Source organism: Actinoplanes aureus, from assembly GCF_015704865.1.
Lineage (GTDB): Bacteria > Actinomycetota > Actinomycetes > Mycobacteriales > Micromonosporaceae > Actinoplanes > Actinoplanes aureus.
This window is the reverse complement of sequence record NZ_JADQTO010000047.1, coordinates 1-50,001: the sequence shown is the minus strand read 5'-3', so window position 1 is coordinate 50,001 and position 50,001 is coordinate 1. Positions and strand designations below refer to the sequence as shown.

The window sequence follows — 50,001 nt, the reverse complement described above, 5'->3', positions numbered from 1 at the left end:
GCCGGGCCCATGCAGGCCCGGGGTGAGCGTGACCCCCTGCATGGGCCCGGCGGGCGCGCTGGGGCCCGGACAGGCTGGTTGATCGCGGGCAGGGCGGGAGGGGTGGTGTGAAAAGGGCGGCCGGTGACGCGTACCCCAAAAGGAGCGTCACCAGAAGCTGAGCGTGACCGTTCAGGACATCAACAGGATGGCGGTCGTGCCCAGCAGGACCAGTAGCAGGACCGCGATGAGCAGGCCCTTCTCGGCGGAATCGGCGGTTTCGGGCATGGTCGTGGTGGCCAGCGGCTCGCTGCTCATGATCCACTCCTCCGCGGGATCGGGGTGACCGCTCCGGGGTGCGGGCGGCGGGCGGGAGGCTTACGGTGAGGGCGTCGTCGACCTCGAAGGGGTTGCAGTGCAGCCGCAGGAATGGCTTCTCACCACGGCCGAGCGTGGCAACCCGGACACCTCCATACCCACATGGAACACCGGAAACACGGTGGAGCCACTTATTCATGGGCAAATGTACTTCGATCGGTTGCTCGCCGAGGTCGAGGCACTGGAGCACGGTGATCATCTCTTCTTCACCGACTGGCGCGGGGATCCGGACGAGCGGATGCGCGACAACGGGCCGACGATCGCCGAGGCGTTCGCCGCGGCGGCCAAGCGCGGTGTGGTGGTGAAGGGCCTGCTGTGGCGGTCCCATGTGGACAAACTCGCCTACAGCGAGGAGGAGAACCGCACGCTGAGCGACGACATCGAGGCGGCGGGCGGTGAGGTCCTGCTCGACCAGCGGGTGCGCCGGGGCGGTTCGCATCATCAGAAGCTGGTGGTGCTGCGGCATCCCGGCCGGCCGGAGCTGGACGTGGCGTTCGCCGGCGGCATCGACCTGTGCCACAGCCGGCGCGACGACCCCGATCATCACGGTGACCGGCAGGCGGTCCGGATGGCGAAGGCGTACGGGCCGAACCCGCCCTGGCACGACGTGCAGCTCATGCTGCGCGGGCCGGTGGTCGGCGCGCTGGACACGTCGTTCCGGGAGCGGTGGAACGACCCGGCACCGCTCGACCAGCACGGGCCGATCTCCACGATCACCGACATGCTGCGGCACGAGGACATGCGCGCCGACCGGCTTCCGCCGCAGCCACCGGATCCGCCGGAACACGGGCCGCACACCGTCCAGGTTCTGCGCACCTATCCCGCGATGCGCCCGGCGTACGGTTTCGCCAAGCTCGGCGAGCGTTCGGTGGCCCGCGGCTACACCAAGGCGATCAAGCGGGCCCGGCGGCTCGTCTACCTGGAGGACCAGTACCTGTGGTCCAAGGAGGTGGCGCAGCTGTTCGCCGACGCGATGCGGGGCAACCCGGAGCTGCACCTGGTGGCGGTGGTCCCCCGGCATCCGGACGTGGACGGCGCGTTCGCGCTGCCGCCGAACCAGGTCGGCCGGGAGCAGGCGATCGAGCTGTGCAAGAAGGCGGCGGCCGATCGGGTGCACGTCTTCGACCTGGAGAACCACGCGGGCACCCCGATCTACGTGCACGCCAAGGTCTGCGTGATCGACGACGTCTGGTGCAGCGTCGGCAGCGACAACTTCAACCGTCGATCGTGGACCCACGACAGCGAGTTGTCCTGCGCCACCCTCGACGAGACGAGGGACGAGCGGGAGCCGGTCGACCCGGCCGGGCTCGGTGACGGCGCCCGGCGGTTCGCCCGGGAGCTGCGGCTGGCGCTGATGCGCGAACACCTCGACCGGGCCGACGGCGACGATGAGGACCTGCTGGATCCGGCGTCGGCCATCGAGGCGGTGACGAACGCCGCCGACCGGCTGAAGGAGTGGAACGAGGGGGGCCGGCAAGGACCCCGGCCGCCGGGGCGGTTGATCCCGCACGAGACGAATCGGCTGCCCTGGTATCAGCGGTTGTGGGCGACTCCGGCGTACCGGCTGATCTACGACCCGGACGGCCGGCCCTGGCGGGAGCGCCGCGCCGCCTCCTGGTGAAGCTCCACCCGCATCACCGCGCGCCGCGGCGTGGGCCGGCTGACCTCGGCGAACCCGGCGTCCAGGAAAATCTGGTAGCTGCCGACGTAGAGCTCGCCCCAGGTGTACTCCCGGCCGGTCGCCGTGACGATCGGATAGCCCTCGAGTGCCCGTGCCCCGCGCTTGCGGGCGAACGGCACCGCTGCCGCGGCGAGGGCGCGGCTGACGCCGCGCCGCCGGAAGCCGGTCCGGGTGACGAAGCAGGTCACCGCCCAGACATCAGGATCGGTACGGCGCTCGTCGCGCCCCGCCCAAGGAACCCGGGCAGTCGCGAGCCGGGGGTAGACCGTCCGCGACTCGACCGCGCACCAGCCGGCCGGTTCACCGTCGTGGTACGCCACCAGACCGCTCGTCGACTCCGCGGCCGGGTCGTCGCAGCCGGTCTGCTCGTGCAGCCGGCGGGCCCGTTCCTCGACCGGCACGGACCGCCACTCGGCCGCCGTGATCTTGAACCACTGGCACTGACAGCGGGCCGGCTCCCCGCGCGTACCGAAGATCGTCCGCAGGTCGGACCAGGACGCCTCGTTCGCCGGCACCACGGTGATGGCCATGACACCGCAGCTTAGGCGGGATCCGGCCGCCGCGTCAGCGTCCAGGTACGTGGCACCCAGATCGGCGCGGCCGGGTCACCGCCGAGCGACAACCCCACCTGCCACGCCCGCATCGGTGGCCGCCCGAGGGCCCACCACCTCTCGGCCAGCGCCACGGCGACCGCGGTGTACCGCTCGGCCGACTCGCCGTTGGCCAGGACCGCCCCGTCCGGCAACACCACCGCGCCCGCCGTGTCGGTGTGGTCGAGCAGGCCGAAGTAGCTCTGCTGGCGTGCCGGGACCGCGGTCCGGGTGACGCGGTGGTGCCAGGCACCGGCCGCGTACCAGAGGTCCCGGTACGCGAGCTGGTCCAGGGTGTCCCACCGCGGCTCGGCGGTCTGCTCCAGGTCGCCGAGGGTGGCCGCGGGCGGCGGGTGGCTGCCCCGGTGCCGGGCGGTGAGCGGGCCGGCCGCGCTCATGAACCCGGCCGGGCAGACCACGGAGGCGGTCACCGCGCCGCCGGCGCCGCTTCGTACGCCCAGGACGGGGTGGGTGCCGGCGTGCTCGACCGGCGCGATGACCACGCCGCCCGGTTCCAGCCGGTCCAGCCAGTGCGGGGAGATGCCGGACACGCCCACGGTCACGATGATCCGGTCGTACCGGCCGCCGGCTCCCGCGGTGTAGCCGTCCGAGGTCTCCACCCGTACCCCGTCGATGCCGGCCCGGGCCAGCGCCGAGCGCGCCCGCTCGGCGACGTCCGCCTGTACGTCCACAGTGGTCACCGTCGCGCCCAGGGTGGCGAGCAGCGCGGCGTTGTAGCCGGTGCCGGCGCCGATCTCGAGCACCCGGTGACCGGGCCGTACGTCCAGCGCGTCCAGCATGATCGCCATCAGTGAGGGCTGGCTGGACGAGCTGATCGGCATGTCCCCGTTCAGCTTGGTGACCAGCACGTCGTTGCTGTAGACGGTGGGCAGGAAGTCCGGGTCGGCCGGGAGCACCCGCCGGCCGTCGCCGCCGTAGAAACCGTCCGGGACGAAGACCTCGCGTGGCACCGCGGCGAAGGCCTCGGCCAGGGACGGGGTCAGCGTGACGCCGTCACGCCGGATCTGGTCGAGGTAGTGCCGGCGGGCATCTTCCATGCCTGTCACGGTACGGCGCGGACCGCTTCCGCCAGGCAGTCCGGGACGTCCCCCGCGTGATAGGGCCATTCGGACGGCTCGATGTTCGCCAGGAAGTTCGCGTAGGTCACCGCCCCGCGCAGCGCCGCCACCGGCCGCAGCAGTTCGACGGCCCGTTCCGGGTCGCTGCCCGGTGCGGTGACCCGCCACCGGTCCGCCCAGGCCCGCAGCACGCCGTCCCGGCCGGGTGCCGCCCCGATCAGTCGCAGGATGTCGAAGGCCGGGTTGCCGACGCCGGAGTCGCCCCAGTCCACGATCACCGGTGGCTCCGCGGCGTCGGTCCGGACGTTGCCGGTGTGCAGGTCGCCGTGGATCAGGGTGTCCGGCAGGCCGCAGGCGTCCACCTCGGCGAGCCGTTTCGGCAGGTCGTTGATCAGTTCGGCGAGCCCGGGGAGATCGTTCAGGTACGGCGCGGCCACCGTCGCGAACCGCTCGGCGTGCAACCGGTGGTCCGGAACCCCGGCCGCGATCAACTCCGGCACCCGCCCGGCGAAGTGCTCCTGCACCGGGTGGAAGGCCGCCGCCACCTCGGCGCACAGCTCCGGACCGGCCTCGTAGCGGTCCTGGCCCGGCACGTGCGCGAGCAGCATCCGCCCGGCCTCGCCGGCCGCCAGCACGTACGGGACCAGGCCGGGCGACACCGAGTCGACCATCCGCAGCACCGCCGCCTCGTGGCCGAAGAACTCCGGCACCTGTTTGAGCCAGGCCGCCGTCCCGTCCGGTGTGTCGAACCGCCAGATCGCCGACAGGTTCCAGGTGCGCTGCTGGTGGGCCACCGTACCGGTGATCCCGATCCGGTCCAGCGCGCCCGCCGCCCAGGCCAGCGACGCGTCCGGGCCTCCGACCTCGGCGTACGCGGCCCGCAGCGGGTGCGGCGACAGGTCCACCTCGACCGGGAGCAGCCCCGCCGGGCGTTCCCGGGTTTCCGCCAGGTAGGTGACGTGCCCACCGGGCGGCCGGTCCCGTTCCGCGTGCAGCAGGCGGAGGACGGTGAAGCCGAATTCACCGACCTCCTGCCACCACGGTGTGGATACCGGAAACGGCGGCAGGGCGCCGAGCAGCCGGCCGGACGTGTCGACCAGAACCAGCGAAACGGTACGAGTCACCGTCGCATTCTCGCCCACAGCTGTTCGCGATCGGCGCGGCCGTGCAATCGCAGCCTGGCCATCCCCCCGTCCGGGAAGATGTCCAGCCGGGCGTGGGTCACCTCGGGTGCCTTGCGCAGCCGGAACCGGTGCGGGGTGTCCGGGCGCAGCGCGGTCCTCGGCAGCAACTCGAGCTGGTCGCCCTCGGCGGTGATCCCGGTGAGCGCGGCCCAGCCGGGGGCGTTGCCCTTGAAGTGGCTGGTGTCCAGGTCGGCGAAGCGCAGCCGGGCCGCGGCGGCGAGCTGCACCAGCACCCAGTCGTTGGCGTTGTCGCGGCGGCGGGAGGTCTCCCAGCCATCGCCCATGTTCCGGGCCAGGCCGGGCATCAGCATCCGCTGCGGGTTGCCGTAGAACATGTTGCTGCAATCGACGACCCGGCCGCCGTACTCCGCCGCGGCCACGTCGAAGACCTTCGGCAGCAGCGCCGGGTCGGGGACCACCTCGCCGTGCACCCGCAGCCGGGCCACCCCTCCGTCCGGGAAGATCCGCAGCCGGACGTGGGTCCAGCGGCGGCGGTCGGCGACCGGGAAGAGGTTGCTGCTGTCGCCCTGCAACGACGAGCGGGGCACCAGCTCGGTCCACTTCGCGCCGGCCAGCTCGTCCGGACCGGGATAGCCGGGCACCTCGACGGCCTCCACCGAGGCGTGCGGCGGGTAGTTGCCGGTGAAGAACGCGGTGTCGACGTCGACGCCGTGGATCACTCCGGGAGCGCCGAGCCGCACGACCGCGAAGTCGTGCCCCGGCTCGCGGCGGCGGCGCGTCTCCCAGCCGTCGTAGACCTGTCCCTTGTGGTCGAAGGTCCGCGGCGCGTGCCCGGCCGGATGCGGCAGGACCAGGTGGTCGGCGGCGGCGAAGAACTCGTCATTGGCGGACACCACGCCACCACCGAAGGCCCGGGACGCGAGATCGGGCAGCGCCGTGAAGTCCTCCATCAGTTCTCCCCTCGGGTCAGGAAACGGCCGCCCGGCTCGTCGCCGGTCACTCTTCGCCCGCGCAGCCAGGTGGTGCGCACGACACCCCGCAAAACCTTTCCGGCGTACGGCGTGACGGGGTTCCGATGGTGCAAGGAGTGCGGGTCGACGGTGAACTCCTCGTCCGGTGCGAACGCCACCAGGTCGGCGTCGGCGCCCACCGCTATCCGCCCCTTCTGCCGCAGGCCGACCAGGTCGGCCGGACGGCGTGCCATCCAGTTCACCACGTCGGCGAGGCTGTGGCCGCGCCCGGCGGCGGCGGTCCAGATCACCGGCAGGCCGAGCTGCACCGAGGCGATCCCGCCCCAGGCCGCGGCGAAGTCACCGGTGTCCTGCCGTTTCAGGTCGGGCGTGCACGGCGAATGGTCGCTGACGACACAGGTGATCAGGCCGTCGGCCAGCGCGGCCCAGAGCAGGTCGGCGTTCGCCGAGTCGCGGATCGGCGGGCAGCACTTGAACTCGGTGGCGCCGTCCGGGATCTCCGCCGCGTCCAGGGTCAGATAGTGCGGGCAGGTCTCGGCGGTCACGCGTACCCCGCCGGCTCTCGCCTGGGCGATCAAGGGCAGCGCGGAGGCCGCGGAGAGATGCAGGATGTGCACGCGCCGGCCCGCGGCGCGGGCCACGGCGATCGCGGTCGCGACCGCGGCATGCTCAGCGTCCGCCGGACGGGAGGCCAGAAAATCGGCGTACGCGGCCGAACTCGCCGCCGCGTGCAGGTGGTACGGGTCCTCGGCGTGCACCACGAACAGCGCGTCCACCGCGTGCATCGCCTCGGTCAGCTGGACCGCGTCGACCGGCGGGAACTCCGGAACGCCGGAGTCGGCGAGGAACGCCTTGAAGCCGTACACCCCGGCGGCGTGCAGGCCGGGCAGATCGCCGGCGTTGCCGGGGACGGCACCACCCCAGAAACCGACGTCCACATGACACTGTCCGGCGGCCGCCGCCTGCTTGATCTCGAGCGCCGCCGGGTTCACCGTCGGCGGCAGGCTGTTCAGCGGCATGTCGACGATCGCGGTGACCCCACCGGCGGCCGCCGCCCGGGTGGCGGTGGCGAAACCCTCCCACTCGGTCCGGCCCGGCTCGTTGACGTGCACATGCGTGTCCACCAGGCCGGGCAACAGCGCGGTGTCACCGAGGTCGACCTGCTCGGCGGCCTCGATGCCGGCGTCGTAGTCGTGGATCGCCACGATCCGGCCGCCCTCGACGGCGATCGCCGCCGCCCGTTCACCGCCGGGCGTCACGGCGCGCCGGGACCGGACCAGAAGATCGACCATAGGCTGACCCTATCCGCGGTTTGTTTCACCGGACGCTCATCCGCCCGGTCGGGGATATCGCTACCGCGAGTAACGGAGTAGCCTCCCGAGCCATGTTGCGACGGTGGCGGCTGGCGTTGCTGACGGCAGCCTGTGGAGTGCTCATCGCCTTCGTCAAGGTCGGTGACGGCTCCCCGGGTGGCGCGGTCTTCGTACTGCTGATCTTCCTGGGGCTGGCCCTCGCGGTGTCGCCCCAGGTCTTCCCGCGTCCGGAGAGCGCCGCCGAGGCCGGTGCGGACGGCCGGCCGGTGGTCTACTGGCGGCCCGGCTGCCCGTACTGCATCCGGCTGCGGGCCCGGCTCGGCCCGGACGCCGCACGGCTGCACTGGGTCGACATCTGGCGGGATCCGGAAGGCGCGGCTGCGGTTCGCGAGATTACCGGCGGTGACGAGACCGTACCTACCGTGGTGCTCGGCGGCCAGGGCTACGTCAACCCCGACCCGTCCTGGGTCCGCGACCAGATCACCCCCGCTCAGGCCTGAACCGGCTGGTCGGTGTGGGTCCAGCCGACGAACCGGTGGAAGAGCTCGGCCGGGGGCCGGCGAGGCAGGTCGGTCATCGCCCGGTCCAGGTTGCCCCACATGTACATGGCCAGCGAGACCCGGTCGGCGCCGTCGTCGGTCAGGCTGGCCCGTGCCGGTGCGCACGGCCAGGCGCGGCCACAGGCCCGGCAGTGCCAGGACGGCCGCTGCCAGGTGTGTTCGAGCGCCGTGGCGCCTCGCTTCCACGGCGTGAACGTGATGTACCGCAAAGTCTTCCTCCTGATGCCGGCGCGCCCGTCAGGTAGTACTCCCCGCGGCCGTCAACAGTTCGAAGTTCCTCACTGTGCGAGGGCGATGAGACGTTCGCGGGGGAACCCGGCATCCGTCAGAGCGCCGCAGTCGAGGCCGCGCAGCAGATAGCCGGCCAGGGCGCGGGCGGTGGCGGGCTCGTCGGCGATGCCGCTCTCCTGCCGGTCCAGGTAGCGGTGCAGCCGATCGACCGCGGCGTCCCGGCCGTCGCGGAAGAACGCGTAGGTGGCGGCATAGCGGCTGGGCAGCTGCGCCGGATGCAGGTCCCAGCCCTGGTAGAAGCCGCGTTCCAGGGAGCGGCGGACCAGCCGGTGGTGCAGTTCCCAGGCGGCGTGCACCTGACCGCGGTCGCCGACCGGGAGGATGTTGGTGGAGCCGTCGGAGAGGCGTACGCCGGTCTGCGCGGCGGCGGCCTGCATCACCGCCTTGGCGTAGTCGGCCGCCGGATGCTCCATCGACTGGTACGCCGCCGCGACCCCGGCCGCCGCGCTGTAGTCGTAGGTGCCGTAGTGCAGCCCGGTGCACCGGCCACCGGCCGCCGTGATCAGGCGGGCCACTGTGGCCGTCCCGTCCGCGGCCAGTACCGCCGAGGGGAGTTCGACCTGGATCTCGAAGGTCAGGGTGCCGGTGCTCAGCCCGTACGCTCGCTCCAGCTTCTCGCAGAGGGTGACCATGGCGCTCACCTGGTCGGTACCGCTGACCTTGGGCAATGTGATCGTGAAAAGGTCCTGGTAGGCCTCGAGGAACAGGTCCAGGGTGCGCAACGACCGGCGGCGGGTGGCCGCCTCCAGCGACTTGATCCGGACGCCGAGGAACGGCGGCTTCGGCCCGGCGGCCAGGATCGCGGCCGCCTTCTCGACGGCCGCGTCCTCCTGGTCGTCGTCGCGCACGCCGTAGCCGTCCTCGAAGTCGACCCGCAGGTCCTCGATCGGCTCGGTTTCGAGCTTGGCCCGCACCGCCGGGTCCGGCCACGGGAAGTCGTGGTCGTCCATCGCGGCGATCGCGGTCGTGCCCCAGTCGCGGAACCCGTCGAGTCGGTCGGCGGGCACGTAGACGGTGTGCACGGGTTGCCGCCCGGCGCGTTCCCCCGGGTACCGGGCCCGGAGGAACGCGTCGTGGGCAGCGAGGCGCCGGTCGATCTCTTGATGATCACGATCGGACAGGCGCATCTTTGCTCTCTTCCGGTCGATGCTCTCGTTCAGTCGATCGAATCGTAGGCGGCGCTGGTCAGGAAGTCGGCGAAGTCGTCGGCCAGCGCGACCCGCTCGAACAGCTTGCGGGCGTCGTCGTAGCGGCCCGCGGTCCAGGCCTCGTCACCGACCTCCTCGCGGATCTTGGCGAGCTCCTCGTCCTCGATCCGGCCGACCAGCTCGGCGGTGATCGGGGTGCCGTCCTCCAGGCGCACCCCGTTGTGGATCCACTGCCACACCTGGGAACGGGAGATCTCCGCGGTCGCCGCGTCCTCCATCAGGTTGTGGATCGCCACCGCGCCGTTGCCGCGCAGCCACGCCTCCAGGTACTGGAGTGCCACGTTCACGTTGTTGTGCAGGCCGGCCCGGGTGACCGCGCCGCCGGTGCCGGCCACGTCGAGCAGGTTCGCGGCGTCGACCGCGACGTCGGGGCGCTTCTTGTCCAGCTGGTTCGGCTTGTCGCCGAGCACCCGGTCGAAGATCTCCTTGCAGACCGGCACCAGGTCGGGGTGGGCCACCCACGAGCCGTCGAAACCGTCGCCGGCCTCGCGCTCCTTGTCCTCGCGGACCTTGGTGAGCGCGACCTTGTTGACCTCCTCGTCGCGCCGGCTCGGGATGAACGCGGCCATGCCACCCATCGCGAACGCGCCGCGGCGGTGGCACGTGGAGACCAGCAGTTCGGTGTACGCCCGCATGAACGGCGCCGTCATCGTCACCGCGGCCCGGTCGGGCAGGATCATGTTCGGGTTGTCCCGGAAGTACTTGATGATGCTGAACAGGTAGTCCCAGCGGCCGGCGTTGAGCCCGGAGATGTGCGGGCGAAGCGCGTGGAGGATCTCCTCCATCTCGAAGGCGGCCGGGATGGTCTCGATCAGCACGGTGGCCCGGATCGTCCCGACCGGGATGCCCAGCTGCTCCTGGGCATGGGTGAAGACGTCGTTCCAGAGCGCGGCCTCTTTGTGTGACTCCATCTTCGGCAGGTAGAAGTACGGGCCGCTGCCGCGTTCGAGCAGTTCCTTGGCGTTGTGGAAGAAGTAGAGGCCGAAGTCGACGAGCGCGCCGACCGCCGGCTCGCCGTCCACCGGCAGGTGCCGCTCGTCCAGGTGCCAGCCGCGCGGCCGCATCACGATCGTCGGGTACGGGCCGCCGTTGAGCTCGTACTTCTTCTTGTCGGTTTCGAGGGTGATGGTGCGCCGGATGGCGTCGTAGAGGTTGCGCTGACCGTCGACCACGTTCTCCCAGTGCGGGGTGTTCGCGTCCTCCAGGTCGGCCAACCACACCTTGGCACCGGAGTTGAGCGCGTTGATGGTCATCTTGCGCTCGGTCGGGCCGGTGATCTCGACGCGGCGGTCCTGAAGATCCGCCGGGGCGGGCGGGGCGGACCACTCGGCGGCCCGGATGTCCGCGGTCTCGGCGAGGAAGCCGAGACCGGCTCCCGCGGCGATCTCCGCGCGGCGGGCGGCGCGAGCCTGGAGCAACTCGTTGCGGCGCGCCCGGAATCGCCGGTTCAGGTCGGCGACGAACGCCACCGCCTCGTCGGACAGGATCTCGGTCATCGTTGACGGTTCCTCTCGGTGTGGTTACTCCCCCGTACCGTAATCGAGCATTATTCACACCCCGGTCTCCGGTCGCTGCGGGGCCTCCGGGTGGCGTCGATGTTGCCACCGTCGCCGGCGTGGCGCACCGCGTCGCCCGATGGAACGTGAATGGCTGCGGACCGCGACAAAAGCCGCGACGATACTGCCGATGTTCGCCGCGATCTCGGCGATTGAGGTCCAGTAGTCCATGCGGCGGTGCTCCTCGGGGGGATTGGGCCGAGCCTGTCGGGATCGGCGGCCGGAACAGTGGAGCATCGGAGTGAGGTGTCCGGCGATGGAACCGGACGCATCCGGACGGGCTGTCACCCTGACCGGCCGCCCGTTGGTGGACGGGCTGGCGGCCACGCACGCACGCGGACCGGCCGTCCGGCAGGGCAGCACACGCACGCACGCGGACCGGCCGTCCGGCAGGGCAGCCACGCACGCACCCGGACCGGCCGCCCGGCAGGGCAGCCACGCACGCACCCCGCCCCGCCGGCCAGTGGAGGGGTCGCGGACTCACCCGGACCGGCCGCCCGGTAGGGCGGTCGCGGACTCATCCGGACCGGCTGTCCGGTGGGGTGGTCACGGGCGGCGGAAAGCTCTGCCGTGTGGATCCTGGGAACCTTGAGACGGCCGCGGAGCTCGCGGCCGCCCTCGATCGGCTCGTGCGCGGCCGCGGGCTCTCCCTGCGGGACCTCGCCCGGGAAGCCCGGGGCCGGCAGGCCGCGCTGCCTCCGAGCACCGTCAGCGACGTGCTGCGCGGGCGGTCGATCCCCGCACCGCAGACCCTGGCCACGCTGCTGGCCGTGTGCGGTGTGACCGCGGCGGAGCTACCGCTGTGGCTGGCGGCCCGGGAACGCGCCGCCGGGCCCGGCAGTGCCCGGGCGCCGGGTGCCGTGCGGGTGCACACCACCCGGGGCCGTCTGCTCGGCGTGCACGCGTCGATCCAGGGGGAATCGGCGGTTGGTGAGCTTCCGGCGTACGTCTCCCGGGATCTTGATGAACGACTGCGCGCCGCGCTCGCGGCACCCGGTCTGGTGGTGCTGGTCGGCGCCTCCTCGGTGGGCAAGACCCGATCCGCGTTCGAGGCGGTCCGCGCGGTGCTGCCGCAGTGGTGGCTGCTGCATCCGGCCGATGCCCGGGCCGTACACGCGCTGGCCGAAAGTCCACCGCCGCGCACGGTGATCTGGCTGGACGAGCTCCAGCGGTATCTCGACGATCTCCGGGCCGGATCGGTGAACGCCCTGATCAGCGCGGGTACCGTGCTGATCGGGACGCTGTGGCCGGACGAGTACGCGATCCGGACCACACCACGCACCCCAGGCGTCCCGGATCCGCACGCCGAGAGCCGCCGCCTGCTGGACCTGGCCCACGTCGTGGACGTACCGGACACCTTCAGCCCGGCGGAACTCGGCCGGGCCGAGGCACTCGCCGCCGACCAGCGGATCCGGATCGCGCTGGAGACACCCGACGCCGGGTTCACGCAGGTGCTGGCCGCCGGACCGGAACTGGTGCGGCGCTGGGAGCAGGCGCGCCCCTACGGCCGGGCGGTGCTCACCGCGGCGATCGACGCCCGGCGGGTGGGTTGTCACACGCCCCTGACCCGGGAACTGCTCGAAGCTACGGCGCCCGGCTACCTGCGCGGCCCGGACCAGGCCGCGGCCCCGCCGGACTGGCTGGACCAAGCCCTCGGATACGCCACCGCCCCGTTGCACGGCGCGACCTCCGCGCTGGTTCCGGTGCCGGCCGGCATGGGGCGGACGGCCGGCTGGACCGTGGCCGACTACCTGTACCAGCACGCCCGGCGGGTGCGCCGGACCACGCCGTTGCCCGACCCGGTCTGGCAGGCCCTGGTCGAACAGCACCACCCCGCCGACACCGCCCGGCTCGCCGACAACGCCGTCCGGCGCGGCCGATGGGCGGAAGCGGCCGCCCTGGGCAGCCCCGCGGCCGCGACCCCGGCCGCGCAGCGGCTCGCCATCCTGACGGGCGGGCACATCTGCGCCGAGGAGATGCGCGAACGGGCCGCCATCGACGATGCCGCGTACCTGCGCGCGGCCCGTCTCGCCAACTTCGCGGACGTCGGCGAGCTGCGCCGGCTCGCCGAGGCCGGCGACCAGGCGGCCGCCAACTGGCTGGTACGCGTGCTCGTCCGGGAGAACCGGACGGACGAGGCGATGGAACTGCTCCGCCGGGCGGCCGACGCCGGCTCCGCGCCGGCCGCCCGGCGCCTGGCCGAGATGCTGGCCGCGAACGGACAGATCACCGAGGCGGCCGCGGTGCTGCGGGAACGCGCCGACGCCGGGTCGGTGGGAGCGGCGCATCAACTCGTCGGCCTGCTGCGGAGGTGCGGCCTGATCGCCGATCTCGCCGCCGAGATGGCGGCCGGCACGGCGGGGGCGGCCGTCGCATACGTGCAAGCCCAGCGCGAGGCCTGCGGCCCGGTAGAAAGCACCGCGGCCGTCGCATACGTGCAAGCCCAGCGCGAGGCCTGCGGCCCGGCGGAGAGCACCGTCACGGTCCCGCCTCCAGCAGGCGGCGGTGTGCCCGCCGGGCCTGCCGGGTCAGTGTCTCCTCGTCCGCGTTGACCAGTTCGCCGTCCTCGACGACCGGCTTGCCGCCGACCAGGGCCAGCCCGACCGGCGCGGGCGGGCCGAAGACCAGCGCGGCCACCTTGTCATCGATGCCGTCGTGACCGAGCCCGTCCAGCCGCCACAACACCAGGTCGGCAAGCTTGCCCACCTCGAGCGAGCCGAGGTCGTCCTGCCGGCCGAGGCAGCGGGCACCGCCGATGGTGCCGAGCCGCAACGCCTCCCGCGCGTCCATCGCCTTCGGACCGCCGCGCAGCCGTGCGGTGTAGAGCGCCTGCCGCAGCTCGGCCCCGAGGTGCGAGACCTCCTGCGAGGCCGCGCCGTCCACCCCGAGCCCCACCGGGACGCCGTGATCCAGCAGCTCACGCACCCGCGCGGATCCCGCCCCCAGCCGGGCGTTGGAGCTCGGACAGTGCGCCACACCGGTCCCGGTCGCCCCGAGCCGGGCGATCGCCGAGTCGTCCAGGTGTACCCCGTGCGCCAGCCAGACGTCGTCACCGAGCCAGCCGACGCGTTCCGCGTACTCCACCGGGGTGCATCCGAACTGCTTGCGGCAGAACTCCTCCTCGTCGTCGGTCTCGGCGAGGTGGGTGTGCAGCCGCACGCCCTTGCGCCGGGCCAGAACCGCGGCCTCCTCCATCAGCCGGGTGGTCACCGAGAACGGCGAGCAGGGCGCCACCGCGATCCGCAGCATGGCGTCCGGCGACGGGTCGTGCCACCGGTCGATCGCCGCCTCGGTGGCGGCCAGAGCCTCGTCGGTCTCCTCGACCAGGTTGTCCGGCGGCAGGCCGCCGTCCTTGCGGCTCAGATCCATCGAGCCCCGCGTCGGATGGAACCGCAGCCCGATCGTGCGGGCCGCCTCGATCTCGGCCTCCAGGACGTCACCGCCGTCACGAGGGAAGACGTAGTGGTGGTCCATCGTGGTGGTGCAGCCGGAGAGTGCCAGCCAGCCCAGCCCGGCACCGGCCGCCGCGCCGACGATCTCGGCGTCCAGCCGGCCCCAAACCGGATAGAGCGTGGTCAGCCAGCCGAAAAGTGTCTCGTCGATGGCCAGCCCACGGGTCGCCCACTGGTACAGATGATGGTGAGTGTTGACCAGACCCGGCGTGACCAGACCGCCCTTGCCGTCCACCACCCGGCCGGGTCTGCCGGATCTACCCGGCCCCACGGCCGCGATCCGGCCGTCGTCCCCGACCACCACGTGGCCGTTGGCGTACTCGGTGCCGGCGCTGTCGACCGTCGCCACCGCGACGTTCTCGATGATGATCACAGCCACCACTCCGCGATGGCCGGTTCCACGTCGTCACGGGTCACGGTGCCCTCGATCAACCCGTACGGCCGGTCGCCGGCGATGAACACCTCGTTGTCGTTGGTCAGGTCGAACGGCGACAGGTCCACCCGGTAGTGATGCTTGTTCGGCAGTGCCAGCCGCACCTCGGCCACCTCGGGCCGGCTCTCCAGCAACCCGCTGCCCATCGCGTAGAGCGTCTGCTGCAGCGAGTAGCTGTAGGTGCCGACGAACGCTTTGACCAGCGCGTCCAGGGCGCCGGTGAACGACTTGCCCCAATCGGTGTCGTCACCCACGTGCCGCCAGCGGGCGTCGACCGCGGTGGCCAGGATCCGGTCGGTGGCCTCCGGCAACGTCGTGTACCGATCTTTCACGAAACCGTGGAACTCGGAATCCGTCGAGTTGAGCAGGACCAGGCCGGTGACGCCGGAGACCACCTGGGTGGCGTCTCCGGTCACGGTCACCACGGTGGTCCGGGTGTGGTCGCCGCGCCGCTGGAACGAGTGCGGTCCGAGGCGCTCCCAGCCGTACGACTCGATCGATACCTTCGCGGCGTGCACCTGCGCCTGGGTGCCGACGAAGTGCCGGCCCAGCAGCAGGGCGAACGCCTCCGGCTCGCCGGTGCCGTGCTCCTTGGCGAACGCGTAGACCGTGTTCTTCATCGTGTCAGTCGGCAGGACACCGGAGTTGTCGCCGGTCAGGTGGGTCCCGGTCAGGTCGCCGGAGAGCGCGACGCTGACGTTGAAATCCACCAGACCGTGCGTGTCACCATCGCGGTACACCCGGACCAGCCGGGTCTCCGCCTTGCCGTAACGGTTCGGTCCGAGCACGATCGCCACCGCTCAGCTCCCTCGGTAGGTGGTGTAGCCGTACCGGCTCAGCAGCAGCGGCACATGGTACTGACGGTTCGGGTCGTGCACGTGGAAGGCGACGGTGATCTCCGGGAAGAAGCAGTCGCCGCCCAGATACGGCTCGACGTAGAAGAAGAGCCGGTAGCCGCCGGCCTGCCAGTCGTGCATCGGCACCCGGTAACGCAGCCGGCCGTCCTCATCGGTCCGCCCCTCGGCGACGGTCAGCCAGCCCTCCGAATCACGCCGCTCCAGCCGGACGTAGACGTCGCGGGCCGGGTCGCCGGTCACCGTGTCCAGGATGTGCGTCGAGATCCGGGCGTGTGCCTCGGCGGCGGTGCCGTCATCAGAGGGCATCGAGCACCCGCTCCAGCCGGAGCAGCGCGATCTTGCGCAGCTCGTCCCGCACGATGGCCCGCTCGGTCTCCTCGTCGTTGCCCAGCCGCTCGCGGGCCACAGTGAGGATCTCGGCCTGGCTCCGGCCACTCGCGAAGATCAGGAAGACGTGACCGAACCTGGCCTCGTACTCCTGATTGACCTTGATGAGAGCGCCCTGCGTGGTGTCGTCGGCGCTCTGCGCCGCGGCCATCTGCTCGGCCCGCGACCAGGAGGCCTCCCGGGACTCCCCGGCGGCCCGCTCACCGATGCGCGGGTGCGCGGACAGCCCTTGCAGCACATCCGGCCAGCTCAGCGAACTCGCGGCGGCGTCGGCCGCGGAGAGCAGCTCGGCCCGGTCCCGATATGGCCGCTTGGCGACGATCTCGGCGCCCCAGGACGGTGCCGCCAGACAGGCGAGCAACTCCTCCGCCAGGCGCTCAGCGGGCAGCGCGTTGAAGGTCTCCACTCCGTCACCCCCTCGATCTTGATCAGTCAAGCAGGATCGGTCCGTCGCCTGCAGGGGCAGACCGAAGAATCAACACGGCCACCCTGCCACGAATCGGGGCCCGAGACATCGCCGCCCGCTCAGGCTGTGGACAACGGGCGAGCTGTGGACAACTCGCGGTCTTGTCATAGGCATGGGTAAGACTGGGCCCCGTGCTGATTCCCGCCGACGCCCTGCCTGAGCTCCCGGTCCGCCACGTCCTGCCGGCGGTGACCGGCACGCTCGCGAGCGCCGGGGCGGCGGTTCTGGTGGCGCCGCCGGGCACCGGCAAGACCACGCTCGTCCCGCTCGCCCTGGCCGGGCCCGGGCAGCGGGTCATCGTGGCCGAGCCGCGCCGGGTCGCCGCGCGAGCCGCCGCCCGCCGGATGGCGGCGCTGCTCGGCGAGAGGGTCGGCGGCCGGGTCGGCTACGCGGTCCGCGGCGACCGGCAGGTGTCCCGCGACACCGTGGTCGAGGTGGTGACCACCGGCCTGCTGGTCCGGCGCTTGCAGGCGGACCCCGAGCTGGCCGGCACCGCGACGGTCGTCCTCGACGAGTGCCACGAGCGTCACCTCGACTCCGATCTGGCGCTGGCCTTCCTGGTCGAGGTTCGCGCCGCGCTGCGGCCCGAGCTGCGGCTTCTGGCCACCTCGGCCACCGCGGACTCGGCCCGGCTCGCCGCGGTCCTCGGTGCGCCAGGCCACCCCGCGCCGGTGCTCACCGCGCACGCCCGGACCCATCCGGTGGAGGTCATCTGGGCCCCGACGGCCGGTCCGGTCACACCGCCGACCGGCTTGCGGGTGGATCCCCGCCTGCTCGACCACGTCGCCGCCACCACGCGCCGGGCGCTGGCCGAGGGCGACGGTGACGTGCTGGTCTTCCTACCCGGCGCCCGGGAGATCGAGACGGTCGCCGGGCGCCTCCGCGACGTCGACGCGGAGCTGATCACCCTGCACGGCCGCCAGTCCGGCGCCGCCCAGGACGCCGCGTTACGCGCCGGCCCGCACCGCCGGGTGGTGCTGGCGACCGCGGTCGCCGAGAGCAGCCTCACCGTGCCCGGAGTGCGGGCGGTGGTGGACGCCGGGCTCAGCCGGGTGCCGCGGATGGACCACGCCCGCGGTCTCGGCGCGCTGGCCACGGTGCCGGTCTCCCGGTCGAGCGCCGAGCAACGCGCCGGCCGGGCCGGGCGGGAGGCTCCCGGCCGGGTCTACCGCTGCTGGCCGCAAGTCATGCACGACCGGCTGCCGGCGCAGCCGGAGCCGGAGATCGCGGCCGCCGACCTCACCGGCTTCGCCCTGGACCTGGCGTTGTGGGGCCATCCGGACGGCAGCGGGCTGGCCCTGCCCGACCCACCCCCGCCAGGCGCGTTGCGTGCGGCCACAGCGGCCCTGCACGACCTCGGCGCCGTCGGCCCGGACGGCCGGGTCACGCCCCGCGGCCGGGCCCTGTCCGGCGCCGGCCTCCACCCCCGGCTGGCCCGCGCCCTCCTCGACGGCGCGGCGGTGGTCGGTCCGCGCCGGGCCGCCGAGATCGTCGCTGTGCTGGACGACGACCGCTCCTACGCAGGCGACGTGGTCGCCGCCTGGCGCCGGGCCCGGGACACCAACGACCCCGCCTGGCGGGCCGAGGTGCGTCGCTTACGCACCAACCTGGACCGCGGACCACACAATCCGGACGCCACCGACAGCAACTTGGCCGAGCTCCACCCACCAGCCGGCACGGACGCCGCCCCAGTGAGTGGCCCGGGCCGGCGGGACAGCGAATCGACGCCGGCGCGGCTGCCCGACGACCTGGCTGCGGGACTGGTCGTCGGCCTCGCATATCCGGAACGCGTGGCGCGGGTCCGGGAGCCCGGCGGCCGCGCGTATCTCATGGCCGGCGGGACCGCCGCCGACCTGCCGGACGGCAGCCCGCTCGCTGGAGTCCCGTGGCTCGCGGTGGCCGGCGCCGACCGCACCGCCGGATCGCGTACCGCTCGCATCCGCAGTGCCGCACCGCTCGACGAGCCGGCCGCGTGCGAGGTGGCGTCCGCCCTTCTCACCGACGAGACCGAGATCGGCTGGAGTGACGGCGACGTGGTCGCCCGCCGGGTGCGGCGGCTCGGCGCGATCACGCTCTCCTCGGTTCGGCTCACCGACCCCGACCCGAAACGGATCAGGGAAGCGCTGCTCACCGGCCTGCGCGAGTCCGGTCTGGGCCTGCTCACCTGGTCCCGCTCCGCCGAGGAACTCCGCAGCCGGCTCGCCTTCGCGCACGCCGCACTCGGTGCGCCCTGGCCGGACGTCTCGGACGCCGCGTTGCTGGAGACCCTGCCCGACTGGCTCGACCTCGGTTCCGCCCGCCGCCGCGCCGACCTGGCGAAACTCGACGTCACCGGTAGTCTGCGCCGCCTGCTTCCCTGGTCGGTGGCGGGCCGCCTGGACGAGATCGCCCCGGAACGCCTGCCGGTGCCGAGCGGGTCGCAGATCCGGATCGACTACACCGACGCCGCCGCGCCGGTGCTCGCGGTCAAGGTGCAGGAGGCGTTCGGCTGGCGGGAGGCGCCCCGGCTGGCCGGCGGCCGGGTGCCGGTGCTGCTGCACCTGCTCTCCCCGGCCGGTCGGCCGGTCGCCGTCACCCGCGACCTAGCTTCCTTCTGGGCGCAGGGATATCCGCAGGTCCGGGCCGAGATGCGGGGGCGCTATCCGCGCCATCCCTGGCCCGAGGACCCCACCACGGCGGCGCCGACCAGGCGCACCAATCCGCGATCCCGATAGGAGGTACGCGTCACGACAGTCCCGCCGACCCCCGCGCGGGCGCCTGCCCACTCACGGCCGCAGCGCGACCGCCGGGCTGATGCGGTCGAGAAGCCGCCACGCGGGCCTCAGCCTGGCCGCCCGAGGGCGACTGCGGGTGGCGCAGCGCGAGCCGATCTCAGCCTGGCCGCCGAGGGACGACTGCGGTGGCGCCGTGAGCTCACCGCGAGCCGATCTCAGCCTGGAGCTACCGCCGCCAAACGCGGGCCGGGCGGCCTCCGCTCATCGCCGGCGGATCGGCCTTGAGGCGCCGCCGGCGATGCGGCCGCGGCGTGAGCCCGTCGCGGCCGCTCTGCAGGGCGTGCGCAGGGCTGCCGGCGGGCACGGAGCCACCCACCGGCGGGTCGCTTCAGGCCGTCAGGCTGGTGATGGGGACCGGTGGGCCGAAGAGGTAGCCCTGGCCGAGTGGGCAGCCCAGGTCCGCCAGGGCGCGGGACCGGTCCGCGGTCTCCAGGCCCTCAGCCACCACCGTGATCCCGATCTCCGCGCAGATGGCCAGCACCGAACGGCACAGCGCCCCGGCGCGGTCCCGCTCGCCGCTCATGTCGGTAAGGGTGGAGTCGAGCTTCACGATGTCGACCGGGAGGGAGTGCAGCTGCGCCAAGGCGTTGTAGCCGCTGCCGAAGTCGTCGAGGGCCACCCGCACACCTAGGGCGCGCAGGCGTGCCACGACCGCTGCGGCCCGGGGCAGGTCGGAGATCCGCAACGTCTCGGTGATCTCGATGACCAGGCGTTCCGCCGGCACGCGGTACCGCTCCAAAGCCGCCTTCACCGCGTCCTCCAGCCCTTGCTGCCCGAGCCGCCCCGCGGAGACGTTGACGTGCAGGGCGATCGGGTGGCCGAACCGTTCGGCCAGGGTGGCGGCGTCGGCGCACGCCCGGTCCAGCACGAAGTCGTCGATCGCGGCTACCAGGCCGGTGCGTTCCGCCATGGTGACGAACACGTCGGGATGCACCGGACCGGCCACCGGGTCGGTCCAGCGGGCGAGCGCCTCCACGGCGACCGTACGGCTGTCGGCGAGCCGGACGATCGGCTGGTAGTGCACCTGGAATCCGGCGTCGGCCGGACTGCCGCCCTCAGCCAGCGCACCGGCCAGCAGTTGCGGCAGATCGGCGTTCGGGACGGTGTCGCGGGGGCCGGTGTAGCGGATCAGCGCACCCTTGCCGTGCCGTTTCACCGCGTACATGGCGGCGTCGGCGCGGCGCAGCAGGATGTCGGCGGAGAGCCGGTCACCGGACTCCGCGGTGACCAGGCCGATGCTGACGCCGACGCTGACCGAGCGGCCGTCGATGACGTACGGCTCACGCAGCGCGGCGAGCACCCGCTGGCCGATCGCCTCCGCCTCGGCCGACCAGTTCCATCCCGGCTCCGGAGCGGACGGCGGGGGCGCGGACCGCCGGGGAGTCCAGTCCGCGTTCCCGGTCACGCGTACCCCGGCCGCGGAAAGCACGTACCGGCGCCCGCCGATGCGTTGCCGGAGCACCGTGCGCAGCCGCCCGCCGGTGGGCCGCGCCGGCGGCGCGGGTTCGCCGCCCTGGTCGAGCACCACCGCGAACTCGTCGCCGCCGAGCCGGGCCACCAGGTCGGTGGAGCGTACGCAGGCCCGCATCCGCTCGCCGACCGCCTGCAACACCCGGTCGCCCATGGCGTGCCCGAACGTGTCGTTGATCAGCTTGAAGTCGTCCAGGTCGGCGAAGATCACCGCGACCGGCGCCTGCCGCCGCTCGTGCGCCTCCACGGCCAGCACCAGCCGTTCCTGGAAGAGTGCGCGGTTGGCGAGCCCGGTGAGTGGATCGTGGTACGCCTGGTGGTGCAGCCGCTGCTGGGCCTCGGCGACCCGGTCCAGCAGCACGGTGTTGTCCACGATGGTGAGCATCTGCCGGGTGACCACGAGCGCGAGCCCCAGCCAGCCGAGGTACGCCTGGAACGGCGTCAGCGGATCCCCGGCGACGGTCCGCGCCGCCAGCACGACCCCGGCCACCAGCACCGGCCCGTACGGGATCAGCAGGTGGAGCCAGTCCCGTTCGAGGAGTTCGGCGGCCGGCCGGTGCACCGGTGGCCGGGCCGGGCTGAGCGCCGCCAAGATCAGGAATACCGGCCCGAGCACGTATCCGGCGGTCTCCAGCCACAGCGGCCCGGTGCCGAGGAGCCGGGCCGTGTCGGCGGTGCCGAAGGCGAGCAGGGCCAGACCGGCCAGCCGGAGCGGGCGCCGTCCCGCCGGGGAGTCGGGCCGGGTGGCGAGCAGCAGCCCGGCCATGGTCAGCAGGACCAGATCGGCGACCGGATAGACGAGCAGGTCCGGGTCGGCCACCTTGTCGAGCGGATCGCCCGGCAGCACCGACCAGATCAGCGCGAGCACCGAGCCGGTGATCAGCACGGCGTCGATGATCAGCGCGAGCTGGTCGCGCCGCGGCGAGGTGGGCACCGGCCGGGGCCGGGTGTGCGTGGAGGCGAGCAGGCCGGCGAGCATGCTGGCCGGCAGCACCAGGAAGCCGATGCCGGCGATCGCCTCCGGGACCTCCCGTCCGGCGCCGGCCAGGTCCTGGATCACCCACCAGAGCCGGGTCAGGGCCCAGACAAGCAGGCCGGCCGAGGCCAGGTGCCGCCAGTGCCGCGGGACACCGGCGCGGCTGCGGGCCGCCGCGAAGCAGACGCCGGCGGCGACGAGCCCGGCGAGGAGTTGCACCGTGTCGCTGTAGAGACGCGACGAACCGGGTACGAGTTCGCCGAACGCGACCACCACCAGGGCAAGCGCCAGCGTGCCGACCAGTCGCACCGTCGTGATCACCACCAGAGTCCCGGCCGCGATCTTGCGGCCGGAGTAAGGTACCCGGTCAGCTCTCGGCGGTCACGTCCGCGATGATCACGGTGACGTTGTCCGGGCCGCCGCCGCGCAGGGCGAGGTCGACCAGGCGCTCGGCGCACGACTTCGGGTCCGGTGCGGCACGCAGCTCCTGCTCCAGCACCGGGTCAGGGACCACCCCGGTGAGACCGTCGCTGCACAGCAGCCACCGGTCGCCGGCCTGCGGCTCGACGATCACGTACGCGGGACTGACCGGCTCCCCTTGCAGCACCCGGGTGACGACCGCCCGGCGTGGGTGCCCGGCCGCCTCCTCCGGCTTGAGCAGGCCCTGGTCGATCAGCATCTGGACGTATGTGTCGTCCTTGGTGAGCTGATTGAGCCGGCCGTCGCGCAGCAGGTACGCCCGGGAGTCACCGACGTGCGCCATGGCGGCCCGCTCGCCGTTGAAGAGAACGGCCGTCAGCGTGGTGCCCATGCCCGCCAGCGTCGGGTCGGCGGCGACGCACTCGGCGATCCGCCCGTTGGCCACTTCGAGCGCCTTGTGCAGCGCGTCCATCTGGTGCTCGGTGTCGATCGGGACGTCGAGCGAGACCATGGCGTCGATGGCGATCCGGCTGGCCAAGTCGCCGGCTGCCATGCCGCCCATGCCGTCCGCGACGACGAGGAGCCGGTCACCGGCGTAGTGACAGTCCTCGTTGTTGCTCCGGACGTGTCCCTGATCGGTGACGCCCGCCCACCGGAGGTGCAAGGTCATGGCGTGCAGCCTGCCAGGTCGATGCTCGGCTGTCTGCACGTGGGAGGCGGCGCGTCGTCCATGTCGTAGCAGAAAATACACTCAACCCCGCGACATCGGGCGACCGAGGCACCTCGGATCGATCTCCGTCACCTTCCGTGTCGGTGCGATCCACTGGAGTGCTGACGCCTCGACCGGCCAGCCGCGGACCGCCACCGAGCTGTCCGGCGGGCGTACCGGCTCGGGGCAGAGGGTCTTGGAGCGGACCTCGCCGTTGGGGACGAAGGTGACCTCGCCGGTGGGCTCCAGCATGCTGGTGGAGGTGTCGTCGACCGAGATGAGCTGGCCGCGGATCACGCGTACCGGCTCGCCGTCGGTGGCCACCTCGATGGCGCTGTTCGGCAGGACCGGGGCGCGGAGGAAGACGATGCCGACCACGAACGGCATCGCGAAGGCCGCGGCGACCGCCGGCCAGTGGGTGGCGATCCGGGCCCAGCGTTCCGGCACCGGCCCGGTCAGCAGCGGGCCGATGAGCGGGGGTACGCCGAGCAGCGCCGCGGTGTTGTACTCACCGGCTCGCAGAGCGGCCACCACACCCGGCCAGAAGAAGATCCAGACCAGCAGCCCGGTGAGCACCGGCACCCCGATCGTGATCCACCGCATCAGCCACCGCTCGCCCTGGACGCTCTGCACCGCGGTGAGGCCGAGGATCGCGACCACCATCATCATGAGCAGCGGCAGCATGCGCAGCTGCCAGGTGAAGGCGGCGACGCCGGCGGCGATCACCACGACCCAGCCGGGCATCCGCAGCGCCGCCACGGCCAGGAACGACGTCGCGGTCCGCTCCGGGACGCTGACCAGCAGGATGCCGCCAAGCACCCGGACCACCAGGATGATCGCCGGGATGGTCCAGCTCAGCGTGATGAAGAGGGCGCCGATCATGCCGAGCGGATTGATGTACTGCACCAGCAGGAGCATGGTCGGCAGGTCCTGGCGGCTCAGGTACCACAGCCGCAGGACGAGCAGCAGCAGCGGGAAACCGGGGAGCATGGCGAGCAGCCAGTTCAGCTCGGCCCGGTAGTTCTGCCGGGGAAGCACCCGCTCCTTGGCGACGGCGCCGGTCTGGATCTCGTTCATCCCAGCAGGTTCTCCCACGGAAGCTGACGGACGTCCGGACGTTCCACCCGTGGCTGCTCGGCGATCGCGATCGGCGTCGTGCCGTTCTCCTTCAGCTCGACCTGGAAGTTGTCCTGCCAGGCCTCCTCCCACCGGCCGTCCTGCGGGTCGATGTAGGAGCGGTACAGCGTGAGGTCGACGAGCGTCTTGAGGGCCGGGTTCTCACCGACGTTGACCCCCCAGCGTTCGGTCGCGTCCAGGCCGAGGTCCCAATGCGCGTACTTGTCGGGGAACCGGTGCTTGTAGCCGGCCAGGATGGCGGCATCGGTGCTCACCGCTTCGACCTCGCCCGCGTCGAGCAGCTCGAAGCACTCCCGCACCCGGTTCTTCTGGACCACCACGGCCTTGAAGTTGACCAGGGCGGACTGGCTGGTGGCGGTGGAGAGGGTGCAGACCTCCTTGCCGGCCAGATCCTCCAGCGCCGACACCGGGGCATGCTCGGTAAGCGTCGCCACCGACTGCTCGGTGTCCAGGTAGCCCTGCGAGAAGGTCACCCCGGCCATCGCCTCACGGGCCGGCGTGATGCTGTAACTGGCGATCACGAGCTGCACCGGTACGCGCTTGTCGCCGCCCGGCTCGGTCGCCTGCATCCGGGCCCGGTCCTCGCTCTCCAGCCCGTAGAACCGGACGTCGTCGCGGCGGAACCCGAGATCCTCCGCGATCATGTACGCGATGTCGATGTCGAACCCCGACCAGACGCCGGTCGCCGGATCGCGGTAGGCCGTACCGAACTGGTCGTCCTTCACCCCGATGGCCAGTTCGGTCCAGTCGTCCACGCCGGCCTGCGCCCGCAGTTCGGCCACCGACGGCGGTCCGCCGACCAGCAGCCGTCCCAGCGTCACCGCCAGGGTCAGGACGATCAGCAGTCCCAGACCGGCGAGCCGCCACGCCTTGAACCGGTACTCCCCGTCGACGATCGACCGGTGCTCGATCTCGGAGATGACCTCTTCCAGGACCTCCTGCTCGGCGATGTCGCGGGAGGCGATCTCCTCGACGGTGACCGGCGCGGGTTCCACCCGGCGGCGGAGTCCCCAGCCCAGATCACCGCTCCACTGGCGCGGCCAGCGCAGCCCACGCACGCCCGCCGGTTCCGTCGGAGCTGGCTGGGCGGGCCAGGCCGCCTCGTCGTCATCCGTGTCCCTGTCGCCCATCGGCTCCCTCTGTCCGTCGCCTCAGGGAGTCATGGTGCACCAGGATCTCAGGGGACGGGATCCCCGGTACCGAACGGGACACCTGGCCGGCACCGCGCCAGCCGGGCCGCGGTCAGCCGCAGGCCGGTACGCAATCCGTGCCGCTCGATCGCCGTCAACGCGTACGCGCTACAGGTCGGCTCGTACCGGCACCGGGTGGGCAGGTGCGGGGAGACCCGGCGATAACCGCGGATCGCGCCGGTCACGGCCCGTTCCGCCCGGCCACTTCCGGGGGTACGCGCCAGCACCGCCGTGAACCGGAGCATCATGCTCAGCGAGAAACAGTCGCATCCGGGGATGTCGCAATCACACGCCGGCACGTCGCAGAAGTCCCGCTTCCGCCACTTCCTCCGCCGCGACCGTTTCCGCTTCCAGGCGCTCATGAACACATGATGGCCGACGGCGGAAAGTCAGCGAACCGATACGACCGCCGCGCTCTCCGGCGGCAGGACCAGCCGGTCCCGCTCGACCACCACGCCGGGCGCGGTGGCGAGCAGCACCGAGCGGGGCAGCGACCGGATGCTGACCGTCTGCGGCGTCCCGGCCAGGTTCGCCGCGACCACGTGCGAGCCGCGCCGGATCACCACGTGCTGGTCGCCGTGCCAGACCTCGACGCCGGACAGCCACGGGTCGGACAGGTCCGGCACGCTGCGGCGCAGCGCGATCAGCTCCCGGTAGAAGGCCAGCATCGAGGCGTGTTCCGGCTTGGCGAGCTCCGACCAGTCCAGCTTGGAACGCTCGAAGGTGGCCGGGTCCTGCGGGTCCGGCACATCCGCCTCGGCCCAGCCGTGCCGGGCGAACTCGCTGCGCCGTCCGGTCTGCACCGCGGCCGCCAGTTCCGGCTCCGGGTGGCTGGTGAAGAACTGCCAGGGACTGCTCGCCGCCCACTCCTCCCCCATGAACAGCATGGGCGTGAACGGCGAGGTGAGCAGCAGGGTGGCGGCGACCTTGAGCAGGGCGGGCGAGAGCGTGGCGGTGAGGCGGTCGCCGACCGCCCGGTTGCCGATCTGGTCGTGGTTCTGCAGGAAGGCCACGAACCGGTGGCCGGGAACGCGCTGCCGGTCCACCGGGCGGCCGTGCCGCCGCCCGCGGAAGCTGGACCAGGTGCCGGCGTGGAAGAAGGCACCTTCGAGCACGGTACGCAGACAGTCCAGCGAGCCGAAGTCCCCGTAATAGCCCTGCCGTTCCCCGGTCACCAGTGCGTGCAGGGCGTGGTGCACGTCGTCGTCCCACTGAGCGTGCAGGCCGTAGCCTCCGGCCTCGCGCGGGGTGATCAGTTTCGGGTCGTTCAGGTCGGACTCGGCGATCAGCGACAGCGGGCGGCCCAGGCCGGTGGAGAGCGACTCGACCTCGACCGCCATCTGCTCCAGCAGGTGCACCGCGCCGTCGTCGTGCAGCGCGTGCACGGCGTCCAGCCGCAGGCCGTCGACGTGGTAGTCACGCAGCCACATCAGCACGCTGTCGATGATGTAGCGGCGCACCCCGCCGGCCTCGGGCCCGTCCAGGTTCAGCGAGCTGCCCCAGGTGTTGCTGCCGGTGCTCAGGTAGGGCGCGAACATCGGTGCGTACGCCCCACTCGGGCCGAAGTGGTTGTAGACCACGTCCAGCACCACGCCGAGGCCCTTGCCGTGTGCCGCGTCGACGAAGCGTTTCAGCCCGTCCGGCCCGCCGTACGCCTCGTGCGGCGCGAACCAGCAGACGCCGTCGTAACCCCAGTTGTAGGTGCCGTTGAACGCGTTGACCGGCAGCAGCTCGACCAGGTCGATGCCGAGCTCGACGAGGTGATCGAGCCGCTCGATCGCCGCGTCGAACGTGCCCTCCGGGGTGAAGGTGCCGATGTGCAGCTCGTAGAGGACCGAGCCGGGCAGCTGGCGACCGGTCCACGCCTGATCGGTCCAGGTGAAGGCGGAGTGGTCGTAGACCCGGCTGGGACCGTGCACCCCCTGCGGCTGCCAGGACGATCGCGGGTCGGGCAGCGGGCTGTCGGCACCGGGGAGAACGAACGCGTAGTCACTGCCCGGGGACGCGGTCGGCACGTCGAGACGCCACCAGCCGTCGTCGCCGGACTCCATCTCCCGCTCCGCACCGTCGACCAGCAATCGCACGGGTTTCTCGGGCGCCCAAACCTCGAAGAGAGTCATTCTTTCACCAGGAGAGCGACGGGATAGGTCTGCAGCAGCTCGGCCACCGACAGGCGATTCCCACCGTAGCTGGTATTCGTGAACACTTCCGTCCAACTATGTCCGTCCAGTGACAGCGCGGTGTCGTGCCAGCCGCCGTGGCGTGACAATCCGACCGGCAGCCGGGTCGCGACCGCCACCACCCCGCCCCGGTCGAAGGCGAGCACGTGCTCACCCACCCGTCCGTCGGCGAAGATCGGGCGGTATCCGGAGAACAGCTCGGGCCGCTGCCGGCGCAGGCGCAACACCCGGCTGGTGACGAGCATTTTCGCGGCGCCGCTCGCGTCCACCGGCGGCAGCCAGCCGTCGTCCAGGCGGCCCAGCAGCTCGCGGCGGGCGGCGAAGTCCACCGGGCGCCGGTTGTCCGGGTCGACAAGCGAGTAATCCCAGAGCTCGGTGCCCTGGTAGACGTCCGGCACACCGGGCATGGTGAGCTGCACCAGCTTCTGGCTGAGCGAGTTGGACCAGCCGGGCGGGGTGATCGACGCGGCGAAATCGGCGACCTCGCGGTGCAGCGCCGGGTCGTCGTAGATCTTGTCGACCATCTGCCGCAGCGTGGTCTCGAACGACTCGTCCGGGTGCTGCCAGCTCGTACCCGATCCGGCTTCCCGGGCGGCCTTCAGCGCGTACGCCTGCAGTCGCTCCCGGGAGATCGGCCACGCACCCACCGCGCATTGCCAGATCAGATGGGCGAGCGCCGGGTCCGGGAGCGGAGCGAACCGGACCCACCGGCGCACCACCTCGGTCCAGTCGCCGGGCACCTCGGAGAGCACCGCCAGCCGGGCCCGGACGTCCTCGCCCCGCTTGGTGTCGTGGGTGGCGAGGGAGGTCATCGACTCCGGCCACTCGAGCTGGCACTCCTCGGCCGCGTCGTGGAACTCGTCGGCGGTGACGCCGAACTTCGCCGGGTCGTTGCCGACCTCGTTGCGGGCGACGAACCGGGTCCAGCGGTAGAACGCGGTGTCCTCCACCCCCTTGGCCATCACCGCACCGGTGAACTGCTGGAAACGGACCGCCAGCTCGTCGTCCGGATTGCGCAGCCGGGCGGTGAGCTGGTCGAGCGCGCCGATCATCTGCGGACGGCGGCGCCCCGCCTCGCTGCGGGCCTGCGCCAGGTAGCGGGAGCCGAACGGCAGGTAGGAGCGGTAGACCGGGAAGCAGGCGGCCAGCTCGGCCAGGGCGCGGGGTGCGTTCTCGACCTCCGGTACGAGACGAGCCAGGCGCCCGAGCTCCGCGGCGAGCAGCTCGGTCGCGACCGTGTACTTGCACTGGTGGACCAGGTCCTGCCAGGAGGTCGTGCCGCCGGTCAGGTGGTGGTCCAGGGTGTCGAAGAACGACTCGGTGCCGGTGTCCACGAAGACGCCGTTGACCGCGGCCATCGCGTTGTACCCGGTGGTGCCGGCGACCGGCCAGGCCGGCAGCTTCTCGCCCGGCTCGAGGATCTTCTCCACGGTGATCCAGGCGTCCGGTGCCGCCTCCCGCAGCCGTTTCAGATAGCCGGCGGGGTCGCGCAGCCCGTCCGGGTGGTCGACCCGGATGCCCTGCGCGATGCCTTCGCGGTACCAGCGCAGGATCTCGGCGTGGGTGGCGTCGAAGACCTCCGGGTCCTCGACCCGCAGGCCGGCCAGGTCGACGATCGCGAAGAACCGGCGATAGTTCAGCTCGGAGTCGCCGCGGGTCCAGTTGACCAGCTCGTAGTGCTGCCGGTCGTGGACCTCGCGGGGGCTGCCCTCGCCGGTGCCGTCCGCGATCGGGAACCGCTTCTCGAAGTACCGCAGCTCGCCGTCCTCGATGCGCAGGTCGTCCAGCGCGTCCGGGTCGTCGGCCAGCGCGGGCAGCAGGATCCGCCCGCGCTCCCAGTCGATGTCGTAGAACCCAGAGAATTCTGATTTCTGACCTTTTTTCAGGACGTCCCACCAGGTGGGGTTGACGGCGGGAACCGCCACGCCGGCGTGGTTGGGCACGATGTCCACCACGAGGCCGAGGTCCGCCGCCTGGAGCGCGCGGCTCAGCGATCGCAGGCCGTCGGCACCGCCGAGCGCCGGGCTGACCTGCGAGTGGTCCACCACGTCGTAGCCGTGTTCGGAGCCGGGAGCCGCGGTCAGCAGCGGGGCGGAGTAGAGATGGCTCACCCCGAGGTCGGCGAGGTAGTCAGCGATCTCGGCGGTGGCCTGCAGGGGAAAGTCGGGGCGGACTTGGACTCGATAGGTACTGCTCGGGGGCATCACACCGTCCTGTCCAGCACGATGAGGGATCGGTCCGGTACCCAGATCTTGTGTCCGGCCTCCACGACGGACGGGCGATCCGGGGACGGATCGGCGGTTTCGATGACTCTTTCCCACTTCTCCCCGTACTCCGCGGGAGGGGTGGTGAACTCGAGCGGCGCGTCGTGCGCGTTGAAGAAGAGCAGGAACGAGCTGTCCACGTGACGCTGGCCGTACCGGCCGCGCTCGCGGATGCCCTCGCCGTTGACGAAGAGCGCCACCGCCCGGCCGAAGTCGTTGCCCCAGTCGTCGCCGGCCATCTGCCGGCCGTCCGGGGTGAACCACTCCAGGTCCGGGAGCGGGTCGCCGCCGCCGCGGGCGGTCACCGGCAGCCCGGTGAAGAAGCGGCGGCGCTGGAACACCTGGTGCCGGTGCCGGAACGCGGTCAGCTTGCGGGCGAAGTCCAGCAGCTGCTCGTCGGCGTTCTCCCAGTCGATCCAGCTCAGCTCGTTGTCCTGGCAGTACGCGTTGTTGTTGCCCTGCTGGGTGCGGCCCAGCTCGTCGCCGTGCGAGATCATCGGTACGCCCTGGCTGAGCATCAGGGTGGCCAGGAAGTTACGCCGTTGCCGGGCGCGCAGCTGGAGCACCTTCTCGTCGGTGCTGGGCCCCTCGATGCCGCAGTTCCAGGACCGGTTGTGGCTCTCGCCGTCCCGGTTCTCCTCGCCGTTCGCCTCGTTGTGCTTGTCGTTGTACGAGACCAGGTCGTTGAGCGTGAACCCGTCGTGCGCCGTCACGAAGTTGATCGAGTGGAACGGCTTGCGCCCGTCGTCCTGGTACAGGTCCGCCGAGCCGGTGATCCGGGAGGCGAACTCGGCCAGGGTGGCCGGCTCACCGCGCCAGAAGTCGCGGACGGTGTCCCGGTACTTGCCGTTCCACTCGGTCCAGTTCGGCGGGAAGTTGCCCACCTGGTAACCGCCGGGCCCGACGTCCCAGGGCTCGGCGATCAGCTTGACCTGGCCGACCACCGGGTCCTGCTGGACCACCTCGAAGAACGTGGAAAGCCGGTCCACGTCGTAGAACTCGCGGGCCAGGGTGGAGGCGAGGTCGAAGCGGAAGCCGTCGACGTGCATGTCGGTGACCCAGTAGCGCAGCGAATCCATGATCAGCTGGAGGCTCTGCGGGCTGCGCACGTTGAGGCTGTTACCCGTACCGGTGTAGTCCATGTAGAACTGCGGCTGATCGTCCACCAACCGGTAATAGGTCCGGTTGTCGATGCCCTTGAGGCTGAGCGTCGGCCCCAGGTGGTTGCCCTCGGCGGTGTGGTTGTAGACCACGTCGAGGATGACCTCCATGCCGGCCGCGTGCAGCGCCTTGACCATGCCCCGGAACTCCTGGGTCTGCTGGCCGAGCGAGCCCATCGCCGAGTAACCGTGGTACGGCGCGAAGAAACCCAGCGTGTTGTAGCCCCAGTAGTTGCGCAGCCGCAGGTCGTGCAGCCGGTTGTCGTGGACGAACTGGTGCACCGGCATCAGCTCGACCGCGGTCACGCCGAGGCTCTTCAGGTGCTCGACGATCGCCGGGTGGCCGATCGCCGAGTAGGTGCCGCGCATGTCCCGCGGGATCTCCGGGTGCCGCTGGGTGAGGCCCTTCACGTGGGTCTCGTAGATCACCGAGTGGTGGTACGGGATGTCCGGGCGCCGGTCGTTGCCCCAGTCGAAGTACGGGTTCACCACCACGCCCTTGGACATGTACGGCGCCGAGTCCAGGTCCGACATCTGGTCCGGGTTGGCGAAGTCGTAGGCGTACAGCGACGGATGCCACTCGATGTCCGAGTCGACCGCCCGGGCGTACGGGTCGAGGAGCAGCTTGTGCGGGTTGCACCGTAGTCCCCGGTGCGGCTCGTACGGCCCGTAGACGCGGTAGCCGTACCGCTGGCCCGGCTCCACCCCCGGCAGGTACGCGTGCCAGACGAACGCGTCCTGCTCGTGGAGCTGCACCTTCCGCTCGTTGCCGGACGGGTCGAACAGACAGAGCTCGACCGCCTCGGCCACCTCGGAGAAGATCGCGAAGTTCGTGCCGGTCCCGTCGTACGTGGCACCCAGCGGGTACCGGTGACCAGGCCAGACCTGCATGTCGTGCTCCCACCCCTCGGCCGATCGCTGCCTAATCGCGGCCGGCGGGCGCATGCTTGCCCGTCAGAGGGACCGGCTAACCCTGCGCGGCCGCGTCAGTGGTCATTCTCGCGGACCTGACTGCTAACGTCGGCCCGACTGTCCGGTTAGCCGCTGATATCTCCCCGTCCGGGGGTTTGGCGTGTCGCAAAATGAGCATTGAGGCATCGTGCCGCAATCTGATCAGTTCACGTTCGGGCCGCAGATTTGCGGTTCCCTCAGCGACGACGGCGGCGGAGGCCGGGAGTGGCTGGTCGCTGACGGGATCGGTGGGTATGCAACGGGAACCGTGAGCGGGCTGCGCACCCGCCGCTATCACGCCCTAATGACCGTTTCCGGTCAGGACTCGGTGCGTCACACCGCCCTTGCTGCCCTTGATCTGACGGTGACGCTGCACTCCGGCACCAAGGTGGCGCTCTTCACACACGAGTGGGAGTCCGGTGCCGTCGATCCGGCCGGGCACCGCTTCCTGGAGACGTTCACGCTCGCCGACGGTCTGCCCCGATGGCGGTGGCGGATCGGCGACGTGGTGATCGAGCGGGAACTGGCGCTGCGGCACGGCTATCCGTCGCTCGCCGTCGTGCACCGGGTGGTGAACGCGCCCGGGCCGGTCGGGCTGGCGATCGCGGCCATGTGCACCTGGCGGGACGCGCACGGCGAACGGCACGCCGACGGCCCGCCGCTGAACGTCGAACCGGTGGCCGACGGCGTGGTGGTGGCGGACGCGTACCGTCTCGCCGGCCCCGGATGGCAGCCGGGCGGCGGGTGGCACCTGGGCGTGCACGCCCGCTTGGAGGCCGACCGCGGTCTGTCCGCCACCGAGGACCTCTGCCTGGCCGGGACGTTCTTCCAGCAGGTCGAGCCGGGCGGGCAGGTGGAGATCTCGGCATGGGCCGGCGATCTGAGCGAACGGCCGCCGGCCGCGTCCGTGGTCATCGCCGCGGAGCGCGAGCGAGCTCACCGCCTGGTCACCGCCGCAAAAGCAGAGGGGTACGCCGGAACGCTCGTCCTCGCCGCGGACAGGTTCGTGATCCGGGCTCCCGACGGGCCGGACGTGGTGGCGGGTTACCCGTGGTTCGGTGGCTACCTCGGCGACACGATGACCGCGTACGAGGGATTGTTCCTGGACACCGGCCGGGCCGACGAGGGTCGGGAACTGCTGATCAGCCGGACCCGGATGGCGACCCGCGCGGCCGCCAGGACCGAGGAGCCGTGGCAGCGCCACGACAGCCTGGACTCGCCGCTCTGGCTGGCGCACGCCGTCGACCGGCACGTCACGCGGACCGGCGACAGCGACCTGGCCGCCAAGCTCGCCATGCCGCTCGGCCGCCTGCTGCGGCGCCGGCTCTCCGGCAGTGGGCCGCTCAGTGTGGACCCGGCCGACGAGTTGCTGCGCCTGTCCCCGCCGGCCGGGCACGATGCCGGCAGCTGGATGAACGGCTGGACCGGTGACGGGCCGGTCACCCCGCGGATCGGCAAGCCCGTGGAGATCAACGCGCTCTGGGTGAACGCGCTGGCCGCCATGTGCGACCTGCTCGCCGAGGCCGGGATCGACGACGGCGAGCCGCGCGCCCGGCACGCCCGGGCCCGGGAGTCCTTCGTCGCCCGCTTCCCGGCACCGGAGGGCTGGCTGTACGACGTGGTCGAGGGACCCGCCGCCACCTATCCGCTCGGGGCCGGCGCACACCACGACGACCCGTCGCTGCGGCCGAACCAGCTGCTCGCCTGGTCGCTGCCGCACGCGCCGATGCGGGGTCACGGCGGCGCCGCCGTCCGTACCATCGGGGAGACGCTGCTCACTCCGCTCGGGCTGCGCACCCTCGCCGAGAACGAGTACGGCTACCAGGGCCGGCACCGCGGCGGGCGGGACGACCGGGACATGGCGTACCACCAGGGCACGGTCTGGCCGTGGCTGATCGGCCCGTACGCCGACGCCTGCGCCGCCACCGGCCGCCCGCCCGAGGGTGTGCTCACCGGTCTCGAGGCGCACCTGTCGGAGTGGGGTGTCGGCTCGGTGAGCGAGACCGCGGACGGCGACGCCCCGCACCGGGCCACCGGCTGCCCGTTCTCGGCCCGCTCGGTCGCGGAGGTCCTGCGAGTGAAACGAGGGTACTCACTGTGACCCGGATCCTGATGCTGTCGTGGGAGTACCCGCCGCTGCTGATCGGCGGGCTCGGCCGGCACGTGCACGCGCTCGCCACCACCCTGGCGGCGGCCGGGCACGAGGTCACCGTGGTCACCCGGCACACACCGGGCGCGCTGCTGGAGGAATACACCGAAGGGGTACGCGTGATCCGCGCCCCCGACGATCCACCCGCCTTCGAGACGTCCGGCGGAAACCTGCTGGGCTGGGCCATGGCGTTCAACCACACACTCACCCGGGCCGCGCTCACCGCCGCCCGCACCGGCCGGTACGACGTGGTGCACGCCCACGACTGGCTGGTCGCCCACGCCGCCGTGACCCTCCAGAGCCACCTGGACGTGCCGCTGGTCGCCACGATCCACGCCACCGAGTCCGGCCGGCACCAGGGCTGGCTGCCGGCCGCGCACAACCGCACGATCGACGACATCGAGCGCTGGCTGGCGACCGGGGCGGCCCGCACGATCGTCTGCTCGGCGTACATGAAACGCGAGGTGGGCCGCCTGTTCGGGGTGCCGGCCGGGCGTACCGACGTGGTCTTCAACGGGGTCGACACGCTGCGCTGGCGGTCCCGCCCCCGCGCGGTCGCCGCCGCCCGCGCCCGGTACGCCGGCGACGGTCCCCTGGTCAGCTACGCCGGCCGGCTCGTCTACGAGAAGGGCGTGCAGCACCTGCTGGCCGCCGTTCCGATCCTGCGGGAACGGCATCCGGACCTGCGCGTGGTGATCGCCGGCGACGGCCCGTACCGGGAAGAACTGGAAGCCGTCGCCACGCCCGGGGTGACCTTCGCCGGGTTCCTCGGCGGGCACGAGCTGACCGCGCTGATGGGCGCCTCGGACTGCTACGTGGTGCCCAGCATCTACGAACCGTTCGGCATGGTCGCGCTGGAGGCGGCCGCCGCCGGCACCCCGGTCGCGGTCGCCGACACCGGTGGCCTCGCCGAGATCGTCGAGCACGGGGTGACCGGCGTGAAGTTCCTCCCCGGCGACCCGGCCACCCTGGCCGCCGCGACCGGCGAGGTGCTGGCCGACCGCGAGTACGCCCGCGCGCTCGCCCTGCGCGCCCTGGACCGCGTCCGCCAGGACTTCAGCTGGCCGGCGATCGCCGCGCAGACCGTCGCCGTCTACGAGCGGGCCCGCGCCTGCGACGCCCGGCGGGTGTCCCGCGAGGCGGAGAGCCTGCTCGTCCACGTCCCCGCCACCCGCACCGCCCTGCTCTGACCGAAACCGGCGCCGCGGGGTGAGCGCGACCACCTGCATGGTCCCGGCGGGCGCGCTGGGGCCGTCACCGGGCAGGCGGATCGCGCGGCAGGGCGGGAGGTGCGAATTCGGCGGGACGGCGGATACGCGTACCCCGGAAAAGCCTGACTAGCGTGCCGCGCTGTAGATGGCGAGCCCGGTGTAGGCCGCGGACAGCAGCGGCACCGCAACGCCGTGCCGGGCCGCCTCGGCGACCAGGTCGCCGACGATCGCGTCCGCCTCGACCGGGAGGCCCTGGGTGAGGTCACGGTACATCGAGGAGGTCGTCGGCTCGGTCGTGGAGATCGCGCCTTCGAGCATGGCCAGCGCTTTGGCGCGCGGCGGGTGACCGGCCGCGGTGGCCACCGCGACCGCTTCGGCGGCGAGCGCCTGGCCGAAGGCCGCGCCGCCGGGCGCCGCGTTTATCGCGCCCACCGAGGCCCGCAGCAGCGTGGTCGCCGCGCCGAGGGTGGCCAGCAGCACCCATTTCTCCCACATCTCCTGCACGATCGCCGTCGACGGCCGCGCGTCGAAGCCCGCGCCGGTCAGCGTCGCGGTCACCTCCTCGAGACGGTCGTCCGGACCGCCGTCGAGCGGCCCGTAGGCGATCCGGTGCAGCCCGGTCATCTGTACGACGTCGCCGTCGGCGTCCAACGTCGCATGGATCATGCAGACGCCGCCCCAGGCCCGTTCCGCGCCGAACGCCCCGACCATCGCATCGACGTGCCGCATGCCGTTGAGCAGCGGGATGATCACGGTACGCGGGCCGACCGCCGGTGCGAGATCGGCCATCGCCGCCTCCAGGTGATAGCTCTTCACCGCCAGCAGGACCAGGTCGTAGGTGCCGCTCACCGCGGTCCGCGGGTGCAGCACGGCCTGCCCCTTGATCCGCAGCCCGCGCTCGGCCAGCCGGGCCGCCCGGCCCGGCCGGACCAGGAACGTCACGTCCCGGCCGGCCTCCAGCAGCCGCCCGCCGAAGTACCCGCCGGTCGCGCCGGCCCCGACCACGAGGACGCGCATCTCAGCCGAGCAGTTCGTCGTCGAAGCACCAGCGCCAGTTCTCCCCCGGTTCGAAGGAGCGCATCACCGGATGCCCCTCGGCGGCGTGGTGTGCGGACATGTGCCGGCGCGGCGACGAGTCGCAGCAGGCGACCAGCCCGCAGCCGAGGCAGAGGCGCAGGTGCACCCAGTTGTGGAAGCCCTCGGCCACGCACTGCGGGCAGCCGTCCGGGTATGCGCTCAGCGGCGCGGTGTCGGTCGCTTCCTTGAGATGCTGGCAGGTCAATCGTCACTCCGTTGCAGCTGGGACTCTTCCAGGTCGAGCTCGCGCTGGGCGCGGACCAGCACCTCCTCGGGGATCCGCCCCTCGTTCCGGGCGATCTTGAAGACGTGCCGCTCGGCTTTGATCATCTCGCGCCGCAATCGACCGTACGCCGCCGAGGGGGTTTCCCGCTCCTGACTGCCGAGCCGCTCCCAGGCGTTGTTGGACCGGCTCTCGACCAGCCCGCGGAGCCGCTCCACGACCGATTTCGGCGCGCCGTCGGCGTGCTCCTCCAGCGCTTCCAGGGCAGCCCGGCTCGCCGAATGCTGCACACCCGCCTCGGCGAGGGCGTCCTGGGCGCTGCTGTCCTCGCTTACCCGGAGGCGCCTCGCCAGCCAGGGCAGAGTCGTGCCCTGGATCAGCAGGGTGAGCACGATGACCGCGAACGCGACGAAGACGAACAGCTCGCGCGGGTATTCCGGCACGTCCTCGGTTCCGGGGATCGGCAGGGTCTGTGCCGCGGCCAGGGTCACCACGCCGCGCATCCCGGCCCAGGCGATGACGGTCGGCACGGTCGCCGGTGGCCGGGCCTCGCGGTTGCGGACCCGTGGGATGAGCCGGGCGAGATAGGTGGCCGGGTACATCCAGAGGAACCGGATCAGCACCAGCGCACCGAAGACCACCGCGGTGACCTGCAGGGTCGTGGTCATGTCGGTCTCGATGCTGTTCACCACGGAGCGCAACTGGAGGCCGACCAGGAGGAAGACCACGCCTTCCAGCAGGAAGTTGACCAGCCGCCAGACCGCGTCCATCTGCAGCCGCGAGGAGGCGGAGAGCAGGTACGGGATCCGGTGTCCCAGATACAGGCCGGCGATGACCACGGCCACCACGCTGGAGGTGTGCAGCTTCTCGGCGACGATCACGACGATGAACGGGGTCAGCAGCGCCACCGCGTCGTCCAGCAGCGGGTCCTCGATCTTGCGGTGCAGCCAGGCGGCGGCGACCGCGAAGCCGAAACCGATCGCCAGGCCGCCACCGGCCTTGAGCGCCACCTCGCCGGCGATCTCGGCGAACCCGACCGCGGCGCCGGCCAGCGCGCCCGCCGCGACCCGCACCATGACCAGCGCGGTCGCGTCGTTGAGCAGGCTCTCGCCCTCCAGGATGGTGACCACCCGGCGCGGCAGCCCGACCCGGCGCGCGATCGCGGTCGCGGAGACCGCGTCCGGCGGCGCGACGATGGCACCCAGCGCGACGCACGCGGCAAGCGGGACCGCGGGCAACATCATGTGTACGAGGTAGCCGATCACGAACGCGGTCAGCACCACCAGCCCCACCGCGAGCAGCAGGATGGGCCGCAGAGCGAGCCGGAACGCGGGCACCGAGGTCTGCAACGCGGCCACGTAGAGCAGCGGCGGCAGGATCCCGATCAGCACGAGCTCCGGCTCGAGGTGCGCTTCCGGGAAGCCCGGCACGTACGACAGGCCGAGCCCGGCGATCAGCAGCACCAGCGGTGCCACGAATCCCAGCCGGCGGGCCAGTGCCGCGCCCACGACCGAGATCGCCACGAGTACGACGGTGTCGATGATGCCTTCCATGCCGGGAAGCTTAGAGACTCCCCGACCGGCGGCTCAGGTGGTGCTCACCACCTGCGAACGCGCCACGGTGCTCGTGGTGACGCCCTCCAGTCCGGTCTGGGTCATCACGACGTCGAGCGAGAAGACGTACGGCGTACCCGGCTCCAGCCCGGTGACCGTGGTGGTCATGTCCCCGCACTTCACCGGCACGGCCTTGGTCCAGCCGACCTCGCGCTGCGTGCCGACCTGGAGATCCTGGCTGATCGCAGTCACCCGGTAGTCGACGATGTTGCCGCCACCCGGGTGATACCAGGTCACCTGGGCGCTGGTGCTGCCCGGCACGACGCCCAGAGCGTTGATGCCGTCACCGACCCGCGGCCGGGGCGTGCAGGTCGAGCTCGGCGTGGCGGCCGGCGGGTTGCTCGCGGCCGGGAGTGTGGGCAGCGTCTCGGACGGGGTCGGCCAGGGCTTGCCGGGCTTGACCGTGGGTGACGGAGTGGCCCTGCCCTCCTCCACGAGCATCCACTCCGCTCCGCCGGTCGCTTCCTCCTCGACCGGCTTCGCCGCGGAGCCGCAGCCCGCGAGCAGGAGCGGCACCACGATGGCGGACAGGGCGACGGCCGACCTCTTGCGATATCCCAGCACGTCAGGGAGATCGGGCCGCCGCCCGCGATGCTTAGTCGTTCCGGTAGTGGATCGCGGCGCGCCGGGCCAGATCCTTGGTGGCCGCCGAGTTGACCCAGGTGCCGAGGATCATGCCGGCGCCCGGGATCATCTTGGCGAACACCTTGCGCGCCGCGCGGATCCCGGCCATCTGCGCGAGCCGCACACCCATGGTCATCATCACCCGGGTGAGCGGCCGCCCGGAGGCGCCGGTGAAGAGCCGGCTCGCCCGTTCCCGCCCGGCCGCGACTCCGAGCGCGATGCGCGCGGTCTCGCCGAACTTGTGCACGCGCTGCAGCACGAGCAACTCGGTAGCCCGCTCCTGCGCGGTCGGATCGGCGCCGAACGCCGCGGCGATGTGCAGCACCATCCGGGCCTGGGTCCAGGCCAGGACGCCGACGTCGAGCACCGCACCGGGCAGCCCGGCGGCACCGGAGACCGCACCGGAGACCCTGGCCAGCGTGGTGAAGTGCCGGGCCGCGAGGGCGGCCAGCTCGTCGGGGCCCAGGTCGGGCCGCTCTGCGCGCTTCTGCTCGGCCCAGCGGCGGGCCTCCGGGCCGAGTCGTCGGACCGCTTCCAGGGCCAGGTGTTCGGGGGCGTACTGCGGGTCTGCCTTCATCCGGGACCAGAGGTTCCCGGGAGGGGCGGTGGTCTCGGTGGGGGTGGCGATGTCTTGAGTCACAGATCACTCCGAAGGGGGGCCGAAGACGTCGATCTGCACCTCATTGTGACGGGTGGGCGCACGTACGTGATCATCGCGGGTGATGGAATGAACGTCGCTGTTTGACTGTTGGCATTAAAACCCGCTCGTTCTCAAGGAGGTCCGCAGCGTGCTCGATCCACACGGGCTCTACGAGGTGGCCGGTGACCTGCCGGTCCTGGACGGCCCGGTGCTCATTCAGGCGCTCACCGGTTTCGTCGACGCGGGCAGCGCGATCCAGCTCGCCAGGGAACACCTGCTGGAGCACCTGGATAGTGAGGTCATCGCCACCTTCGACCTCGATCAGCTCCTGGACTACCGGTCCCGTCGCCCTCCGATGATCTTCGTGGCCGATCACTTCGAGAGTTACGAGGACCCGCGGCTCGCCCTGCACCTAGTTCGCGACCAGCTCGGCAACCAGTTCCTGCTGCTCGCCGGCCCGGAGCCGGACCTGCAGTGGGAGCGGTTCATCGCCGCGGTGACCGCGCTGATCGAGCAGCTCGGCGTACGGGTCACCGTCGGCCTCAACGCCATCCCGATGGCCGTGCCGCACACCCGGCCGGTCGGCGTCACCGCACACGCCACCGACAAGCGCCTGCTCGGCGACCACGAGTCCTGGCTACAGCGAGTGCAGGTGCCGGCCAGCGTCGGCAACCTCCTCGAGCTCCGCCTCGGGCAGTCCGGCCACGACGCCCTCGGGTACGCGGCCCATGTTCCGCACTACCTCGCCCAGACCGGCTACCCGGCCGCCGCCGAACTGCTGCTCGACTCGGTCTCCGCCAGCACCGGCCTGGCCCTGCCGACCGGCGGGCTGCGCGAGGCCGCCGCGCTGGTCCGCGAGGAGGTCGACAAGCAGATCGCCGACGACGAGCAGGCCGGCCGGCTGGTCACCTCCCTCGAAGCGCAGTACGACGCGTTCCTCCGCGGCCGGCAGGGCAACCTGCTGGCGGACTCGGACGCCGCGCTGCCGACCGCCGAGGAGCTCGGGGCGGAGCTGGAACGCTTCCTCGCCGAGCAGAGCCGGGACGAGTAGTCGTCGATTCTTGAGGACAGCCGGCCGCGTCGTACGCGGCCGGCTTTTCTCAGCGCTTGATCGGCAGCCAGTCGAGAACGGCCGGGAGCTGCTGGTCCCAGTACTCCCAGGTGTGCCCGCCCGGCCCGAAGCCCGCGTCCAGCTCGACCCCGGCCCGCGCGCAGGCCTGCACGAAGCGCCGGTTCTGCGCCACCAGGTGATCCTCGCTGCCGCAGCGCAGCATCAGCCGCGGCAGCGCCGCGCGGTCCGCGACGCGGACCAGATGCATCAGATCCTCGTCGCCGCCGGCGACGTGCCGGTCGGCGAAGACCCGGGCGACCAGGGCACGCATGTGCGGGCGCAGGTCATGTTCCTGGATGTACGCGAGATCGAGCGCTCCGGACAGCGTCGCGGCGGCGGCGAACCGCTCCGGCTCCCGCAGCGCCCACTTGATCGCGCCGTAGCCACCCATCGACAGCCCGGCCACGAAGGTGTCCTCGCGCCGGGTGGACACCCGGAAGAACCGGCTGACCACCTCGGGCAGCTCCGCCGAGAGGAAGTCCCAGAACCGCATCCCGGACGATTCGTTGGCGTAGAAGCTGCGATGCACCTGGGGCATGACCACGGCCAGGCCCCGCTCCTCGGCATAGCGCTCCACCGAGCTGAACCGGGTCCACGCGGTGTGGTCGTCGGTGAGGCCGTGCAGCAGGTAGAGCAGCGGCGGCGGTCTGTCGTCACGGTCGCCGCCGGGTAGCAGCACCGTCATGGAGGTGCTCATCTCCAGCGCCTCGGAGTCGAAGTCGCAGCGGATCAAGGCCATCTCGACAGTCTCCGGCATCGGGCGGGCGGAGGCGTCGTCCAGTTGGGAATGTCGTACCCGTCGATTAGTATGTATGTACGAAAGAGGGGCCCTGAGCTGCGGATCTTCAGGCGTCTGGAGTGCGCGCAGCGCGAGTGAGGAGACCGACGTGACCACGTCCACCATGTCCACGATCTCGACCACCCCCGTGCCCGTGATCCCGCCGTATGCGACGATGCTCGGCTTCACTCGGTACGTGTCCCGTACCGGCCCCGCCAAGGCCACGTTCGTCGGCGGGCTGCGCCGCCAGCGGGAGCGGCGGAGCGGGTTCAACCCGCACGGCCAGCTCGTGAAGGCGCTGAAGGCGGACATCGCGTTCCGCACCGGCGGCAGCTATCTCACCGGCGTGACCGATCTGGTCAAGGACCGCTGGAAGCCGCTGTACGAGGCGATCAGCGCCGGAGCCCGCACCTACCTGACCTCGCTCGGCGACCCGGATCAGGTCAGCCTCGCCCAGACCCGCGACGCCATCGCCACGGTCGGCCCACTCGCTGTGAAGATCAACCCACACTTCGGCCTGCGCTACGAGGACGGCCGCCGGGAGGCCGTCCGGCTGCACTTCGACGAGGAGCCGCCGAGCGCCGAGGCAGCGACCGCGATGCTGCACCTGATGGCCCGCCACATGGACCAGATCCTGCCCAACGCCGAGCCGACCCTCGTCGACCTGCGCCGCGGCGTCACCCACCGCATCGACCCGGCCGCACGCCCCGCCGACATCGAGAGCTGGCTCGCCGGCGAGGCGGCCGCTTTCACCGCGATGTGGGCCGCCACCGCCACCCCTGCCGCCTGACCCACTCCTGCCACGCTGCCAGACCTCCGCCCGAATCTGCCCGACCGCGCGGCTCGCCTGCCGTCTGAACCCGCCCCACCGCGCAGCCGAACCTCCGCCTGGACCTGCTCGACCGCGCGGCCAGACCTCCGTCTGAACCCGCCCCACCGCGCAGCCGGACCTCCGCCTCGACCTGCTCGACCGCGGGGCTCGCCTGCCGTCTGGCTCCGCCGGCTGGCGGCCCTTCCGGCCGGTGGGGCGGGGGCGCGGGGGTTCCCTCCAGGCCCTCAGTGACCCTCCCCGCCAACGTCCCCCGGAGAGCTGCCACGCCGGGGGACGTTGTGCGTTCCGGCTTCCTGTCCAATCCACAATCCCGGCGCGCCCCTGTCCTCGTCATCCGCGGCAGCCGCAGGCGACTCACTCAGCCGTCGCCCACGCACCCATCAGCTCGCCATTCGGTACCTGCACGACGGCCGACCCCACCCAGCCGTCGCCCACGCACCCAACCAGCTCGCCATTCGGTATCTACACGACGGCCGGTCCTGCTCGGCCGGCGCCTGCGCACCTGACCAGCGCGCCGTTGGTGGCTGCATGCCGGTTTGCCTGGCCGGCTTCTAAAGGGCTTCCGTAGTCAGGGTGATCTTGCTTGGCCCACGCTCAATGCTGTCTCAACGGCCGCCAGACAGCGCCCACGTTGGGCCGGACACGACCCTGACCACGAAGGCTCTCTAGGCGTGGGGGTGGGCCGGCCCGGATATTCGGGTGGGGGGTGGGGCTGAAACGTCTACGCTGCGCCCGTGAGTCTGTTCCCGGGCATTCTGCCGCCGCCGCGCTCCTGACCGGAGCGCCCCCGCACCGATCGAGCTGCGCTCGTACGGTGATCTTGTGCTGCGCTCCGCCGCCGGCCTGATTCGACTCACCTTCCGGAGCGCGCGTGTCCACCTCTCTGTCCTCTGCCGGGAACCGGCTGAGTTTTCTGCAACTGTCCGCCGCCGGGGTGCTTTGGGGCACTACCGGTGTCGTCGTCCAGGTCGTCGCCGGGCGTACCGGCCTGGGTGCCCTCGCCATCGGGTTCTATCGGCTCGCCGTCGCCGCGGTCGTGCTGCTCGCCATCGGCCTGCCCGTGTGGCGGCGGATTCTGGCGGCTTTCCGGGCGGCGCCGCTGGCGACCACCGCCGCCGGGGTCGGGCTCGCTGCCTACCAGGCGCTCTACTTCGTCGCGGTCCGGCTGGGCGGGGTCAGCGTCGCGACCGTGGTCAGCCTCGGGCTCGCGCCGGTGCTGCTTAGTGCATGGGAGACGCTGCGTACCGGGCAGCGGCCCAGCCCGGCGACTCTGAGTGCCTCCATCGCGGCGATCACCGGTCTGGTTCTGATCGGCGGCGCGACGATCGAACCCGGTGCGGCCACCGCGGGGCTGGGCCTGGCCGCGGCGGTGGCGTCCGGGATCGTCTACGCCGCGTGCACCGCGGTCAGCCGGCACACCGCGCAGGGCGTACCCCCGCTGGTCATGACCACGCTGTCGTGCCTGGTCGGCGCGGTGGCGCTGGCGCCGCTCGCGGCGCTGGAAGGCCTCGCCTTCCCGCCAAAGCCGGCTCCGGTCGCGCTGCTGATCTATGCCGGCGCGATCACCACGGCGCTGGCCTACGCGATGTTCTATTCCGGGTTGCGGCACACGTCGGGCAGCGTGGCAGCGATCGTCACGTTGCTGGAACCGCTCACCGCGGCGCTGCTGGCCGTGCTCCTGATCGGTGAACCGCTCGCCGGGAGCACGATCGCCGGCGGGATGCTGTTGCTCGGGGCCGTCGCGGCGCTGTATCTGCGCGGGTAGCAGGTCGGCCGTTCGGGGATGGCGATATGGCCGATACGACAGGAATTATTTGGGTATCCGCGAGGGAACTTCTTAGGTGCGGGCCGGTTGCGACGATTCCTTCAAGTGGAAGGCGTAAGGCAGAACCTCGGGGGGCGTTCGGCCATGAAGAAGATCGCGGGAACGGTGACGCTGGCGGCGGCGCTCGGTATGGGAGCTTCGCTCCTCCAGCCGGTCGCGGCCCAGGCCGCGGCCACGCTGCCGAGTCAGGTGGCGTACGTCCGTGCGGGCGACGTCTACGTCAGCAAGGGCGCGACTGAGAAGCGCCTGACCACCGGCGGTGGACACACCCGGCCGCGCTGGTCGCCGGACGGCCGGCAACTCGCCTTCCTGAAGGCCGGGCAGCTGTGGACGATGCGGGCCGACGGCACCGGTCAGCGGCGGCTCAGCACCCGCGCCGCGGCTGGGCCGTCCTGGTCGCCGGACGGGAAGTGGATCGCGTTCGGGTCGCTCTCCTGCAGCGGCGGGCCCGGGGTGTACCGGATCTCGGCGACGGCTGCGGCCGCGAAGCCGGAGGTGCTCTTCCCCCGGGACTGCCGGGGCGCGGCCCTGCCCGCGGAGGCGACGGCCGGTGGCCGGAGCGCGTCGGGGACGCTGAACGACCGGCTCCGCACCGATGACGCGGTGGCCTGGTCGCCGGACGGGACCCGGGTGGCGTTCCGCGGTGGGGACTGTGAGTCGGTCTACGACGCCTGCCTGAGCATCGGCACGGTGACCACCGGCGCGGAGAAGACCGTGGCCGCGTACGGCGGGGGCAGTCTGCACAACCGGGGCTTCGCCGTGGTGCCGAGCTGGCGTGCGGACGGGGCGAAGCTGGCGTTCACCGCGTACCAGGAGGGTGAGACGGCGGCCGACAACAAGCCGGTGCACCTGGTCGAGTACGACACGGTGACCGGCGCCAAGCGTACCGTCGGCGGCGCCCTGGACCGGGAGCTCGACTACGTCGACGCCAGCCGGGCCGTGGTGACCAGCCAGGGCTCCGGAGGCTCGTGGGTGACCGTGGTCGGGCTGGCGAACGGTACGCGGACCCCGTTCCGCTCCGGCTCCCAGCCGAGCGTTCAGCCCGCCGCGATTTCGTGACGTGACGGCGGCGGCCGTATCGTGGGGCCGCCATGAGTGACACCGAGACCGCTGCCCACCGCCCCATCCGCACCTTCCATCCGCGGCGGGGGCGGATGAGCGCCCGCCACGCCGACGCGCACGCGGAACTCTGGCCGCGGTTCGGGCTGACGATCACTGATGGTGATCGGAGTCCGCTGGACCTCACCGCGTTGTTCGGGCGCGGTGCTCCGGTCGTACTGGAAATCGGTTTCGGCATGGGGAATGCGACGGCGGCGATGGCCGCGGCCGAGGCGGACCGGGATTTTCTCGGCGTCGAGGTGCACACGCCGGGCATCGGCAACCTGCTCGCGCTCGCTGGCGAGCTGGGGCTGACGAACGTGCGAGTGGCGCACGGTGACGCCATGCAGCTGGTGCACCGGATCGCGCCGGGGACGCTGGACGCGGTGCACGTGTTCTTCCCGGATCCGTGGCCGAAGGCCCGGCATCACAAGCGCCGCCTGATTCAGCCGGGGAATGTGGCGCTGCTGCGGGAGCGGCTGCGGCCGGCCGGGATTCTGCACTGCGCCACCGACTGGCCGGACTACGCGGTGGCGATGGCGGAGACGCTTGACGCGGACCCGGGGCTGCGCCGCGTGCCGGCGACGCCGCACCGGCGGCCGGCGACCAAGTTCGAGCAGCGTGGCAAGGCGGCCGGCCGTCCGATCACGGATCTGCGGTACGCGAAAGCCTGATCCAAGCGTGGTCGACGGTCTGCCATTTCGCCGCTTTTAGGGTATTCGCGCCACTACCCTGGGGTGTGGAGGTCGGCCATGCGGCGAGATGACCCCGGCGACCGCGCCGGGCGATCCGGAAGGACGCCTGCGGCGAAAGCCGCGGGGCTCGCGCGCCCGGCCGAGCCTTACGGGGGGACAGCCGTCGACGAGCATCCCAGCTCGCCGACGGCTGCCACCGAGACGTTGCGCACCGGGCTGCCGAGCGGGACACCGGCGCCACCGCGGGCCGGGATCTTCCGGGAGGCGCTCGCGGAGGCCACCGCCGCCGGGCCGGTTCTGCACCGGGGCGTGCTGACCAGCGGCTCGGCCGACCAGCTCGCGGCGCTCGTGGCCCGGGCCGCGCAGGCGCCGAGCGCGTGCGTCCAGTTCGTCGAGGGGACGCGGCTGCGGCTCTACGGCGGCTGGGGCGTCTCCGCCGACTGGGAGGTGGTCGCCGAGACCACGCTGGACGACTCGCTGGGCGGGCTCGTGGTGCGTACCGGCGGGGCGGTGATCATCGACGACGCGCAGGACGACGCCCGCGTCCCGGACGGCATCCTGCGCAGGGACGGCGGCGCCTATCTCGGCTATCCGGTGCACGACCGGTTCGGCCTGGTGCTGGGGGTGTGCTGCGTCTACGACCACCGCCCCCGGGAGTGGGCACCGGAGCAGATCACCGCGGTGGCCGAGGCGGCCGAGGTGGCCACCCTGCTGATCGGTGAGCAACTGGCCCGGTACGAGCTGGAGCAGCAGCACCGGTTTCTCGACGCGGTGCTGGACAGCCTGCACGACGGGGTGACCGCCTGTGACGCCTCCGGTCGTGTCGTGTTCATGAACGAGCGGATGCGCCGGCTCTGGGGCGAGGACACCGACCTGGCGTCCGGACTCACCGACGCCACCGGGACGCCGCTGACCAGGGACGACCTCGGGTTGAACCGCGCTCTTCAGGGCGAGCGGATCCGGGACGTGCCGGTGGCGCTGGAGGGGCGCAGCCGGCGTACCCGGCATTTCCTGATGGACGCCCAGCCCATCCACGGCCTGGACGGCCGGGTGGTCGGCGCGGTGCAGGCCGTGCAGGACGTCACCCGGCAGCGGCGGGCGGAGCGGTTCCGCAGCTGCGAACTGGCCGTGACCACCGCGCTGGCCGAGGCGCCGTGCATCGAGGCGGCCGGGCCGCGGGTCCTCGAGGCCGTGGTCGCCACGCTGGACTGGGTGCACGCCGAGCTGTGGATGGTCGACGAGGGGACGATCCGGCCGGCCGCGCGCTGGAGCGCCCCCGGCTGGCCGTCCGAGATCGTGGTTCCGGAGGAGCTGCCGTACGGGCACGGGCTGGCCGGACGCGCCTGGCAGGTGGACAAGCCGCTCTGGATCCGGGACGTGGGCCGCCCGCAGAGCCTGATCTCGCCGGACACCGCGACGGAGCGGCTGCACACCGCGCTCGCCATCCCGGTGCACGACGGGGCTGGGCCGATCGGCGTGCTGACCGTCTTCGCGGACGCGGTGGAGGACCCGGAGGAGGAGCTGGTCGCCCTGATGTCCGGGATCGCCGCGCATCTCGGGCAGTTCGTGGAGCGGCGCCGGGTGGAGAACCTGCAACTCCAGCTGACCCGGAGCAAGAACGAGTACCTGGCGCTGATCGGTCACGAGCTGCGCACCCCGCTCACCTCGATCAGCGCGTACACCGAGCTGCTGCGGGAGGCGGACGAGGAGACCCTGGTCCGGGACGGTCCGCGGCTGATCGCGGTGATCGAGCGGAACACCAATCAGCTCCGGGAGATCATCAACGAGCTGCTGGAGCTGTCCGCGCTGGACGCCGGGCACGCGGACGTACGCCGTACCCCGATGGACCTGGCCGCGGTGGTTCGTGACGTGGTGGACCGGACCCGGACGGCGATCGACGGGGCGCCCGTGGTGATCGACGCGGAACTGCCGGGCGAGCTGATCCTCCCCGGCGACCGGGAGCGGCTGCGGCAGATCGTGGAGAACCTGCTCGGCAGCGCGGTCCGGTACAGCCCGGACGGCGGGCACATCGAGGTGACGCTGCGCAGCACCGGGCGTACCGCCGAGCTCGCGATCTCCGACGCCGCGGGCGACGTGCCGCGCATCGAGCGGGAGCAGATGTTCACCGGCCTCTACCGGACCGCCCGCGGCCACGATCGGGTGCTGCCGGGCAGCGGGCTGGGCATGACGCTGAGCCGCGCGGTGGTGGAGAAGCACTCCGGCAGCATCGAGCTGACCGGCGGGGAGGCCGGAACGACCGTGCTGGTCCGCCTGCCCTTGGAAGCGCGTTGACAAGCTGTTGACAGTTGTGACTCTGGTCACGATCTTGTCGTAGGGCGAGGATGAGCCCATGACGCGATGGACCCCGGATCCCACCTTCTATCCCTCCCCGAGTGACGCCGCGGGTGCACCGGCCGAGAAGCTGGCGTACATCGCGGCATTCGACCGCACGGCCGAACGGCCGGATGCGATCGCGGTCGTCGACACCGATCCCGCATCCGCCGGTTACGGCACCGTGGTCGGCTGGACCGACCTGCCGCACACCGGCGACGAGCTGCACCACTTCGGCTGGAACGCGTGCAGCAGCGCGCTCTGCCCGACCGCGCCGCACCCGCACGTCGAGCGCCGCTATCTGATCGTTCCCGGCCTGCGGTCGTCGCGGATCTATGTGCTGGACATCAAGGACGACCCGCGCAACCCGCGGGTGGTCAAGGAGATCCCGCCGGAGGAACTGGCGAGCAAGGCGGACTACTCCCGGCCGCACACCGTCCACTGCGGGCCGGACGGCATCTACATCTCCGCGCTGGGCGCGGGTCAAGGTGGTGACGGACCCGGCGGCATCGCGGTCCTCGATCACACCACCTTCGAGGTACGCGGACAGTGGGAGGCCGACCGCGGCGACCAGACCCTGGCGTACGACTTCTGGTGGCACCTCACCCAGGACGTGCTCGTCACCTCGGAGTGGGGCACGCCGAACATGATCGAGGACGGTCTCGTCCCCGAACTGCTGCTGGGCCGCAAGTACGGCCACCGGATCCACTTCTGGGATCTGGCGAAGCGCACCCTGGCGCAGACCGTCGACCTGGGCGACCAGTACCAGATGACCCTCGAGCTGCGCCCCGCCCACGACCCGGCGAAGACGTACGGGTTCGTCGGCGTCGTGGTCAGTGTCGAGGATCTGTCCGCCTCGATCTGGCTGTGGCACCGGGACGGCGGCGAGTTCAAGGTCGTCAAGGTGATCGACATCCCGGCGGAGCCGGCCGACGCCGCCGTTCTGCCGCCCGCCCTCCAGCCGTTCTCGGCCGTTCCGCCGCTGGTCAGCGACATCGATCTGAGCGTGGACGACAAGTATCTGTACGTCAGCTGCTGGGGCACCGGCGAACTGAAGCGGTACGACGTCAGCGACCCGTTCCACCCGGTCGAGGCCGGCTCGGTGCACCTGGGCGGGATCGTCCGGCGTACGCCGCACCCGTCCTTCCCGGACGAGCCGCTCGCCGGTGGCCCGCAGATGGTCGAGGTGTCCCGGGACGGCAAGCGGGTCTATGTGACCAACTCGCTCTACGGCGCCTGGGACGACCAGTTCTACCCGAACGGCGTCGGCGCGTGGCTGGCCAAGGTGGACGTCACGGAGGACGCGTTCACCCTGGATCCGCGCTTCTTCCCGCACGGCGACGAGTTCCGCGGGCGGCGGGTGCACCAGACCCGGTTGCAGGGCGGGGACGCGTCGTCCGACTCGTACTGCTTCCCCTCGCAGTGACCTGGACCCAGTACGGCGCGCTCCTCGCGCTGGGTGCGTTCCACGGGCTGAACCCCGCGATGGGGTGGCTGTTCGCGGTCGCGCGCGGCATGCAGGAGCGCAGCCGCACGGTGTTCTTCCGCTCGCTGCCGCCGATCGCGGCCGGCCATCTCGGCTCGGTCGCGATCGTCGCGGCGGTGGTCTCGGCGACCCGGTCGGTGGTGGCCGCCAACGTCGTCGGCATCGTGGGCGGCCTGATCCTGGTCGGGTTCGGGCTGTGGCGGCTGCTCTCCGAGCGGCACTTCCGCTGGGCCGGGATGCGGCTGAACGCGGCTCAGCTGACCGGCTGGTCGTTCCTGATGTCGTCGGCGCACGGTGCCGGGCTGATGCTGCTTCCGGTGCTGGCGACCACGGCGTTGCCGGGCGGCCACGCCGGGCACCCGCTCCCGGCCGGAACCGGCTCGGGCGGATCCCCGGCGGCGGCCCTCGAAGGGCTGGCCGCGGCCGGGGTCCACACGGTCGGGATGTTCGTCGTGATGGCGGCCTGTGGCTGGGCCGTCTACGAGTTCGTCGGGCTGAACATCCTGCGCCGGGCCTGGTTCAACGTGGACCGGCTCTGGGCCGGCGTCCTGGTCGGCGCCGGCGTGATCACGATCGCCCTGACCCGCTAGCTAGCTGTGATGTCCGGGGACGTTGGTCGAGGAAGTGTGACCACTCGATCTGACGATCATCAGCTGGTTCTGTGAACGATGAAGGCCTCCAGCGATGCAGTGGAGTTGTCGAGAAACCACTGACCAGCACCGGAGGCCTTC

At 71.9% G+C, this 50,001-nt stretch carries 40 protein-coding genes and 1 pseudogene; 14 read left to right on the top strand and 27 right to left on the bottom strand.

The genetic code is table 11. The features are described from left to right. Positions 1-171 precede the first annotated feature (171 nt). Complete coding sequence (locus I4J89_RS51185) at positions 172-297, bottom strand: hypothetical protein (protein ID WP_255521992.1); 126 nt, start codon at positions 295-297, stop codon at positions 172-174. A gap of 205 nt (positions 298-502) precedes the next feature. Here I4J89_RS51185 and I4J89_RS46645 point away from each other — a divergent pair, with 205 nt between their 5' ends. Then, on the top strand, positions 503-1,978 hold the full coding sequence (locus I4J89_RS46645; RefSeq protein WP_230860752.1) for a phospholipase D family protein: 1,476 nt from the start codon (positions 503-505) through the stop codon (positions 1,976-1,978). Here I4J89_RS46645 and I4J89_RS46640 read toward each other — a convergent pair. Genes I4J89_RS46640 through allB form a run of 5 tightly spaced genes read right to left on the bottom strand, consistent with a single transcriptional unit; the run spans position 1,927 to position 7,115 of the window. Then, positions 1,927-2,568, bottom strand: coding sequence for a GNAT family N-acetyltransferase (locus I4J89_RS46640; protein WP_196420679.1), 642 nt, complete (start codon positions 2,566-2,568; stop codon positions 1,927-1,929). The two genes, I4J89_RS46645 and I4J89_RS46640, sit on opposite strands and share 52 nt — an antisense overlap. Positions 2,569-2,579: 11 nt before the next feature. After that, the gene (locus tag I4J89_RS46635) at positions 2,580-3,686 is read right to left on the bottom strand and encodes a protein-L-isoaspartate O-methyltransferase family protein (protein ID WP_196420678.1); all 1,107 of its coding nucleotides are present in this window, start codon (positions 3,684-3,686) and stop codon (positions 2,580-2,582) included. 5 nt (positions 3,687-3,691) lie between these two features. After that, positions 3,692-4,831: a phosphotransferase family protein gene (locus tag I4J89_RS46630; protein WP_196420677.1), complete on the bottom strand. Its 1,140-nt coding sequence runs from the start codon at positions 4,829-4,831 to the stop codon at positions 3,692-3,694. Further along, entirely contained in the window at positions 4,828-5,802 is a 975-nt protein-coding gene (alc, locus tag I4J89_RS46625; protein WP_196420676.1) for an allantoicase, read from the bottom strand. The genes I4J89_RS46630 and alc overlap by 4 nt, the downstream gene beginning before the upstream one ends. After that, entirely contained in the window at positions 5,802-7,115 is a 1,314-nt protein-coding gene (gene allB / locus I4J89_RS46620) for an allantoinase AllB (protein ID WP_196420675.1), read from the bottom strand. The genes alc and allB overlap by 1 nt, the downstream gene beginning before the upstream one ends. Positions 7,116-7,207: 92 nt before the next feature. Between allB and I4J89_RS46615 the strand changes: the two genes are divergently transcribed. After that, on the top strand, positions 7,208-7,636 hold the full coding sequence (locus tag I4J89_RS46615; RefSeq protein ID WP_196420674.1) for a glutaredoxin domain-containing protein: 429 nt from the start codon (positions 7,208-7,210) through the stop codon (positions 7,634-7,636). Here I4J89_RS46615 and I4J89_RS46610 read toward each other — a convergent pair. The 3 genes and pseudogenes from I4J89_RS46610 to aceB form a co-directional block, all read right to left on the bottom strand. After that, complete coding sequence (locus I4J89_RS46610; RefSeq protein WP_230860751.1) at positions 7,627-7,905, bottom strand: hypothetical protein; 279 nt, start codon at positions 7,903-7,905, stop codon at positions 7,627-7,629. The genes I4J89_RS46615 and I4J89_RS46610 overlap by 10 nt on opposite strands. 69 nt (positions 7,906-7,974) lie before the next feature. Further along, a complete protein-coding gene (locus I4J89_RS46605; RefSeq protein ID WP_196420673.1) occupies positions 7,975-9,114 on the bottom strand; it encodes a DUF6986 family protein in 1,140 nt (379 codons plus the stop codon). Between the two features lie 29 nt (positions 9,115-9,143). Continuing rightward, positions 9,144-10,694, bottom strand: a pseudogene (gene aceB, locus I4J89_RS46600) (malate synthase A); the annotation flags it as partial. A gap of 629 nt (positions 10,695-11,323) precedes the next feature. Between aceB and I4J89_RS46595 the strand changes: the two are divergent. Further along, complete coding sequence (locus I4J89_RS46595) at positions 11,324-13,303, top strand: helix-turn-helix domain-containing protein (RefSeq protein WP_196420671.1); 1,980 nt, start codon at positions 11,324-11,326, stop codon at positions 13,301-13,303. Here I4J89_RS46595 and I4J89_RS46590 read toward each other — a convergent pair. Genes I4J89_RS46590 through uraD form a run of 4 tightly spaced genes read right to left on the bottom strand, consistent with a single transcriptional unit; the run spans position 13,230 to position 16,286 of the window. Then, positions 13,230-14,582 (bottom strand): 8-oxoguanine deaminase, encoded by a 1,353-nt coding sequence (locus tag I4J89_RS46590; RefSeq protein ID WP_309238785.1) that lies wholly within the window; start codon positions 14,580-14,582, stop codon positions 13,230-13,232. The genes I4J89_RS46595 and I4J89_RS46590 overlap by 74 nt on opposite strands. Beyond that, on the bottom strand, positions 14,573-15,433 hold the full coding sequence (gene pucL, locus I4J89_RS46585) for a factor-independent urate hydroxylase (protein WP_196420670.1): 861 nt from the start codon (positions 15,431-15,433) through the stop codon (positions 14,573-14,575). Before pucL ends, I4J89_RS46590 begins: the two co-directional genes overlap by 10 nt. A gap of 3 nt (positions 15,434-15,436) precedes the next feature. Next, positions 15,437-15,799: a hydroxyisourate hydrolase gene (gene uraH, locus I4J89_RS46580; RefSeq protein ID WP_196420669.1), complete on the bottom strand. Its 363-nt coding sequence runs from the start codon at positions 15,797-15,799 to the stop codon at positions 15,437-15,439. Beyond that, entirely contained in the window at positions 15,789-16,286 is a 498-nt protein-coding gene (uraD, locus tag I4J89_RS46575) for a 2-oxo-4-hydroxy-4-carboxy-5-ureidoimidazoline decarboxylase (RefSeq protein WP_196420668.1), read from the bottom strand. The genes uraH and uraD overlap by 11 nt, the downstream gene beginning before the upstream one ends. 197 nt (positions 16,287-16,483) lie before the next feature. Between uraD and hrpB the strand changes: the two genes are divergently transcribed. Continuing rightward, positions 16,484-19,060: an ATP-dependent helicase HrpB gene (gene hrpB / locus I4J89_RS46570; RefSeq protein ID WP_309238786.1), complete on the top strand. Its 2,577-nt coding sequence runs from the start codon at positions 16,484-16,486 to the stop codon at positions 19,058-19,060. A 388-nt stretch (positions 19,061-19,448) separates the two neighbouring features. Here the strand turns inward: hrpB and I4J89_RS46565 are convergent, their stop codons facing one another. The 8 genes from I4J89_RS46565 to glgX form a co-directional block, all read right to left on the bottom strand. After that, positions 19,449-21,887, bottom strand: a complete 2,439-nt coding sequence (locus I4J89_RS46565; protein WP_309238784.1) for a putative bifunctional diguanylate cyclase/phosphodiesterase — start codon at positions 21,885-21,887, stop codon at positions 19,449-19,451. A 46-nt stretch (positions 21,888-21,933) separates the two neighbouring features. After that, complete coding sequence (locus I4J89_RS46560) at positions 21,934-22,656, bottom strand: PP2C family protein-serine/threonine phosphatase (protein WP_196420666.1); 723 nt, start codon at positions 22,654-22,656, stop codon at positions 21,934-21,936. 81 nt (positions 22,657-22,737) lie between these two features. After that, positions 22,738-23,772, bottom strand: coding sequence for a hypothetical protein (locus I4J89_RS46555; protein WP_196420665.1), 1,035 nt, complete (start codon positions 23,770-23,772; stop codon positions 22,738-22,740). Beyond that, positions 23,769-24,962, bottom strand: coding sequence for a transporter substrate-binding domain-containing protein (locus I4J89_RS46550; RefSeq protein WP_196420664.1), 1,194 nt, complete (start codon positions 24,960-24,962; stop codon positions 23,769-23,771). The genes I4J89_RS46555 and I4J89_RS46550 overlap by 4 nt, the downstream gene beginning before the upstream one ends. 47 nt (positions 24,963-25,009) lie before the next feature. Beyond that, a complete protein-coding gene (yidD, locus tag I4J89_RS46545) occupies positions 25,010-25,384 on the bottom strand; it encodes a membrane protein insertion efficiency factor YidD (protein WP_196420663.1) in 375 nt (124 codons plus the stop codon). 27 nt (positions 25,385-25,411) lie between these two features. Continuing rightward, complete coding sequence (treZ, locus tag I4J89_RS46540) at positions 25,412-27,142, bottom strand: malto-oligosyltrehalose trehalohydrolase (protein ID WP_196420662.1); 1,731 nt, start codon at positions 27,140-27,142, stop codon at positions 25,412-25,414. Then, positions 27,139-29,406 carry a malto-oligosyltrehalose synthase gene (gene treY, locus I4J89_RS46535; RefSeq protein WP_196420661.1) on the bottom strand — a complete coding sequence of 756 codons (2,268 nt, stop codon included), beginning with the start codon at positions 29,404-29,406 and terminating at the stop codon, positions 27,139-27,141. Before treY ends, treZ begins: the two co-directional genes overlap by 4 nt. Beyond that, positions 29,406-31,517: a glycogen debranching protein GlgX gene (glgX, locus tag I4J89_RS46530; protein ID WP_196420660.1), complete on the bottom strand. Its 2,112-nt coding sequence runs from the start codon at positions 31,515-31,517 to the stop codon at positions 29,406-29,408. Before glgX ends, treY begins: the two co-directional genes overlap by 1 nt. Before the next feature lie 208 nt (positions 31,518-31,725). On the opposite strand from glgX, the gene I4J89_RS46525 reads away from it, so the two are divergent. Both I4J89_RS46525 and I4J89_RS46520 read left to right on the top strand, forming a co-directional pair. Next, positions 31,726-33,678, top strand: a complete 1,953-nt coding sequence (locus I4J89_RS46525) for an amylo-alpha-1,6-glucosidase (protein WP_196420659.1) — start codon at positions 31,726-31,728, stop codon at positions 33,676-33,678. Beyond that, positions 33,675-34,916 (top strand): glycosyltransferase family 4 protein, encoded by a 1,242-nt coding sequence (locus I4J89_RS46520; RefSeq protein WP_373688216.1) that lies wholly within the window; start codon positions 33,675-33,677, stop codon positions 34,914-34,916. Before I4J89_RS46525 ends, I4J89_RS46520 begins: the two co-directional genes overlap by 4 nt. A gap of 147 nt (positions 34,917-35,063) precedes the next feature. Here I4J89_RS46520 and I4J89_RS46515 read toward each other — a convergent pair whose 3' ends face one another. From I4J89_RS46515 to I4J89_RS46495, 5 genes are read right to left on the bottom strand one after another with little or no spacing between them, the layout of a single operon-like run. Then, positions 35,064-35,954 (bottom strand): ketopantoate reductase family protein, encoded by an 891-nt coding sequence (locus tag I4J89_RS46515; RefSeq protein ID WP_196420658.1) that lies wholly within the window; start codon positions 35,952-35,954, stop codon positions 35,064-35,066. Between the two features lies 1 nt (position 35,955). Further along, the gene (locus I4J89_RS46510; protein WP_196420657.1) at positions 35,956-36,219 is read right to left on the bottom strand and encodes a UBP-type zinc finger domain-containing protein; all 264 of its coding nucleotides are present in this window, start codon (positions 36,217-36,219) and stop codon (positions 35,956-35,958) included. After that, positions 36,216-37,790, bottom strand: a complete 1,575-nt coding sequence (locus I4J89_RS46505) for a Na+/H+ antiporter (protein WP_196420656.1) — start codon at positions 37,788-37,790, stop codon at positions 36,216-36,218. Before I4J89_RS46505 ends, I4J89_RS46510 begins: the two co-directional genes overlap by 4 nt. 33 nt (positions 37,791-37,823) lie before the next feature. Further along, complete coding sequence (locus tag I4J89_RS46500) at positions 37,824-38,414, bottom strand: fibronectin type III domain-containing protein (RefSeq protein ID WP_196420655.1); 591 nt, start codon at positions 38,412-38,414, stop codon at positions 37,824-37,826. A gap of 31 nt (positions 38,415-38,445) precedes the next feature. Continuing rightward, a complete protein-coding gene (locus tag I4J89_RS46495; protein WP_309238783.1) occupies positions 38,446-39,114 on the bottom strand; it encodes an EcsC family protein in 669 nt (222 codons plus the stop codon). Positions 39,115-39,262: 148 nt separating this feature from the next. Here I4J89_RS46495 and I4J89_RS46490 point away from each other — a divergent pair, with 148 nt between their 5' ends. Further along, entirely contained in the window at positions 39,263-40,165 is a 903-nt protein-coding gene (locus tag I4J89_RS46490) for a proteasome assembly chaperone family protein (protein WP_196420654.1), read from the top strand. Between the two features lie 49 nt (positions 40,166-40,214). On the opposite strand, the gene I4J89_RS46485 is transcribed toward I4J89_RS46490, so the two are convergent. Continuing rightward, entirely contained in the window at positions 40,215-40,964 is a 750-nt protein-coding gene (locus I4J89_RS46485) for an alpha/beta hydrolase (protein ID WP_196420653.1), read from the bottom strand. A 163-nt stretch (positions 40,965-41,127) separates the two neighbouring features. Between I4J89_RS46485 and I4J89_RS46480 the strand changes: the two genes are divergently transcribed. The 7 genes from I4J89_RS46480 (at position 41,128) to I4J89_RS46450 (ending at position 49,860) form a co-directional block, all read left to right on the top strand. After that, positions 41,128-41,793: a hypothetical protein gene (locus I4J89_RS46480; protein WP_196420682.1), complete on the top strand. Its 666-nt coding sequence runs from the start codon at positions 41,128-41,130 to the stop codon at positions 41,791-41,793. Between the two features lie 913 nt (positions 41,794-42,706). Continuing rightward, positions 42,707-43,600: a DMT family transporter gene (locus I4J89_RS46475; protein WP_196420652.1), complete on the top strand. Its 894-nt coding sequence runs from the start codon at positions 42,707-42,709 to the stop codon at positions 43,598-43,600. Positions 43,601-43,744: 144 nt separating this feature from the next. Then, the gene (locus I4J89_RS46470; RefSeq protein WP_196420651.1) at positions 43,745-44,719 is read left to right on the top strand and encodes a TolB family protein; all 975 of its coding nucleotides are present in this window, start codon (positions 43,745-43,747) and stop codon (positions 44,717-44,719) included. A gap of 32 nt (positions 44,720-44,751) precedes the next feature. Further along, positions 44,752-45,432 carry a tRNA (guanosine(46)-N7)-methyltransferase TrmB gene (trmB, locus tag I4J89_RS46465; RefSeq protein WP_196420650.1) on the top strand — a complete coding sequence of 227 codons (681 nt, stop codon included), beginning with the start codon at positions 44,752-44,754 and terminating at the stop codon, positions 45,430-45,432. Between the two features lie 78 nt (positions 45,433-45,510). Then, entirely contained in the window at positions 45,511-47,745 is a 2,235-nt protein-coding gene (locus I4J89_RS46460; protein WP_230860750.1) for a sensor histidine kinase, read from the top strand. A gap of 58 nt (positions 47,746-47,803) precedes the next feature. Continuing rightward, positions 47,804-49,210 (top strand): selenium-binding protein SBP56-related protein, encoded by a 1,407-nt coding sequence (locus I4J89_RS46455; protein ID WP_196420649.1) that lies wholly within the window; start codon positions 47,804-47,806, stop codon positions 49,208-49,210. Further along, complete coding sequence (locus I4J89_RS46450) at positions 49,207-49,860, top strand: hypothetical protein (RefSeq protein ID WP_196420648.1); 654 nt, start codon at positions 49,207-49,209, stop codon at positions 49,858-49,860. Before I4J89_RS46455 ends, I4J89_RS46450 begins: the two co-directional genes overlap by 4 nt. The last annotated feature ends 141 nt before the right edge of the window (positions 49,861-50,001 follow it).

Excerpts from the sequence above, each read along its gene's own strand:
- I4J89_RS51185 (WP_255521992.1), bottom strand. The coding sequence starts at position 297 with ATGAGCAGCGAGCCGCTGGCCACCACGACCATGCCCGAAACCGCCGAT.
- I4J89_RS46645 (WP_230860752.1), top strand. The coding sequence starts at position 503 with ATGTACTTCGATCGGTTGCTCGCCGAGGTCGAGGCACTGGAGCACGGT.
- I4J89_RS46640 (WP_196420679.1), bottom strand. The coding sequence starts at position 2,568 with ATGGCCATCACCGTGGTGCCGGCGAACGAGGCGTCCTGGTCCGACCTG.
- I4J89_RS46635 (WP_196420678.1), bottom strand. The coding sequence starts at position 3,686 with ATGGAAGATGCCCGCCGGCACTACCTCGACCAGATCCGGCGTGACGGC.
- alc (WP_196420676.1), bottom strand. The coding sequence starts at position 5,802 with ATGGAGGACTTCACGGCGCTGCCCGATCTCGCGTCCCGGGCCTTCGGT.
- allB (WP_196420675.1), bottom strand. The coding sequence starts at position 7,115 with ATGGTCGATCTTCTGGTCCGGTCCCGGCGCGCCGTGACGCCCGGCGGT.
- I4J89_RS46615 (WP_196420674.1), top strand. The coding sequence starts at position 7,208 with ATGTTGCGACGGTGGCGGCTGGCGTTGCTGACGGCAGCCTGTGGAGTG.
- I4J89_RS46605 (WP_196420673.1), bottom strand. The coding sequence starts at position 9,114 with ATGCGCCTGTCCGATCGTGATCATCAAGAGATCGACCGGCGCCTCGCT.
- uraH (WP_196420669.1), bottom strand. The coding sequence starts at position 15,799 with ATGCCCTCTGATGACGGCACCGCCGCCGAGGCACACGCCCGGATCTCG.
- I4J89_RS46560 (WP_196420666.1), bottom strand. The coding sequence starts at position 22,656 with ATGACCTTGCACCTCCGGTGGGCGGGCGTCACCGATCAGGGACACGTC.
- I4J89_RS46555 (WP_196420665.1), bottom strand. The coding sequence starts at position 23,772 with ATGAACGAGATCCAGACCGGCGCCGTCGCCAAGGAGCGGGTGCTTCCC.
- I4J89_RS46550 (WP_196420664.1), bottom strand. The coding sequence starts at position 24,962 with ATGGGCGACAGGGACACGGATGACGACGAGGCGGCCTGGCCCGCCCAG.
- yidD (WP_196420663.1), bottom strand. The coding sequence starts at position 25,384 with ATGAGCGCCTGGAAGCGGAAACGGTCGCGGCGGAGGAAGTGGCGGAAG.
- treZ (WP_196420662.1), bottom strand. The coding sequence starts at position 27,142 with ATGACTCTCTTCGAGGTTTGGGCGCCCGAGAAACCCGTGCGATTGCTG.
- treY (WP_196420661.1), bottom strand. The coding sequence starts at position 29,406 with ATGCCCCCGAGCAGTACCTATCGAGTCCAAGTCCGCCCCGACTTTCCC.
- glgX (WP_196420660.1), bottom strand. The coding sequence starts at position 31,517 with ATGCAGGTCTGGCCTGGTCACCGGTACCCGCTGGGTGCCACGTACGAC.
- I4J89_RS46515 (WP_196420658.1), bottom strand. The coding sequence starts at position 35,954 with ATGCGCGTCCTCGTGGTCGGGGCCGGCGCGACCGGCGGGTACTTCGGC.
- I4J89_RS46505 (WP_196420656.1), bottom strand. The coding sequence starts at position 37,790 with ATGGAAGGCATCATCGACACCGTCGTACTCGTGGCGATCTCGGTCGTG.
- I4J89_RS46485 (WP_196420653.1), bottom strand. The coding sequence starts at position 40,964 with ATGGCCTTGATCCGCTGCGACTTCGACTCCGAGGCGCTGGAGATGAGC.
- I4J89_RS46480 (WP_196420682.1), top strand. The coding sequence starts at position 41,128 with ATGTCCACGATCTCGACCACCCCCGTGCCCGTGATCCCGCCGTATGCG.
- I4J89_RS46470 (WP_196420651.1), top strand. The coding sequence starts at position 43,745 with ATGAAGAAGATCGCGGGAACGGTGACGCTGGCGGCGGCGCTCGGTATG.
- trmB (WP_196420650.1), top strand. The coding sequence starts at position 44,752 with ATGAGTGACACCGAGACCGCTGCCCACCGCCCCATCCGCACCTTCCAT.
- I4J89_RS46460 (WP_230860750.1), top strand. The coding sequence starts at position 45,511 with ATGCGGCGAGATGACCCCGGCGACCGCGCCGGGCGATCCGGAAGGACG.
- I4J89_RS46455 (WP_196420649.1), top strand. The coding sequence starts at position 47,804 with ATGACGCGATGGACCCCGGATCCCACCTTCTATCCCTCCCCGAGTGAC.